Origin of the sequence: Psychrobacter sp. UBA3962 (assembly GCF_002385225.1) — a bacterium.
Classification (GTDB): Bacteria; Pseudomonadota; Gammaproteobacteria; order Pseudomonadales; family Moraxellaceae; genus Psychrobacter.
Genome location: NZ_DGDC01000002.1, coordinates 1 through 54,376 on the forward strand (window position 1 = coordinate 1; position 54,376 = coordinate 54,376).

General features: G+C 42.9%; 48 protein-coding genes. 30 read left to right on the forward strand and 18 right to left on the reverse strand.

Annotation, left to right across the window (positions count from 1 at the left end; genetic code table 11):
- Positions 1–120: 120 nt before the first annotated feature.
- Positions 121–744: a YceI family protein gene (locus tag B3S92_RS00085; RefSeq protein ID WP_296201686.1), complete on the reverse strand. Its 624-nt coding sequence runs from the start codon at positions 742–744 to the stop codon at positions 121–123.
- Between the two features lie 451 nt (positions 745–1,195).
- On the reverse strand, positions 1,196–1,645 hold the full coding sequence (locus B3S92_RS00090) for a DUF962 domain-containing protein (RefSeq protein ID WP_296201687.1): 450 nt from the start codon (positions 1,643–1,645) through the stop codon (positions 1,196–1,198).
- Positions 1,646–1,969: 324 nt separating this feature from the next.
- On the opposite strand from B3S92_RS00090, the gene htpX reads away from it, so the two are divergent.
- Positions 1,970–2,881, forward strand: a complete 912-nt coding sequence (gene htpX / locus B3S92_RS00095) for a protease HtpX (protein ID WP_296201688.1) — start codon at positions 1,970–1,972, stop codon at positions 2,879–2,881.
- Positions 2,882–3,003: 122 nt separating this feature from the next.
- On the opposite strand, the gene pnuC is transcribed toward htpX, so the two are convergent.
- Both pnuC and nadR read right to left on the reverse strand, forming a co-directional pair.
- Positions 3,004–3,741: a nicotinamide riboside transporter PnuC gene (gene pnuC, locus B3S92_RS00100; protein WP_077450366.1), complete on the reverse strand. Its 738-nt coding sequence runs from the start codon at positions 3,739–3,741 to the stop codon at positions 3,004–3,006.
- A gap of 122 nt (positions 3,742–3,863) precedes the next feature.
- Positions 3,864–4,904, reverse strand: coding sequence for a multifunctional transcriptional regulator/nicotinamide-nucleotide adenylyltransferase/ribosylnicotinamide kinase NadR (gene nadR / locus B3S92_RS00105; RefSeq protein WP_296201690.1), 1,041 nt, complete (start codon positions 4,902–4,904; stop codon positions 3,864–3,866).
- 514 nt (positions 4,905–5,418) lie between these two features.
- Between nadR and B3S92_RS00110 the strand changes: the two genes are divergently transcribed.
- The 6 genes from B3S92_RS00110 (at position 5,419) to epmA (ending at position 13,067) form a co-directional block, all read left to right on the forward strand.
- Positions 5,419–5,631 carry a PspC domain-containing protein gene (locus B3S92_RS00110; protein ID WP_296201692.1) on the forward strand — a complete coding sequence of 71 codons (213 nt, stop codon included), beginning with the start codon at positions 5,419–5,421 and terminating at the stop codon, positions 5,629–5,631.
- Positions 5,632–6,014: 383 nt separating this feature from the next.
- On the forward strand, positions 6,015–6,968 hold the full coding sequence (gene glyQ / locus B3S92_RS00115; protein ID WP_296201693.1) for a glycine--tRNA ligase subunit alpha: 954 nt from the start codon (positions 6,015–6,017) through the stop codon (positions 6,966–6,968).
- A gap of 84 nt (positions 6,969–7,052) precedes the next feature.
- Positions 7,053–9,146, forward strand: coding sequence for a glycine--tRNA ligase subunit beta (gene glyS, locus B3S92_RS00120; protein ID WP_296201694.1), 2,094 nt, complete (start codon positions 7,053–7,055; stop codon positions 9,144–9,146).
- Positions 9,147–9,475: 329 nt separating this feature from the next.
- Positions 9,476–10,807 (forward strand): AI-2E family transporter, encoded by a 1,332-nt coding sequence (locus tag B3S92_RS00125; protein ID WP_296201695.1) that lies wholly within the window; start codon positions 9,476–9,478, stop codon positions 10,805–10,807.
- Positions 10,808–10,815: 8 nt separating this feature from the next.
- Positions 10,816–11,955: a 4-phosphoerythronate dehydrogenase gene (locus tag B3S92_RS00130; protein WP_296201696.1), complete on the forward strand. Its 1,140-nt coding sequence runs from the start codon at positions 10,816–10,818 to the stop codon at positions 11,953–11,955.
- A gap of 101 nt (positions 11,956–12,056) precedes the next feature.
- Positions 12,057–13,067, forward strand: coding sequence for an EF-P lysine aminoacylase EpmA (epmA, locus tag B3S92_RS00135; protein ID WP_296201698.1), 1,011 nt, complete (start codon positions 12,057–12,059; stop codon positions 13,065–13,067).
- Between the two features lie 4 nt (positions 13,068–13,071).
- Here epmA and B3S92_RS00140 read toward each other — a convergent pair whose 3' ends face one another.
- The 6 genes from B3S92_RS00140 to B3S92_RS00165 form a co-directional block, all read right to left on the reverse strand.
- On the reverse strand, positions 13,072–13,713 hold the full coding sequence (locus tag B3S92_RS00140) for an NAD(P)-dependent oxidoreductase (RefSeq protein ID WP_296201700.1): 642 nt from the start codon (positions 13,711–13,713) through the stop codon (positions 13,072–13,074).
- A gap of 333 nt (positions 13,714–14,046) precedes the next feature.
- Positions 14,047–14,496 (reverse strand): YaiI/YqxD family protein, encoded by a 450-nt coding sequence (locus B3S92_RS00145; RefSeq protein ID WP_296201757.1) that lies wholly within the window; start codon positions 14,494–14,496, stop codon positions 14,047–14,049.
- Positions 14,497–14,522: 26 nt separating this feature from the next.
- A complete protein-coding gene (locus B3S92_RS00150; protein ID WP_296201702.1) occupies positions 14,523–15,716 on the reverse strand; it encodes a 5-(carboxyamino)imidazole ribonucleotide synthase in 1,194 nt (397 codons plus the stop codon).
- 157 nt (positions 15,717–15,873) lie between these two features.
- Positions 15,874–16,431 carry a 5-(carboxyamino)imidazole ribonucleotide mutase gene (purE, locus tag B3S92_RS00155; RefSeq protein ID WP_296201703.1) on the reverse strand — a complete coding sequence of 186 codons (558 nt, stop codon included), beginning with the start codon at positions 16,429–16,431 and terminating at the stop codon, positions 15,874–15,876.
- Positions 16,432–16,496: 65 nt separating this feature from the next.
- Positions 16,497–17,474: a metallophosphoesterase gene (locus tag B3S92_RS00160; RefSeq protein ID WP_296201706.1), complete on the reverse strand. Its 978-nt coding sequence runs from the start codon at positions 17,472–17,474 to the stop codon at positions 16,497–16,499.
- 285 nt (positions 17,475–17,759) lie between these two features.
- Positions 17,760–17,915, reverse strand: coding sequence for a DUF1328 domain-containing protein (locus tag B3S92_RS00165; protein ID WP_296201708.1), 156 nt, complete (start codon positions 17,913–17,915; stop codon positions 17,760–17,762).
- Between the two features lie 289 nt (positions 17,916–18,204).
- Between B3S92_RS00165 and B3S92_RS00170 the strand changes: the two genes are divergently transcribed.
- From B3S92_RS00170 to B3S92_RS00190, 5 genes are all read left to right on the forward strand, one after another.
- Positions 18,205–18,762: a DUF421 domain-containing protein gene (locus tag B3S92_RS00170; RefSeq protein ID WP_296201710.1), complete on the forward strand. Its 558-nt coding sequence runs from the start codon at positions 18,205–18,207 to the stop codon at positions 18,760–18,762.
- 59 nt (positions 18,763–18,821) lie between these two features.
- Positions 18,822–20,159, forward strand: a complete 1,338-nt coding sequence (locus B3S92_RS00175; protein ID WP_296201712.1) for an FUSC family protein — start codon at positions 18,822–18,824, stop codon at positions 20,157–20,159.
- Between the two features lie 127 nt (positions 20,160–20,286).
- Positions 20,287–21,003: a hypothetical protein gene (locus B3S92_RS00180; RefSeq protein WP_296201714.1), complete on the forward strand. Its 717-nt coding sequence runs from the start codon at positions 20,287–20,289 to the stop codon at positions 21,001–21,003.
- A gap of 441 nt (positions 21,004–21,444) precedes the next feature.
- Entirely contained in the window at positions 21,445–23,049 is a 1,605-nt protein-coding gene (locus tag B3S92_RS00185; protein ID WP_296201716.1) for an AbgT family transporter, read from the forward strand.
- Between the two features lie 304 nt (positions 23,050–23,353).
- Entirely contained in the window at positions 23,354–23,965 is a 612-nt protein-coding gene (locus B3S92_RS00190; RefSeq protein WP_296201718.1) for a hemerythrin domain-containing protein, read from the forward strand.
- 50 nt (positions 23,966–24,015) lie between these two features.
- Here B3S92_RS00190 and B3S92_RS00195 read toward each other — a convergent pair whose 3' ends face one another.
- Together B3S92_RS00195 and parC are read right to left on the reverse strand one after the other, a co-directional pair.
- Positions 24,016–25,200: a L,D-transpeptidase family protein gene (locus B3S92_RS00195; RefSeq protein ID WP_296201720.1), complete on the reverse strand. Its 1,185-nt coding sequence runs from the start codon at positions 25,198–25,200 to the stop codon at positions 24,016–24,018.
- 73 nt (positions 25,201–25,273) lie between these two features.
- The gene (parC, locus tag B3S92_RS00200) at positions 25,274–27,574 is read right to left on the reverse strand and encodes a DNA topoisomerase IV subunit A (protein WP_296201722.1); all 2,301 of its coding nucleotides are present in this window, start codon (positions 27,572–27,574) and stop codon (positions 25,274–25,276) included.
- Between the two features lie 422 nt (positions 27,575–27,996).
- On the opposite strand from parC, the gene B3S92_RS00205 reads away from it, so the two are divergent.
- The 6 genes from B3S92_RS00205 (at position 27,997) to B3S92_RS00230 (ending at position 35,517) form a co-directional block, all read left to right on the forward strand.
- Positions 27,997–29,727: an AMP-binding protein gene (locus B3S92_RS00205; protein ID WP_296201724.1), complete on the forward strand. Its 1,731-nt coding sequence runs from the start codon at positions 27,997–27,999 to the stop codon at positions 29,725–29,727.
- A gap of 415 nt (positions 29,728–30,142) precedes the next feature.
- Entirely contained in the window at positions 30,143–31,906 is a 1,764-nt protein-coding gene (locus tag B3S92_RS00210) for an AMP-binding protein (RefSeq protein WP_296201726.1), read from the forward strand.
- Between the two features lie 193 nt (positions 31,907–32,099).
- Positions 32,100–32,816 carry a ribonuclease PH gene (gene rph / locus B3S92_RS00215; protein WP_077450346.1) on the forward strand — a complete coding sequence of 239 codons (717 nt, stop codon included), beginning with the start codon at positions 32,100–32,102 and terminating at the stop codon, positions 32,814–32,816.
- 47 nt (positions 32,817–32,863) lie between these two features.
- Positions 32,864–33,352 carry a hypothetical protein gene (locus B3S92_RS00220; protein WP_077450345.1) on the forward strand — a complete coding sequence of 163 codons (489 nt, stop codon included), beginning with the start codon at positions 32,864–32,866 and terminating at the stop codon, positions 33,350–33,352.
- Positions 33,353–33,575: 223 nt separating this feature from the next.
- Positions 33,576–34,682 carry an RNA-guided endonuclease InsQ/TnpB family protein gene (locus tag B3S92_RS00225; protein ID WP_296201729.1) on the forward strand — a complete coding sequence of 369 codons (1,107 nt, stop codon included), beginning with the start codon at positions 33,576–33,578 and terminating at the stop codon, positions 34,680–34,682.
- Between the two features lie 97 nt (positions 34,683–34,779).
- Positions 34,780–35,517, forward strand: coding sequence for a hypothetical protein (locus tag B3S92_RS00230; RefSeq protein ID WP_077451064.1), 738 nt, complete (start codon positions 34,780–34,782; stop codon positions 35,515–35,517).
- Between the two features lie 25 nt (positions 35,518–35,542).
- Here the strand turns inward: B3S92_RS00230 and hemJ are convergent, their stop codons facing one another.
- From hemJ to serB, 5 genes are all read right to left on the reverse strand, one after another.
- Positions 35,543–35,977 (reverse strand): protoporphyrinogen oxidase HemJ, encoded by a 435-nt coding sequence (hemJ, locus tag B3S92_RS00235; RefSeq protein WP_077451065.1) that lies wholly within the window; start codon positions 35,975–35,977, stop codon positions 35,543–35,545.
- 84 nt (positions 35,978–36,061) lie between these two features.
- Positions 36,062–37,150, reverse strand: coding sequence for a biotin synthase BioB (gene bioB / locus B3S92_RS00240; RefSeq protein WP_296201734.1), 1,089 nt, complete (start codon positions 37,148–37,150; stop codon positions 36,062–36,064).
- A 260-nt stretch (positions 37,151–37,410) separates the two neighbouring features.
- Complete coding sequence (locus B3S92_RS00245; protein ID WP_077451067.1) at positions 37,411–37,917, reverse strand: hypothetical protein; 507 nt, start codon at positions 37,915–37,917, stop codon at positions 37,411–37,413.
- Between the two features lie 384 nt (positions 37,918–38,301).
- Positions 38,302–38,748, reverse strand: coding sequence for an AciT family ciprofloxacin tolerance protein (aciT, locus tag B3S92_RS00250; RefSeq protein WP_077451068.1), 447 nt, complete (start codon positions 38,746–38,748; stop codon positions 38,302–38,304).
- 416 nt (positions 38,749–39,164) lie between these two features.
- Positions 39,165–40,469, reverse strand: a complete 1,305-nt coding sequence (gene serB, locus B3S92_RS00255) for a phosphoserine phosphatase SerB (RefSeq protein WP_296201736.1) — start codon at positions 40,467–40,469, stop codon at positions 39,165–39,167.
- Positions 40,470–40,566: 97 nt separating this feature from the next.
- Here serB and B3S92_RS00260 point away from each other — a divergent pair, with 97 nt between their 5' ends.
- The 11 genes from B3S92_RS00260 (at position 40,567) to B3S92_RS00310 (ending at position 53,122) form a co-directional block, all read left to right on the forward strand.
- On the forward strand, positions 40,567–42,021 hold the full coding sequence (locus B3S92_RS00260) for a hypothetical protein (RefSeq protein WP_296201739.1): 1,455 nt from the start codon (positions 40,567–40,569) through the stop codon (positions 42,019–42,021).
- Between the two features lie 175 nt (positions 42,022–42,196).
- Entirely contained in the window at positions 42,197–42,448 is a 252-nt protein-coding gene (locus tag B3S92_RS00265) for a PA3496 family putative envelope integrity protein (protein ID WP_296201741.1), read from the forward strand.
- Positions 42,449–42,668: 220 nt separating this feature from the next.
- Positions 42,669–43,220 carry a YecA family protein gene (locus B3S92_RS00270; RefSeq protein WP_296201743.1) on the forward strand — a complete coding sequence of 184 codons (552 nt, stop codon included), beginning with the start codon at positions 42,669–42,671 and terminating at the stop codon, positions 43,218–43,220.
- Positions 43,221–43,223: 3 nt separating this feature from the next.
- Positions 43,224–43,670: a YbjQ family protein gene (locus B3S92_RS00275; protein ID WP_296201745.1), complete on the forward strand. Its 447-nt coding sequence runs from the start codon at positions 43,224–43,226 to the stop codon at positions 43,668–43,670.
- Positions 43,671–43,725: 55 nt separating this feature from the next.
- On the forward strand, positions 43,726–44,217 hold the full coding sequence (locus B3S92_RS00280) for a YbjQ family protein (RefSeq protein ID WP_296201747.1): 492 nt from the start codon (positions 43,726–43,728) through the stop codon (positions 44,215–44,217).
- A 134-nt stretch (positions 44,218–44,351) separates the two neighbouring features.
- Positions 44,352–47,282, forward strand: coding sequence for a valine--tRNA ligase (locus B3S92_RS00285; RefSeq protein WP_296201748.1), 2,931 nt, complete (start codon positions 44,352–44,354; stop codon positions 47,280–47,282).
- A gap of 201 nt (positions 47,283–47,483) precedes the next feature.
- A complete protein-coding gene (locus B3S92_RS00290) occupies positions 47,484–47,954 on the forward strand; it encodes a hypothetical protein (protein ID WP_296201749.1) in 471 nt (156 codons plus the stop codon).
- A 199-nt stretch (positions 47,955–48,153) separates the two neighbouring features.
- Complete coding sequence (locus B3S92_RS00295) at positions 48,154–49,641, forward strand: peptide MFS transporter (RefSeq protein ID WP_296201751.1); 1,488 nt, start codon at positions 48,154–48,156, stop codon at positions 49,639–49,641.
- 481 nt (positions 49,642–50,122) lie between these two features.
- A complete protein-coding gene (gene brnQ, locus B3S92_RS00300; protein ID WP_296201752.1) occupies positions 50,123–51,466 on the forward strand; it encodes a branched-chain amino acid transport system II carrier protein in 1,344 nt (447 codons plus the stop codon).
- 138 nt (positions 51,467–51,604) lie between these two features.
- Positions 51,605–52,636, forward strand: a complete 1,032-nt coding sequence (locus B3S92_RS00305) for an ornithine cyclodeaminase family protein (RefSeq protein WP_296201753.1) — start codon at positions 51,605–51,607, stop codon at positions 52,634–52,636.
- 66 nt (positions 52,637–52,702) lie between these two features.
- Entirely contained in the window at positions 52,703–53,122 is a 420-nt protein-coding gene (locus tag B3S92_RS00310) for a YbaN family protein (RefSeq protein WP_296201754.1), read from the forward strand.
- A gap of 46 nt (positions 53,123–53,168) precedes the next feature.
- On the opposite strand, the gene B3S92_RS00315 is transcribed toward B3S92_RS00310, so the two are convergent.
- Entirely contained in the window at positions 53,169–53,624 is a 456-nt protein-coding gene (locus B3S92_RS00315) for a universal stress protein (RefSeq protein WP_077451395.1), read from the reverse strand.
- 374 nt (positions 53,625–53,998) lie between these two features.
- On the opposite strand from B3S92_RS00315, the gene B3S92_RS00320 reads away from it, so the two are divergent.
- Positions 53,999–54,208, forward strand: a complete 210-nt coding sequence (locus B3S92_RS00320) for a cold-shock protein (protein WP_011959622.1) — start codon at positions 53,999–54,001, stop codon at positions 54,206–54,208.
- Positions 54,209–54,376 lie beyond the last annotated feature (168 nt).

Genomic DNA, 54,376 nt, shown 5'->3' on the forward strand with positions numbered 1-54,376 from the left:
TTATTTCAGGACGGGACATTGATAACAAAAAAGGCGCCACTATCAAGTGGCGCCTTTTTTTGGCCTAAGCGTTATAAACTAAAGCAAGATTGGCCAAAATTGGATTAAAGCCTGTGTATATTAAGACTTTTTATTGTTCTCTTTTTTCTCGGTCTTCTTGTCGTCTTTTAGACCGGCTTCAATCTGAATCTTTAGCTTGATATCTTTCATTATACCGCCATCGGTATAAGTATTCATGCCCCATTTGGTTCTATCGATAGTGGTTTCGAAGTCACCACCACATACTTGGGTTTCTAACATTGGGCTGTCATAGCAATTAAAGTTGGTGGCAGTTAAAGTTACTGGGTGAGTTTGATCCAGTAAGGTTAAGTCACCTTTAACCGCCTTCACTTTATCGCCATCAAACTGCCATTCAGTTGATTTGAAGTAAGCGGTTGGAAACTTCTCTGCATTAAAGAAGTCAGCAGATTTTAGGTGCTTGTTAAAAGTTTTATTACCCGTTTCTAAGCTACCAATAGGAATAGTCACACCTACGAAACCTTTTTTCGCTTCGGGTTGGTATTGAACAATACCGGTAAGACCATAGAAGCCACCAGCGTTAGTTGAGGTGCCAAAATGATTTACAGAAAAACGAGCGTTGGCGTGATTGGGGTCGATTTCATAAGTGGCCGCATTACTCGCAACGCTTACAGTGCCAAGACCAACAAGTACCGCAAGGCTTAATGATTTTTTTAATAATTTCACAGTTGTTTCTCCTTTAAAAGACTTTTATTTATCAACAAAATTTGCATAAGATGAAAAAGTTTATAGTTTTAAATTAGTTCTTTGAATTAAAGCTGACGGCTCACTAATAAAAGTTAGCTTATCAAGGCTTTAATTAAGCTTTTACTTACAAAGCCAAACACGGTTAATAAGTAAGGCTTACATATAGTAGCCCATAGTTTAACAAATATTTATCAATTTTTGCAGGTGTAGGAGGGCAAAACCAAATCTTTTGGTTGTCATTTAGTTATTGATAATCTTTTAATTAGCAGTAATAACCAGAATAGAGGAAATCACTGTAATTGGCTGAATAACTGTCAATTGAAGCTACTAACAAACTCGGAGTATATTTTTTCCGATATCATTAGTGGCATAAATATTAGTAGCCTGCTTCAAAAAAGTAGAGCGACTGATTCAGAGAATATAAAGTGATTTAGGCACTGGGTTTGATTTTTTTCCCCATTAGGGTGTGGGCTACCCAGGCCGGTCCAATTAACAAGAACTGTAAGTCTTCAAAGAAGGAAGGTTTCTTACCTTCAAGCTTGTGTCCAATAAACTGCCCAATCCATGCCACCACGAAGATAGCCGCCCAAGCCTTGAATCCTAAAGGCAGTAAGGCAATGGCAGCCATACTGATCAGCATGAACATACCCATAGCGATAAATAACGGGGTAGATAGACGCAAGTAGAATATGGCCACCAGCATGGCAGCTACGATAGTGAACCAAGCCGCTACAGACATACCCATGCCTAAAATACTCACAAAAATTGTGGGTACGCATAGCCAATGGATTTTTTTGTTAATAGGGTTTTGGTGGCTAACCGCATAGTCAGCCAGCCATTGATCTAAGCTACGCTTTTCAGAGCGTTTACGTGATGCCATTCTAATGTCCTTATTAGTTAATAGGGAGTAAGTTCCCAATAGCGTATATTGCAGAGCCTTGGCCGAACTAGTGACCGCGCTAAGATCTATAATGTGATTAACTTATTATTGCAATAACCCACCCTAAAGTAAACCGCTGTGTAGAAGGTAGGCTTAAAGTCTATATATTTAGCCCATAGCCAACGATATAAATAAAGAAAATATTGAATTTTTAGCACAAAGACCCCATTTAAGTTAGTCATGACAGTTGCAAAGTGGGTCTTATATTTTAGGTAATAATGAGCCTCCTATTGCTTCTAAAATATATTTAAAGGAAGTTAACGTATGATGCGTATTGGCCTGTTTTTATTAACCAACTTAGCAGTGCTGGTGGTCTTCGGCATTGTTTTTAGTATTTTGTCGGCCTTTTTTGGTCTCGGCTCTGTCCACGGTGCCGGAGGCATAAATTTTGGTAGCCTAGCGGTAATGTGTGCCATTTACGGCATGGTGGGCTCGATGGTGTCACTATTGCTATCTAAGTGGATGGCCAAAAGATCAACAGGTACAGTGGTCATTGAACAGCCTCGTAATGCTACTGAGAAGTGGCTTGTGGATACCGTAGCAAAGCAAGCCAAAGCAGTAAAAATTGATATGCCTGAAGTGGGTATCTTTGATAATGCTCAGCCCAATGCTTTTGCTACTGGGTGGAACAAAAACAAAGCCTTAGTCGCTGTGTCATCTGGCCTATTACATACCATGACTCCTGATGAAGTTGAGGCGGTATTGGCCCATGAAATTGGTCACGTGGCCAATGGCGATATGGTAACGTTGGCTTTGATTCAAGGCGTGGTTAACGCTTTCGTGATGTTCTTCGCCCGTGTCGTTGGAAGCTTCGTTGATAGAGTGGTTTTCAAAAACGAGGACGGTCCAGGGATTGGTTACTTTGTGACCAGTATTTTGATGGATATCTTACTGGGCTTCTTAGCGTCAGCGATTGTGATGTGGTTCTCAAGAAAGCGTGAGTTTCGTGCTGATGAAATGGGAGCGAAGCTGGCTGGCCGTGAGAAAATGATCAGTGCTTTAGATGCTCTGCGCCCTGCAGAACAGCGTCCGGATCAAATGCCAGAGAATATGAAAGCTTTTGCTATCTCAACGGGCCAATCACAAAGCTTCAGTATTGCTAACTTTTTCCGTTCGCATCCTACGCTAGATGATCGTATTGCTGCTTTAAAAGACTATAATCCTAGCAAAGCTTAATAGGTTCTCTTAATAGGTTCTATAGTTAATTAAGCTATAAAGCCTAACAAGATAAAATTTAACACAAAAAAATACCGCAAATAATCGCGGTATTTTTTTATTTAAATAAAACTGTTTAGTAGCTAAGCGGCTTCTGCTGCACTGCGCTGCCACTCATATAAACCAATAAAAGAGTTAATCTGATAGACCATGGTCTGAATAGCGAAGATGTAATTGCCTGTCATTAGGTTAACGATTAACCACACGAAGTTTACTGCAATCCAAATCCACCAGTTAAAAGAGTAACGCAGGATCATTGTGGCCTGGGCAGTAATTGAAAGTACAAAGGCAAAGACATTAATCCAATAAAAATCTATCATGCCTAAAAACTGACTACCATCATCTTGAACCACAGCATAGCCTTTTTGGGCCAACCAATCGTTAACTATAGGGAACATGGCCAGACCAATGGCAATGAAGGCTAGAGTAACCAACCAAACCCATTTTGTGGCGGATTTTGGCACCATGTTGCCATCAGGATCTGTGTTTTTTGACCAATAAAAAAGGCCATAGGCATGAGTGAAGAAGTTAAATAAGGGAGCCAACATCAGGCCGACAGCTCCTGAAGTTCCTTGCACCACAACTTCTCCGGCAGTTGCCAGCATACCTAAACCATTGCCCATGACATTTCTGCGAAAAGACAAAGACACCACGCAGCCTAAACCTACTAGAGAAACCCCTAAATAAAACCAATCTAATTGGGTATGCTCTGTGGTCAGCCAAAAGCCAGAGCTTAGCGCAATCACACCGAAGATGAACCAGGCTATAATCCATTGTAAGGCCCACTTTCCAGTGAGGTTATCGAGTAGTTTGATACGCATGTTAGTCCTTAATGTGAAAGGTTAGCAACTAGGTTTGGGCAAGGTCTGTGTGGTTTTGATCCAGACAGACTTAGATAAATCTTATACCAATTTTAAGGGTAAGCTATTTATTTATGACCAGTTTATTTATTAAAAACATGCTGGTCAATATAGGCGATAGCCTCTTGATAGCGCTGGAAATAATCGGGACTAGTAATTCGATGCGTTTCGATATTGTGACGCTCAAATAGGGCGGTTAGTCTGTCCTCAAAACGTTCACGAGCACTTTGACTGCCCAAAGAGCGCATACCGTCATCTACCCAAGGCGTGTTGTTGGCCAAAAATAGGGTATGGTCAAAGCGGAACTCTTCTATACAAGCGGTGACGAAAGGATGAGTACGCCCCTCGTATTCTTCACAAAAGGCTTGGGTGGTCACAAAGTCGGTATCGACAAGGGTGATTGGAGATTGCGCTTGGTACATGGTCTCACGCATGGCTTGGGCATGATCTAAAGCGATGGGACCATAATCACTATATTGCAGCCCTTCTTCTGTGCCACCAAGGTCAGTACCGACATACAGTCTGCCCATCTCTAACACCAAATCAGCTCCATAATAGTTGGCCAATTTATGGGCCAAAGTAGTTTTTCCAGAGCTTTCGCCACCAACAATAGCCACTGTACGGGTGTAGTTGCCACGCGCTTCAGGATGGATGATATCCCAGTTAGCGATTGGGTTGTAGTGAATGGCGGTACTGTCGAACTCGGGATGAAGCGGGGTGGTGGTGACCTCAATATTTAAGGCTGAAGTCACGGCAGGCTTCGATAAAGGGTGCCCTTCTGTGACTAGCAGAACATTGTCACTATCAATAGCGAACTTGTCTTGAATGTAGTCGATCTTAGCGTTATAGGCATCAATATTGATGGTAATGTCTTCGATACTGTCATGTACGGGAAAAGAAAAGTCATCACAAGTATGAATTTTAATAAAAGGCAAGTCACTACAGGCCATTTGTAGCCAACGCGCTTTATCTTGCAGTGTTACCGGAAATCTAGGATTGGGATTGGGGTGCTGGGTAATGACGATGTGCAATACCTCAACGATTGATGAAGCATGCAAAATGCTACGAATATGTCCTAAATGAAGAGGCTCAAAGTGGCCAATCATCAGTCCTGATTTTTGCATAATAAAATCCTTAGTGGCTTAAGTTACTTAGCTTTAATAATTTAACTTTAATGATTTGAAAGTCATTTAATTTGAAAGCCATTTAAATAGTTATTTTGGTGGTTTGGTTTTGATAAATAGGTCGGTATGTATTTGTTAGTTTTTATCCTTTGTAAGTCATTATACTCCGTAGCACTCGGAAGGATTGTACTGAGCAGGAGGGAGAAACTTAAATTAAAATAATTGTTGTTAAAATAATAAGTTACACATACTCACACTGCGATTTTATCCCTAGTTTTCAGCAAAGGTTTTAGTATAAAGTTACAAAGACAGGGTAAAGTCTAAACAGCAATATTATTAATCAGCGCTATAATAATATAAGTTAGATTCATTAGGGTAGATATAAGCCCGACTGTAACAAACTTATAGAATAGCACAGCCAACCTTTGTTTCCTTTATTGACTTGTTGCCTGTTATTTTTTACAGCTAATTTGGCAGTTTGTTACCGTGTCATTTTAGAAAGGAGAAAGTTGTAATGGCAAGATTAAATAAATTACATCGTTCACGTAATCATCGCATAATTGCTGGCGTTATGGGCGGAGTCGCTGAGTATTTTGGCTGGTCGCCTAATTTGACCCGTATTTTGTTTGTTATTATCTCTAGTGCTAGTGCCGCCGTCCCAGGTATTTTGATTTACTTAATCCTATGGCTCATCATGCCAAAAGCTACTGCAGATTCTTATGTTTAATTTATGCTTAATTGCAGGGGCTTACTAAGCACAGAGACTTATCAGGATATTAGCCAACGCGTAATATCCTGAAACATTACTATAACCTCAGACATTATAAAAAAATATATAATAAGATAATCAAATTAGATAATTCGTATAACTACAATAAGATGAGTGGCCACCTGTTGACCACGATAGCATGCTTTTCCTCCTGCCTAGATGGGCTACCATCTAGGTATTTTTTTGTCTATCATTTGCATCATTTCGACTTACAATATAGATAAAATAGCGTTTTTTTAGTAAGGTGAGCGTATTAAAGTACACCCTTAAAAAAATTGACTCTAAGCGGTCACATTCGACTGGCTTATTCATCCCTATTTTCATTAAAACGTGGCGACATTATGACTTTTCAACAATTGATTTTGACTTTGCAAACTTATTGGGCAGAAAAAGGCTGTGTGGTTTTACAACCTTACGATATGGAAGTGGGCGCAGGGACCTTTCACACTGCGACATTTTTGCGTTCTTTAGGCCCAGAGGTGTGGAACGCCGCTTATGTCCAGCCTTCACGTCGCCCAACTGATGGTCGTTATGGAGACAACCCTAACCGCTTACAACATTATTATCAGTTCCAAGTGGTTATGAAGCCAAACCCACCAAATATTCAAGAGCTTTATTTAGGCTCTTTAGAGGCGATTGGGATTGATACCCTGACCCATGATGTGCGTTTTGTCGAAGACAACTGGGAATCTCCTACTTTAGGGGCTTGGGGCTTAGGCTGGGAAGTTTGGTTAAATGGCATGGAAGTGACGCAGTTCACTTACTTCCAGCAAGTGGGTGGCCTTGAGTGCTTCCCTGTAACCGGTGAAATTACTTATGGTCTTGAACGTCTAGCGATGTACATCCAGGGCGTGGATAGCGTCTATGACCTGGTTTGGACCGATGGCGAATTCGGTAAAGTGACCTATGGCGATGTGTTCCATCAAAATGAGGTAGAGCAGTCGACTTATAACTTTGAACACGCTGATGTGCCAAAGATGTTCGATCTATTTAATTTCTATGAAGAGCAAGCAGATAAGTTGGTAGCAGCAGATCTACCTTTGCCGGCTTATGAGATGGTTTTAAAAGCGTCGCATACCTTTAACTTGCTTGATGCCCGTGGTGCAATTTCGGTAACCGAGCGCCAACGCTTTATTTTAAGAGTGCGTACTTTGGCTCGTAAAGTAGCGCAAGGTTATGTTCAAGCACGCGCTAAGCTGGGTTTCCCATTGGCAGATGAGGCGCACAAAGAGGCAGCCTTGAATAAGTATTTGCCAAAAGATGAGAGCCCTGCGGATGAGAAAGCCGACAAATAATCTTTTAAATTGATTTGTTACAAGCTTTCATACGGTATCGATAGCCTATAAATATTTATAACATCTTCCAAAATAGAGAATTTCATGAGTACAATTTTATTTGAACTGGGTAGTGAAGAGCTGCCACCAAAAAGCCTAAAGCCTTTACGTGATTCATTACAAGCGAGCGTTGAAACTCAATTACAAGACGCTAATATCAGCTATGACCACTTAAAGGTTATGGCAGCCCCTCGTCGCTTGTCCCTACTGATTGAGGGAATCAGTGATAAGCAGCCCGATCGTGTAGAGCAAAAGCGCGGTCCTGCAGTGAAGGCGGCTTATGATGCCGAAGGTAAACCTACGCGCGCCGCTGAAGGTTTCGCCAAAGGCTTGGGTATTGATGTCAGCGAGCTGATGACCATTGAAACTGATAAAGGGGATTACATCGGCTATGAGTTAACCGTTCAGGGTCAAAAGACCACTGAATTGTTGCCGACTATTTTCCAAAATGCTTTAGATAATTTACCTATTGCTAAGCGTATGCGTTCAGGCGCCAGCCGTGAAGAGTTCGTGCGTCCTGTAAAATGGTTGGTGCTAATGCAAGATGACCAAGTTATTGAGGCTTCTATCCAAGGTCTACAAGCAGGCAACCAGACTTTAGGTCACCGTTATCACTCACCACAGCCTATCGTGATAGCGCATGCCAAGGATTATGAAAGCATTCTTGAAGCGAATAAGGTTATCGTTGACTTTGACCGTCGCCAACAGTTAATCGTTGAAGGGGTTAAAAAGCTGTCTGCTGAAGTAAATGCTGAAGCCATTGTGCCTCAAGATTTACTGGATGAAGTGACGGCCTTGGTTGATCTGCCAGTGGCTTTACGCGCAAGCTTTGAAGAGCGCTTTTTACAAGTGCCACAAGAGGCTTTGATTAGCACCATGCAGGCGGATCAAAAGTATTTCTGTTTGACCGATAAAGATGGCAAACTACAGCCTTACTTTATCTTCATTAGTAATATTGAGTCAAAAGACCCCAGCCAGGTGGTCAGTGGTAACGAAAAGGTAGTGCGTCCTCGTTTGGCCGATGCGGAGTTCTTCTTCTTACAAGACCAAAAGCAGCCACTTATCGAAATGTCAGAAAACCTAAAAAATCTGGTATTCCAAGATAAGCTGGGCACCATTTGGGAGAAATCAGAGCGTATTGCTAAGTTGGCAGCAATTATTGCAACCACCTTCAAAGAGCAAAACATTGAAGGCTATTCAGACATTGATGTTGAGCAAACCAAACGAGCCGCCCTGCTGTCAAAAGCAGACTTAACCAGTACCTTAGTGGGCGAGTTCCCAGAGCTTCAAGGTATCGCTGGGACTTATTATGCCCGTTTAAATGGCGAGCCTGAGACCATAGCTGCGGCGATTGAAGAGCAGTACTTGCCTAAGTTTAGTGGCGATGTGTTACCGCAAACGCCCATTGGTATTAGCTTGGCCTTAGCAGATCGTCTAGATACTCTAGTAGGAATCTTTGGCATTGATCAAGCCCCGACAGGATCAAAAGACCCTTTCAGTCTACGTCGCTCAGCCATTGGGGTATTGCGTATCTTAATTGAGAAAAAGCTGCCTATTAACTTAAAAGAGTTAATCGAACAAGCGGTTGAGAACTATCAGGGTAAACTGGCTGACGATCAAAAAACTTTGACTCAAGTTATGGCCTTTATCAACTCACGCTATCGTGCCATGTATACTGAACAAGGTATCAGTGTCGATAGTATTCAAGCTGTCTTGGCCATCAATCCAAACCAGCCTTTAGATTTCGATCAGAGATTACAGGCGGTGAATGAGTTCCATAACTTGCCACAAGCCGCAACTTTGGCAGAGATTAACAAACGGGTTGCCAATATCTTAGCCAAGTCAGAGAGCGAAGTAGGGCAGTCAGTTGATGAGTCGGTATTGGCTGAAGAAGCTGAGAAAACCTTGTATCAAGCGTTAACGGTCGCCAAGACAGAAGTGGCTCCTTTGCAGGCTGAAGCTCAATACAATCAAATCTTGCAGTCTCTGGCTACCCTAGAGGCGCCTTTGACAGGTTTCTTCGACAATGTGATGGTAAATAGTGAAGATGAAGCCTTAAAAGCAAACCGCTTAGCCTTGTTAAAGCAAGTACGCGAGCTATTCTTAACTGTGGCCGATGTCGGTGAGTTACAGATCTAGTTTAGAGGATTTGTTTCGGAACTCATTTCTGAGCTATCGCCTATTGGGCAACTAAAATTAAGGGCATAACGTTTTTGCGTTATGCTCTTTTTTAGCAACTATAAAAGCAGTAACCCATCTCTCTAAACTTCCCAAATCTCGAATCAATCAAACATTAAGGAGGGCTGATAATAATCTGGCAAAGTCTGTATTATCGAGGGAGCGAGCGGCATAAATATTGTAAGTAAAAGTTACAAGTTAACATTACTTATTATTAAAGTCTTGTCGCATAATAGAGTAGCTTGGACTTCTCTAAATTTCATATTACGTTACTTGGATATGCGCTTGTTATGATTGAAAATTGGACACGGGAGCGGGTCACACAGCGAGTGCTGACAGCTACTTTATTGGTGATATTATTCATTCTTTGCTTTAGAGTGGTGCAGTTTTTTATTGTACCCGCTCTATGGGCTGCTATTTTGGCCTACGTGACCTTTCCTGTTTATAATTTCTTTCATCAAAAAGTTAAACTTAGTCCTAATATCAGTGCCGGTATCATGACTATCAGCATATCGCTGATGCTTGGGGTGCCTATTGTGCTTGGTCTTTTTGTGCTGCAACAAGAGGCGGTCAACTTATACAGTAATTTACTGTACAGAATCAAAGTAGGCTACGTTGATTTGCCTGAAGAGATTAAGAATATCCCAGTAATAGGACAGCAAGTTAAAGATATCTTGTGGGAAATTAACAAAGACCCAGAGGCTTCTTTGAGTGCTTTTAGGGCTTGGTTGCAGTCACACTTGTATTATGGGAAAGTCGCCTTAGACGTTGCCTTTAGTACCATGGCCAAAATGGGTATGGCTTTGATGACTATCTTTTTCTTTTACCGCGATGGTATTAGTTTGATGAAGCAAATTCGTCAGGCATTACGTAATATTATTGGTAACCGTATTGATGATTATATTGATTCGGTAGGCTCAACCACTCAGGCAGTGGTTTATGGGATTGGTCTGACCGCATTGGCCCAAGCCATATTGGCAGGTATTGGTTATTATGTCGCAGGGGCGCCTAGTCCTATCTTATTGACCTTGATGACCTTCGTTGTAGCGCTAATTCCTTTTGGTACTCCTTTTGCTTGGATGGGGGTGTCTATTTGGCTGTTGACTCAAGGTCACACCGCTGAAGCTATTGGTTTGGCACTTTGGGGCATGTTGGTAATCAGTTGGGTTGATAACTTAATTCGGCCGATTGTCATCTCTGGTGCTACCAAAATTCCCTTTATCATTATCTTTATTGGGGTATTGGGCGGTTTAACAGCCTTTGGCTTTGTGGGCTTATTTATTGGACCTGTGGTATTGGCCATTGCTTTAGCTGTATGGCGAGAATGGATTAATCAACACCGCAATGTTATTTTTGCACCGTACTATACTAAGCTAAACCAACATCAGTGGAAACCTGCCGACCGTCCCATGTCCTTTGAAATCTCTCCAGAGGTAGTGTCGTTTAGCAAGTATCCATTTGCTGATTCAGCGCTACATGGGGCAGATAAAGTGGATTCAATCAGTAATGATAATTGTAGCGAGCACATAAGCAATAAAAAACCACATATGCCAGAGAGTAGCGAGACGCAGTCAGACGAGGCGACCGAGCAAAAATCGCACCCTCACTCAGATAAGGATTAGTATCTATCATGCTCACTATACTTGCGGATAGTAATATTGCCCATCTACACGATTATTTTAATGAACATATTTTGCAGCAGCCGATTAACGTCATTGCCGTAGCAGGACGTGATATTGATGCCGCTATGATCGCTGAGTACCAACCGAATGCCTTATTGATCCGATCAGTTACTCCGATTAATGCTGAGCTTTTGAAAGATAACGACAGCGTAAAATATGTGGGCTCTGCCACTATTGGCACTGATCATGTTGATCAAGATTATCTACATGAGCGAGGTATTTACTTTTCAAATGCCGCGGGTTGCAGTAAGCACTCGGTAGCGCAGTATGTATTAACCGCTATTTTTAATCTCCGTCCGCAGTATTGGCTCTCTGATAACTCCGGCATAAATGACAGCCAAGCCGTGCCTGTTAAACTGGGTATCATTGGTCTAGGCAATATAGGCAGTACTTTAGCAGGGTATGCAGCAGACCTTGGTTGGCAGGTGCTCGGCTATGACCCTTTATTGCCAACCTCTGATATTAATAATGCCAGCTTTGAGCAACTATTGACCCAAAGTGATGTCATTAGCCTACATGTGCCCCTAACTCGAGCTGCAGATAGCGACTATCCAACTTATCACTTGATAGATAAACAAGCATTGGCAAAAATGGCTAATACCACGATATTGATAAATTCAGCGCGTGGGCCAGTGATTAGCGAAGCAGAATTACTGCTCGAACTTGAGCAAAACCCTCAGCGTCAAGTAGTACTAGATGTTTTTGAGCATGAACCGATTGTCCCCGCTGAGCTACTTAATAAGTTAACCATTGCCACACCGCATATTGCTGGCTACACGCTGGAAGGTAAATTGCGTGGCACTCAAATAATTTTCGATAAGTTTTTAACTGTCTTTGGACCTCAAGGGTCGGGAGAAGTCGCCATACAATCTGCGTATTTGATGGATGAACTATTACCAGAGAATCCGTATCGCTGGCAGCAGTTAAAACAGGCGCCAGAGCAGCTGGCTAAATTTTATGATATTAAAGCCGATGATGCTTTGTTAAGAGAAAGTATTAACAGTGAAGCTCAAGCCGTATTAGCTAAAAAATTTGATGGTCTGCGTAAAAATTATGCGCTGCGCCGTGAGTGGCTATTTGAGCGTTAACAATTTTATGCTCGTCTTTTAAAGTCTTCCCTGACTCAATAGATTTTCAAACGGGGCCCTTAATTGGGCCTTATTTAATATAAGTACATTAAGAGTAAGCCATGTCTAATTCCATATCGTCTGTCTCTACTACTGAAAACCAGGACTATCAAAGCTATGCGCCTTCAATGAGCTTACAAATGGCGGTTAAGCGGGCTCAACTTATGGCGCAAATTCGTCAGTTCTTCGCAGAACGTCAGGTGCTTGAAGTACAGACTCCGTTAATGTCGCAGGCAGGAAATACCGATGTCTTTGTGCCGTCGATATCGACTAACGTTACGGTGCAAGATAAGCCACAAACCCATTATCTACATACCTCTCCTGAATTCGCAATGAAGCGAATGCTGGCAAGTTGGAAGGTAGCGATTTATCAAATTTGTCCGGTATTTCGAGATAATGAAGTGGGTAGTCGTCATAACAGCGAGTTTACCATGCTTGAGTGGTATCGCCCTGGTTTTGATCTTGAGGCACTGGCTGCTGAGTTGTCTGATTTATTGGCTGCAGTTTATGGACAGCCACAAACTTTGGTTGAATATAGTTACAGCCAAGCATTTATGGATTATGTTGGGCTTAATCCGCTGACAGCAAGCCTTGAGTCATTGATTGAGGTAGCAGCTGAGCATGGCTTCGCTGGCTTAGATTTGGGCGAAGACCGTCAGGGCTGGCTAGATGTGTTATTCAGCCACTTGGTTGAACCTAACCTCGGGTTTCAGTCACCGACACTGATTACCGACTACCCGCCTGCTACTGCTGCTTTGGCTAAAGTAGAAAAGGATGAAATAGGCAACAACGTTGCCAAGCGCTTTGAGCTGTATATCAATGGCATTGAAATTGCCAACGCCTATGATGAGCTGGCAGATGGAGCTGCGCTACAAGCCCGATTTGAAGCGGACAATGAAGAGCGAGCTCAACGCGGGCTACCTATAATGCCCATTGATGAGCATCTGATAGCCGCCAGTGATCATCTGCCAGCGTGCAGTGGGATTGCCTTGGGCGTAGACAGACTGTTAATGGTAGTAACAGGGGCCAAAGGCATTGATGAAGTTATTGGCTTTGGTATTGGTTTGGCCTAAGCCATTAGCTGATATTTGCTACTGCCTCGGTAATATCATTGTCACCATTTTGAATGCTAAATACTTTTTTAAAGGTGTTTTCTGCTGTCAATACTGCCGCTAAAGTAGCAGCGACATCTTTAATGGCGTTTTCACCTGCGGAGTCTGCATTAATGGTAATTTTGCCTGTGGGTTCGCGTTCTTTTAACGCACCGGCTTGAACAATGGTGTAATCCAAGGTGCTGTTCTCAACCAAATATTGGTCAGCATAATGCTTAGAGATGTAGTAGTCTTTTAACTCATTAATACCTGGTAGAGTCCATTTGCTAGTGTCTAACGAGAATACCGTGCTCAACATGATATAGCGTGTCAGCCCCTTAATTTGAGCGGCTTGCATGGTCTTAACTGCGCCATGTAAATCCACTTCTAACACTGCCTTGCCTCCTGAGCCTGCTGTGAAATATACGGCATCAAAGTTACCCGCTATTTGTTTGGCAATCTCTTCTTTGTCGGCGGTTAAATCTAAGGTCAGATGAGTGTAATTGTCGTTCTCGAATAAACGCTTATCATCCCGTGAAGTGCCGGTTACTTTATGGCCTTTTTCCAAAAGTTGTTGTACCAATTCAGAGCCTACTCGGCCACTGGCGCCAATAACTAAAATATTCATAAGTACTTTCCTATTATCGTTTCTAGTTGTTTTTAATTTTTTAGCTCTATATAACTAATCGGATGCCGTGTATTTCAGCATTAATTCACAATAATTAGGGTATCAACAATAGCGATGTTATTGGGTGAAAGGTTGTAGGCAACACACTAGAGATTGGTTGCAGAGTGTATAGGCTTTGCAAGTCGATAGCCGACAATCCATATTAATAGTGAGAAGCTAGGTAGGTATTAAGAGACATTAAGCAACATTAAGCAAAGATAGGCCACTCAACAAATAAGTTCAGAGCCAGTAAGGTAAAATTAGCAGTATTGATAAAATTAGTGCGCTAAAAGCTTAGCGCACTAATTTATTTAACCCATCAGCAAATTGCTTTTTATCTTTATCAGAGTAGGGTTTTTGACCGCCCATCTGAGTTAAATCAAGCACCCCTGTTGAGCGCATGGTGTCCATAAAGTCGCGGGCATTTAGTTTTTGCTTGATGTTGTTCTTGTCATAGATAATGCCATGTGGGGTGAGAACCTGTCCGCCATTATCGAGCACATCATTGGCCAGAGGAATGTCACTGGTAATTACTAAATCACCTGGAGCGACATTATCAGCAATGTAGTCATCAGCGACATCAAAACCTGAGCCGACCACTTTCATGCTGATAAGCGGTGACTTACGCACTTTGATGGGCTGATTGGCCACAAAAATAGCCGGGGTATTGGTGCGTATCACGGTTTTGGTGATCAGATCTTTCACCACCAACGGGCAAGCATCAGCATCAATCCAGATGGTCATACCGCTATTTGAGGTATTACTCATTACTAAAGACCCATTTTGTTGGGTAGAATAGCTATCAACTGCTCCAATGCGCCTTCAAGCTTAGCCACATCATTTGGCATCAAGGTAATGTGGGCAATCTTACGATCGGGACGTTCTTCTTTGTGGTAAGTATGATAGTGAGCCCCATCAATGGCCAATACATCAGCTAGCTTTGGATATTCGCCCAATACGTTAACCATCACTGAAGGGTAAACGTTATCGGTATCACCAAGGGGTAATCCGACCACAGCACGTACGTGGTTTTCAAACTGACTGGTAACCGCGCCCTCAATACTCCAATGTCCTGAGTTGTGCACACGAGGTGCAATCTCATTGGCTAGAATAACGTCTTTGCCGTTCTCATCTTTGCTCACAAATAGCTCAAGCGCCATAGTTCCCACATAATCTAAATGGGTCATTAAAGTTTCAATGGCTTTTTTTGCTTCAGGTAACAAATGACTGGTGCCCACAGCGGGAGCATGAGAGGTGGCCAAAATACCGGTATGATGATTGTTCTCTACCAAGTCATACGTACGGATTGACCCATCTTGAGCACGGGTAGCAATGATAGAAACTTCACGGCTAAAGTTAATAAATCCCTCAGCAATCAACGGAGCTGGAGTAGGGGTTAGATTGCCTTTGCCACTCACTGCATCCCCCAATGTTTTCCAAGCTTCTGTGATATCGGCTTCAGTTTTAACCACAAACTGACCTTTGCCATCGTAGCCCCCTCGACTAGTTTTCAATACCAAAGGCAATCCAAGCTGATCACTCGCTGCTTTAAGCTCTGCTTTCGAGCTGACACTCATAAACGGAACCGTCTTGATATCAAGCTCATTAAACAAGCTTTTTTCACTTAAGCGGTCTTGAGCCACCTCCAGAGCTTGCGGGGGTGGGAACATGCCTTGTTTTTTACCCGACTCAGACAGTTGTTTTAAGCGGGCTACTGTTTCTGCTGGGGTGTTTTCAAACTCTAAAGTAAAGACATCTGCTGCAGCGATAAAGTCTTCAAGCTGTTCGCTGCTGAACACTTGGCCATACAAAGACGCAGGACAATTTGGTGCATCTTCTAAAAAAACACAACGATAACCTAACGGTAAGGCGGCAGCGGCCAGCATCATACCGAGTTGACCGCCACCAAGAATACCAATAGTGCGGATGGTTTGGGCTACAGGATAAGCATTAGCTGTGGTCATATTCGGCTCTTAATACAGTTAAAGGGGATAGAAAAATAATAAAATAAATACAACGTAATGGGTCAATACAAGGCAGATAAAAGAGGATTGTAAAAACAAAAAGGTGCTAATAGCACCAATTTGTTGAATAATTACTAATCACTCAAGTATAGCAAAATTAGCTATTGATTACGCCAGGTGTCGGGCTAGCTAAGACAGTCTCAGTTTGGTTTTGACGGAACTCTATCAGTTGTTTGGCTAGAGACTCATCTTGTAAGGCTAAAATTTGAATGGCCAATAGACCCGCATTATAAGCCCCCGCTGTGCCAATGGCTAAAGTGCCTACAGCAATGCCTTTGGGCATTTGTACAATAGACAGTAGGCTGTCCCAACCACTTAGAGTCGAGGACTTAACGGGCACCCCTAAGACGGGTAGCTCAGTTTGACTGGCACACATACCAGGCAGGTGAGCGGCACCACCAGCACCAGCGATGATGACTTGTAAGCCTTTGTCTTTAGCAGACTTAGCATAATCAAATAGTTTATCGGGAGTACGGTGCGCTGAAACCACTTCGCATTCAAAGGGTACACCGAACTCTGCCAATAATTGTACGCCCAAACTCATGGTGGCCCAATCAGATTGTGAGCCCATGATAATCCCTACTTTTGGTGCGCCAGCTGGAGATTTAATTGGCCCAAGAGGGGCTTCTTGCAATTTGGTTGTGGCATTTGCCATGGCTTGAGTTTCCTTGCAAAAAACATTCATCATACAAAACTTTTGGATTAATAAAAAGACTTTTATCAGTCAGTATATTGCACAAAGTTTTCGGGGGATAGAGGGTAAGGGTTATTGGTATCAAAGCGGTAGGCGGTTAAATAGCCTGTGCCTGCCGCTGAATAGTCAGTACAGACCACTTGATCGCTTAGCGGAGCAGGGGTGCCTGTGAGCCAATAATGACCGATAAATACCGGTTTGTTGGTCTTTAAACGAAAGTCTAAGTCCTTTACCAGTGCCTGCTGAGGAATTTGAGCCAAGTCGGAACGTGGGGCTCGAGCAATGTCGACAATCCGCTTTCCTTGTAGCTGATCCTCCCACCATTTTACCCGTACACGGCTGCGTACAGCACCATCTTTATCAGTGAAGCTTACTCCATCGGGCAAAGGTATCTCCACCCCCTTAAGCACCCGCTCTAAAGCATCATATTCTACAGAATGCTTCTGCCCTGTGCGCTGCAAAGCTTCTGCCGTGAGACGATTGTCAGCAGTTAGCATGGGTTTTAATAGTGCCATATTATCGACATCCCAACAGGCATGAACAAAACAGGCATGCTCGGTCTCAATCCATAATGGCAGCTCAGAAAATCTACTAAGCCAGTACTTATGAGCCTCAGAACCAAAAGGCACCTCATCTAAGAAGGCTTGGTGCTGGCGGGTATGGGTCTCATTATGACGGCGCAAATACAGGTTTTGGGTAGAATCTTGCTGCTGCATGGCGGTTTCATCAACCGTGGCATAGGCCAGAGCATTGTATTCATGGTTGCCCATGACTGCGTCAGCGACGCCAGCATCTAACATGGCATAGACAATTTCAAGAGACTCAATTTCCTGTGGGCCACGATCCATTAAGTCTCCGATAAAAATAGCACGGTGCCCTTCCGGGGGCTGGTAATAATGTAGATCCAAAGTTTCATGCTGGGTCAAAGTGTAGCCCAGTTTGGTGAGTAGGCCTTTTAATTTATCGGCATGACCATGAATGTCGCCAATAACATCATAAATCATAGGCTGATTCCTTAAATAGAGGAAATGGCTTATTTATTTTATATTTTGTATGTTAGCTTTATGGTTTGATAGTAACTATAACCTAAGTCAATGACAACCTTCGGAGTTGGCATTGCTACCTCAATAAAGCTATAAAAACAAAAAAACACCCGGAGGTGTTTTTTTGTTTAAGCTACTGACTGTCTCAGCTAGTGACGATAAATTTTGTAATTCATCACACTACTTGATAGTAGTTTAACAGTCCTAGATTTAACGTCAATTAACTGCTCTAAATCTGGTCAAGTCTTAAGTTCTACGTGAAATGAAGCTAACAATGAATAGGATCACTGCGATTACTAAGAAAATGTAAGCGAAGTCTTGACTCAAGCCTGCTACACCGCCGAAGCCTAGCAAACTTGCTATTAAAGCGATTACCGCAAATATAATGGCCCATCTAAACATAACACACTCCTTGTAAAGCTGAAATATTATTTCAGATTTTAAAATTGGTTTCTGATTTTTTTTTGATTTGTTGTAATGCTTACAATTAATAAGCATGATTTATAATAACTGATGGGAAAAACAATATGGTGACTTATTGTTATACATTCAGTGTGCTATTGTTATGTTGTAGCAAAGATTTATATATTACGCCCTCTTTTTATCAGAGCTTGTGTTATTAGGGCTTGTGTTATTAGGATTTGTATTAAACCGTATTCTTAACCCCACAAACTACAACAAAAGGAGCACTATGGATTGGTCAAAATGGTTTTCAATGGACTGGAGTCAAGTAGGGGGTATCGCCTTATCAGCCATAGGTATTTACTTTGGCTTGATACTATTTACCCGTTTGATGGGGCTGCGTAGCTTTTCTAAGCTATCGAGCCACGACTTTGCGATGACAGTAGGTATTGGTAGCATTTTGGCTTCAACGGTCCTGTCTAAGTCTCCTTCTTTATTACAAGGGCTGGTGGCGATGGCAATGTTGTTTCTATTGCAGGCCATGGTGTCGATGATACGTCGTAAAGTTAAGCCTCTAAAAGACCTAATTGATAATGAGCCTGTGGTACTGATGGCGCATGGTGACTATTATTGGGATAATATTAAGCAGGCCAGTTTATCAAAGAGTGACCTCCATCAGGTACTTCGAAAAAATGGCATCAAGTCTAAATCTGAGATATTCGCTGTAATCATGGAAACCACAGGAGATATTAGCGTTATCAAGCAAAATGACACCGCTGCTGATAGGGCTTTATTCGATGATGTTCGAGACTGTGAGTATTTGCTTAATCCTACCCAAAATAAATAGTCTGAAGGCCTGCTTTTCACATATATAAAGGTAGGGCCCATAACCCAGAATTTTAGACCATGAATAAATTATCCTTAAAAGACCGCTTAATGGCACCGCTGATAGAGCCCTATGCTCGTTATTTGCATGCTGATTTATTGCACTCAATTAGATTGGGGGCAGCGGTCGTTGCTTCTTTGATATTCAGTCAAGTTACACAAATTCCGCATTCAGAATGGTCTACCATTACCGTGTTTGTTATTTTGGGCTTGCTGCAATACCAAGGAGCCATTTATACCAAAGCCAAAGAGCGGGTGTTAGGGACTCTACTGGGTATTGCAGTGGGCTTAGGTCTGTTATGGATTAATCACCAGCTCCAAGGCTACTTTGGGGTAGCGTGGTTATATTATGTGTTGGTGGGCGTCATTAGCGGGGTGATAGGCTATTACTCCATTAAGCAGCTGGGCTATATTGGGCTGTTAACAGGGATCACCATGTGTATGGTCATCTCTAGCTATAATAGTATTGGCCCTGATGGCGTAGCACGGGCTTTTAATGTGTTAATTGGCACCCTATTTGCGGTAGCAGCCACTTTAATAGTGCCCCTAAAGTCGACCTTAATGTGGCGGTTTTTATTGGCGAAGAATCTAGATGCTTGTGCTGATATGTATGATGGGGTAGAGGACTATATCTCAGACCCAAGCTTAGATCAGCGTTTTGCTGAAGCGGAGGTTACAGAAAGTGAGGCGGCAGATAATGAGCTAAATAAACACCACCCAAGCTCGGTTGGGGTTACTAGTCTAGATAGTCAAAATGTACAGCTGGACTTAGGGGCCACTACCGTAACGGCCATTGAGGGCGTGACCAATACTGCGTCTGCCACCTATGTTAATAAAGACATGGTGGAGCAGTTTAAAGAGATCAATAAGCGCCTGTTGCGGGTAAGAGGTCATATCGAAGCTACGGCCAAAGAGTCTGGGATAGACACTCCGGATCTGGATATGATTCAGCGGACTCATCGTAATATCATTGGTACCATTGACTTACTATTGAGTGCCGCCCCAAAGCTTGCGCACAGCCCTATTGATGAAGAAAACCGTATTTTGGTGGATCATTATCACCAAGAATTAACCCAAGGCATGCGCCACATTGCGGCTGTGTTACGTAGCCCTAGTGATCAGGAATTTCGTCCGATTACCCGCATTAAGGTTTCAGATTATCCTAGTGTGCAGACTCTACCTTTTGAATGGCAAGGCTATTTTTGGTTAACCCAGACCTTGCAGGGCCAACTGCAAAGTTTGAGCGATTTGCTACAACAAACTCAAGCACAATGGTATAGAGGGTCGGGCCTTCGTTATCAGCGTCAAGAGCAGCGTCGTATTCATGCGCATGGTAGAGAGAGCGATCTGGATTTATAAAAATGGGATTGATTAAAGCGTAAATAAGCCACCAGATAACCTATATTAATCACAACACATCCCACATCCTAAATAAGATAGATATAACAGTACCTGTTGGGGTTAGGGCAGTGGAGAGCCATTTATAATGAGTGATTATTTTGAAGACAAACAGCGACGGATTAATGAGTTTGTAGCACGGGCCAATCTGATACTGGGCAGTGACCCGCTTTGCTATACCGGCCATTTTATTACCGGACAAGTGAAACATCCCGATATGCTTTTTGTTAGCATTAACCCTGGCCACAGTAATCGAGAGGATTGGGGCGATATTGAGGCTCGTCGGGCTCAAGCCGTAGTCAAAGATTTCGAAGCGGTTCCTTGCAAATACATTAAGGATGTTGAGAGAGGCAGTCGTTATGCCAATCGTATTGTGGAGGTGATTTGTGGCGGCAATATAGAACGCTTACAGCACTGCGCCGAGACCAGCTTTGTGTCCTATTTTGCCGCTCCTAAAGAGCAGGTGCTACAAGCGCAGTTGGCAGGATTACCGCTTGAGATGCAGCAGGAGCATCAGGCACTAACCCGGCTCGACATTGAGGAAATTAAGCCTAAGCATATTATATGTATGGGCTGGCGAGCGTTTGATCGATTTTTAGAGCAGTATGGAGAAGGGCAGGAAGTTACGGTAAAGCAATTGCCGTTGATGGGAAAAATGGAGCCCTATTATGCTTATACCGAGGTGGCTGGCGTTCCGGTGCATGGTTTACGTCATTTATGCACTAAGCTGACCCAACAGATGCGCGCTGAGCTAGAGCAAAGGTTCTCAGAAATCTGGTCCCAAATGAACTCTACCCCAGATTAAAGCTATATTTAAATTAAAGTTATATTCAAGGCTATAGCCTTCAATAATAGGTGGCGTATGGCCCGCCCAAAGCCTCTCATGATGTTAATGAGGGGCTTTTTTTATTGATTTGAGTAAATCAGGCTGCGCTATTTAAAGCTATACCTATCTTTTTTTAGTAAAAAAATCAAGTCTGAAGTACAGCGATTTTAATAAAAAAAACTTGTTTTTTAAGAGATTGTTTTGCTGAAACCTTTATTTATAAAGGGCTTTTACTACAAACTATTTTTTTTGTGAACTGAAAGTATTTGTTTCCAATTGGTAAATGTGTTTCAATCGCCGCTTTCAAATTTTAAGTTTCAAGCTTTAATTTTTTCATTTTTACACCTGGAGTGACTGTAAGTCACATGGGCAAACCTTTATGTAAATTTTACCGATTTTTTCGAATAGGAGTAACAACCCATGCAAGGAAGTGGTTCACCAAACTCTAATTTTGAGTCGAGTGCTAACAGCTCGCGCATGCAGCGATTTTTGAAAGGGGTAGAGTGGCTAGGTAACTTATTACCTCACCCAGTCATTCTATTTGTTTGGATGTCGGTGTTTTTATTAATCTTATCGGCCATATTGTCTTATTTTGGGGTCTCCGTTATTGACCCTAGACCCGCGGACACGGCTGATCGTTCTGCAGACGGTATGATATATGTGGTCAACCTACTAAATGGAGAAGGTCTGGCCCGTATAGTTGAAAACTTAGTAACCAACTTCACTGGATTCGTGCCTTTAGGCACTGTTTTGGTGGCGTTATTGGGTGTGGGTATTGCTGAATACTCAGGCATGATTTCAGCGGCCATGCGTGGTCTTGTAATGAATGCTCCGAAGAAGATGGTGACGTTAACCGTTGTTTTCGCGGGTATTATGTCTAACACCGCCTCTGAGCTTGGTTATGTGGTATTGATTCCTTTAGCAGCGATGATTTTCCACTCTTTAGGGCGTCACCCATTGGCAGGGTTAGCTGCCGCCTTCGCTGGGGTCTCAGGGGGGTATAGTGCTAACTTACTACTGGGCACAGTGGATCCATTATTATCGGGGATTACTCAAGAGGCTGCTCGCATTATTGACCCAGCTTATGTGGTGGGTGCCGAAGCAAACTGGTACTTTATGATAGCCAGTACTTTCCTAATTAGTGGTCTAGGTTATTTTGTCACCGAAAAGATTGTTGAGCCAAGCTTAGGGAAATATAACCCCAATGATGCAGAGGATGCCTCTGTGTTAGACAATCAAATTGAAAAGGTCTCGGCTGTTGAGAAAAAAGGGCTTATCTGGGCCGGTATTAGCATGCTAATCTTCTGTGGGTTATTGGCCTGGACCATCGTTCCTGCAGATGGTATTTTACGTCACCCAGAAACCGGACTGGTTTCAGGATCACCTTTCTTAAATGGGATTGTGGTCTTTATCTTTGTGTTTTTCGCTCTACCAGGTTATATCTACGGTAAAATCACCGGTAGCATCAAGAATAACCAAGATGTGGTCGATGCCATGAGCGATTCTATGAAGTCGCTAAGCATTTATATTGTACTGGTCTTTTTTGCCGCGCAATTTACTGCCTTCTTTAAGTGGTCAAACTTAGGATCAGTAATGGCCGTAGCTGGGGCCACTTTCTTGAATGATATCGGCCTAACCGGTCCTTTACTACTGGTTGGTTTTATCTTAATTTGTGCGGTTGTTAACTTAATGTTGGGTTCAGCTTCGGCTCAGTGGGCCATTACTGCCCCTATTTTTGTACCGATGTTGATGTTGACCGGTTATGCACCCGAGATGATTCAAGCCGCTTATCGTATTGGCGACTCAACCACTAACATCATCACTCCAATGATGAGTTACTTTGGTCTTATTCTAGCGGTGGCTATGCGCTATAAAAAAGACACGGGAGTCGGGACGCTTATGGCAATGATGTTGCCTTATTCGATGATATTCCTATTCGGTTGGACGGTTTTATTCTGTGTCTGGGTCTTTGTTCTAGGCTTACCTGTGGGCCCTGGCGCGGAAACTTTCTACCCAGCCCGCTAAGCTTCAATCGAAAAAAGTCGAACTTTGCTTAAAGACCTTCATCTAGTATGAAGGTCTTTTTTTTTGCTAAGTATCTAGGGATAAAGCTAAGGAGAGTAGAGGACTTGTTATGAAAGTAATAAAAGCTATTGCTGTAAAGTGGATATGCACTGTTGACTGATAATGACAACTTTGAGGGTTGATTATAGAAAGTAAGACTCTATATAAATACTAAATATTTAATAAATTTGGTTTAGTATTGATTGTTAATGATCAGCTATAACCTTTTACCTTATATTAGCTTTTTACCATAAAGAGGATCGTTATGGGCATCAATAACTCACAGTTGGCACCCCAAACCCAATCTAAGCTTGATAGTACTGAGGATAGTACCAAGCCAACCGTAACGCCTCGACATCCTGAGTCTCGGTTACAATCAGACTGGCTATTCTTACTAGAGAAACTGCCTGCCAATCAGTGGTACTCCTCTGACTATGCTTATAAAACCTCAAGCTGGTTAAACGTACATACCAATATTCGTAAGCGCCAACGTATCTTGCGCCAGTTAAGTGAAGAATACTTGATGGGCGCCTTAAACTGGGACAATTATCGGACCCAAATTCTGCAGCGTATTAGCATGCATGTGCTGAAGCTACATCAGCATCATAGCGTTGAAGATCATGGGTTCTTCCCAGAGTTTGTGAGCTTATATCCGCAGTTAAAGGCAGGTTTTGAGATACTAGAACGAGATCATGTGAGACTTAATGCTTTGTTGGATGAAATGCAAAGCTTAAATGATGAGCTGGCAAAGGCACAGAGTGAAGATAAGGCTTTGGCAGACCGCTTACATGCTAATTTAATTACCGGAACTGATTTTTTATCGCAGCATTTGACCGATGAAGAGGATTTGGTGGTGCCTATATTGGCATTACGTTGATGAGGGTAACGCCAATATAGAAACTGAGGCTATAAGCTATAAGCTATAAGCTATAAGAACTCTACTTTGGCCCCTTCTTCAATCGTTCCATATAGCCCAAGCGCATCCCAGTTGGTTAGACGCACACAGCCTGACGAGTTTTGACGGCTGATTCTTTCAGGATTAGGTGAGCCATGAATGCCATAGCTGGGTTTGTTAATACCAATCCAGACTCGGCCTACTGGGTTATTCGGGCCGGGTGGTAACACACTGTTTTCATTACTAAAGTCCTTGTTATAAGTCGGATCTTTGATACGACTAAGGACTTTATATTCCCCCTCTGGGGAAGGCTTATACACGCTTCCCATCGTGGTAGGATAGCTGGCTACCAACTCATCTTTATCATTGTAGGCATAGAGTAAGTTTTTGGCTTTAACCGCTACCACTCTATGCACTTCTTGCTCATTGGGCTGATAAGGGTTGTACACTAAGATGGTGTTGCCTTCCTCAAATGGGGTCTCAGGATTCAGCCTTAACAGCAGACCTTGACTCATATGAAATTTCTCAGCCACAGCTTCAAGGACGCTGGTGAACTGCTGTCCTTTGGGATGCGAAATTAAAGTCACGTCTTCCTTGGTCAAGTCATAATTAACCAATACAGGCTGAGAGGTAACCGTTTCGTCTTCAGTGAGTTTGGCCCAAGTCTCAGGGGTCATCTGGCCATCAGCTTCAAGTCCGTTTCTTTCCTGAAATACCTGCAAAGCTTTAATGACATTCTCACCGAAGCGGCCATCGACAGCGCCCACAGAGTGATGGTTGTAATTAAGTAAGCCTTGGATCTTGATAATTAAGTTCTCATCTAAGATGGCATCAGGGGTCCATTGAGCGCTATTTACCTGTTGTGCTTTTTCAGGCAGAGCGTCTAAGCTGTAAGGCACTTCTTGGAAAGCCTTGGCCAAACGTAGCTGTGATTCAGTTTCACCAATAAACTGTTGACTGACATTGGGTTTGAACTGTTTAACAGGCTCGGCCGGCTGTTCTATCTCAGATTCAAGGGAGGCTTCAGGTGTCAGCACCCCCAAAATATCTTCTTTCATCTGCTCAATGGAGCCAGTTTCCCCCCCAGGAGTTTCACTGTTTGAAGGCGAGCAGCCAGTTAGGACTACTGAGCTCATTAAAGCAGACATAATTAACATACGGCTTGGCAAAGGTTTACGCAAAGGCAGTAGTCTTAAATGAGAGGACATCGAAAACATTACTGTACTCACTTCAAAGGTTATCAGAGGAACAACGCTATTTACCAGTTAGGGTAAGCAGCAGAGTAAACGGTTACTCTGCCACCTCAATATCATTCACATTTTGGAAACCACGGGGAAGTTGACCGCCCCGGTTGCCACGTTTACCCGTATAGTTGGCCAAGTCCATAGGCTTTAAGGTCACATGACGTTTACCTGCAGTGACGGTTAAGCTGTCTTCATGATGCAGAGCTGTAACGGCGATAACCTCTTCCCCTGATTTTAGATTAATCAGTTTATTACCCTTACCGCGTTGCTGTTCCGGCAACTCATCTATCGCAAATATCAATAAATAACCTGCGGAAGTCACCACGGCAATTTGGTCTTGCGCCGCTACCTCACGTTGCTCATCTTCTGCGGTATCAGACTTAACATCGATATAGGCCACTTTTAAAAGCTTGGCATCTTCATCGAAATTAATGACGTTTTTACCCGCTTTTTGATTGGTCTCTAGATTGCCTAAGGTGTTAATAAAGCCATAGCCTTGCGAGCTGGCTAATATAATACGTTGTTGTTCATCACCAGCCAAAAGCTGCTCAAAACTAGCACCAGCTGCGGGTTTTAACACGCTGGTTAATGGATCTCCCTGGCCCCGAGCAGAGGCTAGGGTATGGGCATCAATGCTATAGCTGCGACCGGTACTGTCCATGATATGGATTTTTTCATTAGACTTACTTCGTACATGGGCTTGATAGCTGTCACCCGAGCGAAAGCTCATGCCAGTGGCATCAACATCGTGACCTTTGGCAGCCCGAATCCATCCTGCTTTAGATAATATAGCTGTGATGGGTTCACTAGGTACTAAGTCTGACTCTTTAAGCGCTGTGGCCTCTTTACGCTCTACTACTGGCGACATGCGAGGGTTACCATGCTCCTTCATATCCGCCTCTAATTCTTCAATTATTAGATTAGTGAGGCTTTCAGGGTTGTCTAGTAGCTCTTGGATAGTGGCGCGCTCGGCCTCAAGCTCGTCTTTCTCAGTACGAAGTTCAATCTCTTGAAGACGGGCCAATTGACGCAGGCGAATGTCTAAAATAGCATTGGCCTGAATTTCGCTTAAATCATAGCGGCTCATCAGCTCCATTTTAGGATCGTCTTCTTCACGAATAATGCGAATGACTTCATCAATATGAAGATAAGCAATCAGTAAGCCAGCTAAGATGTGCAATCGTTTATCGATTTTGTCTAAGCGGAACAATAGGCGACGGGTGACCACTTGACGGCGGCTGATCAGCCACTCTTCTAAGATCTCTTTTAAGTTCTTGACTTGAGGTTTGCCATTTAGGCCAATCATGTTCATATTAACACGATAGCTGGTTTCAAGATCAGTGCTGGCAAATAAGTGGCTCATCACTCGGTCCACATCGACTCGCGTAGAACGAAGCTCTAGCACGATACGACAAGCATTTTCATGATCCGACTCATCATGGATATCCACCACCCAAGGCAGCTTCTTCTCTATCATCAGTTTGGCAATCTGCTCTTGAATTTTATTGCCAGAAACTTGATACGGTAGGGCATCAATGATAACTAAGTTTTTTTCTTGTTTATCGACATGATAAACCGCTCGCATTTTATAGCTACCGCGTCCCGACTCATACATTGCCTGTAAATCTTTTTTGGGCGTAATAATTTCGGCCGCTGTCGGTAAGTCAGGAGCTGGCAATGACTGCGTCAGCTGCTTGACCGATAATTCTGGATTTTTTAGCAGACGAATGGCCGCTCGAACCACCTCATTTAAGTTATGTGGAGGGATATCAGTGGCCATACCCACAGCAATACCTGTGGTGCCATTTAATAAGATATTGGGTAAGCGAGCGGGCAGGGTAACCGGCTCTTGCATCGAACCATCAAAGTTATCTTGCCAGTCGACGGTGCCTTGTCCAAGCTCTGCCAGTAAGGTATTGGCATAGGCAGACATTTTGGCTTCGGTATAACGCATGGCCGCAAAAGACTTAGGGTCATCGGGGCTACCCCAGTTACCTTGACCGGTGATTAAAGGGTAGCGATAACTAAAAGGCTGCGCCATCAAAACCATGGCTTCATAACACGCAGTATCACCATGCGGGTGGTATTTACCTAAGACGTCACCGACGGTACGTGCCGACTTTTTGGGCTTGGTGGTGGATTTCAGTCCCAACTCACTCATGGCATAAATAATACGGCGCTGTACCGGCTTTAAACCATCGGCAATATGCGGTAAAGCTCTATCCATAATCACGTACATGGCATAGTTCAGATAAGCCTGTTCTGTGAACTCTGCTACAGAGCGAGTGTCCATCGCTTCATTAGGAATAACAGCTGAAGAGGGTGGGATATTTGAAATATCAGACATAATCAGTAATTTTGCCTTGTTTTATATGAAAAAGTTTTTAGGGGTCTGTAAAATAGAAGGTGTTGTTGTTTTAAGGTGTTTTAAAGTATAGAGCAGTCTTTATAGTATCGTTAGATAGGGGTATTATAGCAGTAGCGGCGCGCTATCCACTATATAGTTAGCGTATCGTATAGGATATCCGCTAAATTAAAAAGACAATATGAATTCTATGCGTCAACTGATGACGTTGGATTTAATAGGTTAAATAACTTAGTCAGTCATGCCTATTTTTGATTTTTATTAACATATTAGTTGTCATATAGAAGTTAAATGGTGTATTTTAGATACAAAAATACCACTAGTGGCTATTTTATTGTTATTACACAATAAATTATGCTAATGAATTAAAAAGTTTAAGTAGGATTTTAGGAGTTTTACAGATTATGGACAATCAAACCACTCAATTTCGCCGCAATGAAAGACCCTGGTTAAAAACTTACGAAAAGTTTGGCATGGAATACGATATTCAAATGCCACCAGCCAACACCTCTTTAATTGAAATCTTTGAAGAAAGCTTTGTTAAGTATAAAGGCAAAATCTCTTTTGTCTGTATGAATCAAGAGCTATCATTTGATAATTTAGACACCTACAGCAAAAACATTGCCGCTTACTTACAGTCACTGGGTCTAAAAAAAGGCGATAAAGTGGCGGTAATGATGCCCAACATTCTACAATCTCCAATTTGTATCCTAGGCGTTATCCGTGCCGGTTTCGTTTTGGTGAACGTCAATCCTCTCTATACCACTCATGAGCTTGAGCATCAGCTAAAAGATTCAGATACCAAAGCCCTTATTCTCCTAGAAAACTTTGCAAAAACTTATGCTGATATTGCTAGCAAGACCGTGGATCATGTGGTCGTTGCGTCTATGGGCGACTTAATGAGTCCGGTAAAAGGCTTTATCGTTAATACTGTGGTTCGCCATGTGAAGAAAATGGTACCTGCTTACAATATTCCAGGCAGCGTTAACTTCAAAAAAGCGATGAAAGTTGGGGCCAAAAAGAAATACAAACGTCCTACCGATATTGGTTTAGAAGATGTAGCGGTACTGCAATATACTGGGGGTACCACAGGGGTTGCTAAAGGGGCAATGTTAACTCATGGCAATTTAATTGCTAACCTGATTCAAGCCGACACTTATATTGGCGATGCTTTTGACAAGTATGAGAAATTGAATGAGCAGCCGGTTATTATGACTGCTTTACCCCTATATCATATTTTCTCATTTACGGTTTGCTGTATGTACGGGCTGCGCACAGGAGGCATTAACTCATTGGTGCCCAACCCACGTGATGGCAAAAGCTTGCTTAAAGCCTATAAAGATTATCCACCTGCTTTCTTCCCAGCAGTTAACACCTTGTTTAACGGGCTAATTAATAGTGAAGAATTCCGAGCACTAGACCATAGTAAGCTTGAGATGTCTATGGGCGGGGGTATGGCTGTACTAACAGACACCGCTAGGAAGTGGAAAGAAGGGACTGGCAACGTTATTGTTCAAGGTTATGGTTTATCAGAGACCTCACCGGTTGCTTCAGCTAACCCTATGGGCCTAGATGAGTTCCCTGGTAATATTGGGGTGCCATTCCCAGCGACAGATATGGCCATTCTAGATGAAGAAGGCAATGAAGTTGCCATTGGTGAACGCGGTGAGATTAGCGTGCGCGGCCCTCAGGTGATGAAAGGCTATTGGAAACGTCCAGAGGCAACGGCTGAAGTTATGACCCCAGATGGTTACTTCCGTACCGGTGATATCGGAGTGATGGACGAAGAGGGTTACTTCAAGATTGTTGACCGCAAAAAAGACATGATTATCGTCTCGGGTTTCAACGTCTATCCAAACGAAGTAGAAGACGTAATGTCACATCATCCCAAGATTTTAGAGTGTGGAGTAATTGGGGTTGAAAGTGACAAGAGTGGGGAAGTGCCGAAAATCTTTATCGTGGCTAATGACCCAAGCTTGACTGAGCAAGAAGTTCTAGATTATGCCAAAGAAAACCTAACCGGCTATAAACGTCCTCGTTTTGTTGAATTTGTTGATGAGTTACCCAAATCAAACGTAGGTAAGATTTTACGTAAGGATTTACGTGAAATGGAAGCCGCTAAGAATAAAGCTTAGACTGTATAGAGTTTATTAGATTGTATAGGGTTTAGAGGGTATATAGTTTGGTTTTAGAGCAAAGCAGGGTTATAGAAGTTAGTTACAACAGACAGGCTTTGCTTTAAATCCAGTTAAAATAAGCTACTTTAAGTTTACCTAGTTACCGAGTACAATAAAAACTCAAAAGGATTAATTCAAAAGGATACGAGCATTTATCGACGTATCCTTTTTTTGTTTAAAAAAAGCGAAAGCTTGTTTTTTTATGGCTATGAAATAGCCACCTGCTTTACTGAAAGTTATAGAAAAAACTATATACAACTCTATCACCAATGCATTATTTACTAAAAAATAACTTTAAAACCTCTTACTTGATAAAGAGCCATGCTTAATAATGCAGTTATTATTCCATTAAAATAATTCTACAGGTAATTACATGACGACAGCTTCTAACCCTACTCAGACCCCTCCAAGTGACCTTCATGGTACTTTTCCAACTTATCCTGATATCCCTAGTGATCGCCCTTGGCTAGAATCTTATGAGCGTTATGGCTTAGCTTCTTCGATTGAAAAGCCTGCTGATGACACCTCTTTATTAGAAGTGTTCGAGCGTAACTTCGCTCGTTATGGCAATCGTGACGCCTACGTCTGTATGGGAGCCAGCTTAACCTACCGTGAACTAGACAACCGCAGCCGTCAAATTGCAGCTTACCTTCAATCTTTAGGGCTTAAAGTGGGTGATAAAGTAGCGGTGATGATGCCAAACGTGTTGCAATACCCGGTAGTGGCGCTAGGGGTACTGCGTGCAGGCATGATTCTGGTTAACGTCAACCCTCTATACACCAGTCGTGAACTTGAGCATCAACTTAAAGACAGTGGTGCCAAAGCCATTTTCATTATTGAAAACTTTGCTAAAACTTTTGAAAAAGTAGAAGACAAAGGTGCTGTAAAACATGTGGTTGTCTGTAGCATGGGCGATATGTTGGGCTTGGTTAAAGGCTTAGTGGTCAATACCGTAGTACGTCATGTCAAAAAAATGGTACCCAGTTACTCTTTGCCAAACAGCATTAGCTTCAAAAAAGCCTTAGAGTCAGTATCTGCCCATCAATATAAGCGTCCCACATTGGACCAAAGTTATGTGGCTTTACTACAGTATACTGGAGGGACTACGGGTGTTGCGAAAGGCGCGATGTTGACTCATGGTAACCTTATTGCCAATATGCTACAGATTGACACGGTTATGCGAGCCGCTTTTGGCGATACTAGCAGCGGTGAAGTACTGTTGGCTGCGCTGCCTCTGTATCATGTGTTCTCATTTATGGTATGTGGTATGTACTCTATGCATAAGGGCTGTACCGCCTTATTGATTCCTAACCCACGTGACTTAGATGGCTTGGTAAAAGAGATTGATAAGTACAAGCCTGCCTATATTCCTTCAGTAAATACCTTATTTAATGGCTTGGTTCACAATGAGAAGTTTAAGAATGTAGACTTCTCTAATCTAAAAGCCTCTATTGGGGGCGGTATGTCTGTATTACCAAGCGTTGCCAAAGCTTGGCATGAGCTGACAGGATTACCTATTGTAGAAGGCTATGGCTTATCTGAGACCTCGCCTGTGGTGAGCTTTAACCCAATGAATATCTCTGAATTTACGGCCAAGATTGGGGTACCTGCACCAGGCACTGATATCATCTTAATTGATGATGAAGGTAATGAGATGCCAGTGGGTGAGCGCGGTGAGATTTGCGTTAAAGGGCCTCAAGTAATGGTGGGTTATCAAAATCGCCCTGAAGACACCAAAGAAGCTTTCACTGAAAACGGTTACTTTAAGACAGGCGATATTGGTATCTTAGATGAAAAAGGCTTTATCAAGATTGTAGACCGCAAAAAAGACATGATTTTGGTTTCTGGTTTCAACGTTTATCCTAACGAGATTGAAGAAGCCATGGCTCAGCATCCGGCCGTTTTAGAAGTGGGGGCTATTGGTGTCCCTAGCGACAATCGCGGCGAAGATCCAAAGATCTTTGTGGTGAAAAAGCCTGGTGTGAATGTGACCGAACAAGAGTTGCTTGATTTTGGTAAAAAGCAATTGACCGGCTATAAGCGTCCCCGTATTGTGCAGTTCGTCGATGATCTTCCAAAATCAAACGTGGGCAAAATCCTACGTAAAGAGCTGCGTAAAATGGAAGGTTTGGAGTAAAGAGTAGCGATGACTAACGCTTGCTATTGGTTAGTCATCAAGTTACGATGCCCCAACTTTTGGGGCAATAAAGCAAAAAACTTTATTACCCCTGCAATAATTTTATTAAAAGTAGCTCTATTAGTTTGTTTAGTAAAAGCCCTACTTTAAATAAAGAACCCTACCAATCAAAGACAAAGGATATAACTTAGCGATGCGTATAGATAACCGCCAGCTGGATCAACTGCGTACAGTAACTTTTGAACGTAACTACACCAAACACGCCGAAGGGTCAGTTTTGGTCTGTTTTGGGGACACTAAGGTGTTGTGTACGGCAAGTGTTGAAGCGGGCGTGCCTCGTTGGTTAAAGGGTAAAGGTCAAGGCTGGGTGACTGCAGAATATGGCATGCTACCTCGAGCTACCAATACCCGCAATCAGCGTGAAGCTGCGCGTGGTAAGCAATCAGGTCGTACCCAAGAAATTCAACGTTTGATTGGTCGTAGCTTACGCGCTATGGTAGATTTAAATAAGCTGGGTGAAAACACCATTTACTTGGACTGTGATGTATTACAAGCCGATGGGGGGACTCGCACTGCTAGTATTACTGGCGCAGCCATCGCACTTATCGATGCGCTAGAAGTGTTACAGCAGAAGAAAAAGCTGAAAGAAGATCCTTTAGTGGGGTTAGTAGCGGCTGTGTCTGTCGGAGTGAAAAACGGCGAAGTTCTGCTAGACTTAAACTATGAAGAAGATTCAAGCTGTGATACCGACTTGAATGTGGTGATGACCCAAAAAGGCGAGTTTATCGAGATTCAGGGTACAGCAGAAGAAAAACCTTTTACCCGTGCTGAAGCGGATAAAATGTTAGCGATGGCCGAAAAAGGCATTGCAGATTTAGTGAAGTTACAACAAACCGCGTTAGGCTGGTAAACAAGTATTAGCCGATAATTCGCTCAGCCAATAGGACACAACAAATTATGCTGCAGGTTACGGATAAGGGTGCCAACATAACTTTGTCAGGCAAAACAGGCGGTCAAGGAAACGGCGTGTTTTGGTTTGCAGTGGCTCTATTGGCGGGTGCTTTGGCCGTGGCCATGGCCATGAGTTTATTGCCTGAACGCCTCGCTATAGGGGCGTTAGGGCTACTGATTATCGGTAGTTATGTATTTAACAGACTGCGTGAGCGTCAAAAAGGGGTCCAAAACCATATTACTTCAGGGCTACTGAAAGTACAGCCAGGTCAATTCGTACACAATCAATTTGGTAAAACTCAGCATATTACTTTGGCTGCCGATGACACAATCGAGGTTGTGGATACGCTATTAACCATTACCACAGTCGATGGAGATACCAAGTGTCAGGTCTCTGGCTTTGATAGTCAAAAAGAGGCTCAGGTGATGCAGGCTATCCTTCAAGGCCAAAAATTTGGCAAGCGTAATGCCAATATTAAGATGCAGTCTTCTTAGTTTCTGTTATCCCCATACCCAGCTTATTTCATAGCTTCATTTCTCTTCTTGTTTTTCTTTCTCTCTCTATTTTTTTTCTTATAGCATTACTTCTTAACTTGTCCTTTTATCCCCAGTCGCCGTAAAACCACCCACTTCAGGGGGTGGATATAAGGCGACACACACTGTCGTAAGAAGTCGTTAAAGGGTTGTAAGTCAAAATTAGACTTGCCATACTAAAGGTATGAAAACACTCAAGCTACGCATTAAAGACAAACACATAAAAGAGCTGAATCAGCTAAGCGGTTCAGTGAACTTCGTGTGGAACTATGTGAATGCACTTTGCTTTGAGCATCTAAAACGTACCGGTAAGTTTTTTAGTGCTTATGATCTAAATGAGTACACCAAAGGTAGCGGTGAGTATTTAGGATTACACAGTCAGACCTTACAGGCTATCAATGAGACACACGCTAAATCACGTAAACAATTTAGAAAAGCCAAACTTAACTGGCGTACTAATAGAGCTGATGCCAAACGTAAAAGCCTAGGTTGGATACCCTTTAAAAAATCAGCCATTAAATACCTAAGCACAAGACAAAGCGGTAAAAAAGCACTGAAATCAACCCTACAGCTATCCCTATCTAAAGGTCAAAAGCTCATCATCGATGTATTCGATAGCTACAACCTAAGCCTATATCAAATCAACACGCTTGAGATAGTACAAGACAGTCGTAATCGTTGGTATGCGTGTATCACCGTTAAAGACCATCCTAAGCAAGTAAGTGGTAAGGGCGGCGTTGGAATTGATTTGGGCTTAAAAGAGTCTGCTACTACCTCAATGGGTGATAAACTTACTATTAAGCAGACCCAAAAATGGGCTAATAAATTAGCAGTAGCCCAGCGTGCTAACAATAAAAAACGTGTTAAAGCAATTCATGCCAAAATTAAAAATACAAGATTAGACTTAATTCATAAATTCACCACAAAGCTAGTGCAGAGTAATGCCTTGATTGTGGTTGGTGATGTTAAATCACGCTCATTTACAACTAAAAAAACCAAGCTCGCTAAATCGATATACGATGCAGGTTGGTTTGAACTTAAACGACAACTGGAATACAAATGCAAGCATGCAGGTTGTCAGCTTGAGATCGTAAATGAGAGTTACACTACCCAGACCTGTTCGTGCTGCCATAAAATAAGTGACAGTAGTCCGAAAGATAGAGCAGGTTTGCGAATAAGAGGATGGAGGTGTGCTGAGTGTGGCACATGGCATGATAGAGATATCAATGCTGCTAAGAACATCCTTGCGGTCGGGCTTGACCGTCTAGCTGTAGGAATCCCCTCGGTTTAGCGAGGGGAGGAGGTCAAATTGGGGATATTAACCATTAGGTAGATATGAGAAATTAAGTAATTACCTGAAATATTGGCTTGCTATTAAGGAGGGATACATGGATGTGTCCACTTTCGAAATGATGCTCTCTAGAAAAAAAGCCCAGTTTTCTAATGCTAAAAACCGCCTAGGTGGTCACTGTCGTCACAGCTTAAAGTTGATAGCTAATAAGAGCTTGCCTTTGATTACTGCCGTGTCGTTAGGACTCCTACCAAACTCACTGCTACACGCTGATGATTTGGCCGATCTTATTCGCCAAAAGAGCCAGAATTTCAGTCAATATAGTCCTATGAAGGGTTATGGCGCTGCCCCTATTTTTGGCTCACCGGCAACAGCAAGTTTTTATCAAAACTATGCTTCTGCCCCCAACATTAAAGCTGAGCATATAGACACATTGTACCGAGCTGAGCAAGGATCGGTAGGAGCGAGTCAACAAGTGCTACGCACCGTACGCCAAATGGCACTAGATAATAAAGAGATTATCAAAGGCTCTTGCTGGGATTATCTAAATGCAGCTTTTAACAGAGCAGGGGTAAGCAAAGAGACAGTATTTAAAGGCGAGTATCCGTACGGTCCTTTTATCGATACCAATGAAATAAGACCGGGAGATTGGCTGTATTATATCAACCATGGCTACAATGATATTGAGCACAGTGGTCTGTTTGTGGGATGGCTTAATCGGGAGAATAATGAGGCGTTGATCTTAAGTTATGCGGGTGAAAGTCGCAATGAGCCAGCCCGTTATAAGGTATACGATGTCTCGCATACCTATAACGTGATGCGCCCAAGCTTATAAGTTTAATAGGGGTGCTTGACTGAACTTAAAAAGGTTTGACGATCACCAATGCCACCACTGCTATTAAAATAAGTACTGGTACCTCATTGAACCAGCGCCAAAAGACGTGGCTTTTGTAGTTGGGGTCTTCAATCAGCTTATTGCGATAAATACCACAAAGGCCATGATAAGCGGACAATAAAACCACTAGCAGTAACTTAACATGCAGCCAGCCTTGAGTTTTATAAGCTTCCCACCCCAAGACCAACATCCATAACCCAAAAATCCAAGTGGCAATCATCGAGGGGGTCATAATCCCCCGAAAAAGCTTACGCTCCATAATGACAAAGCGGTCTTGACTCACTTTATCCTCGCTCATGGCGTGGTAAACAAACAATCTGGGTAAATAGAATATAGCCGCGAACCAGCACACCATAGAGATGACGTGGGCTGCTTTTATCCAGTTAAAATAATCTACCATGGTTATTATCCCAGTTAAGTTACTGATTTAGTTATGGATATGAATTTAATTATAGGGTTTTTCAACCCTCAAACGTGGTCTTTTTTAAACCTGGCTCTTTTGGCCACTTAGAGCATCGATAACCGTTAACGCAGGTTTTGGCGCCATCGGTTTTAGTCCCAACTGATTCATCAGTCTGTCATCATTGGATTGACTGGCGTTACCTGTGGTCAACAGCTTATCCCCATAAAAGAAGGAGTTAGCACCGGCCATAAAGGCCAAGGCCTGCTCAGCATCAGACAAGCTTTCACGTCCCGCCGACAGACGAACATAGCTGCTAGGACAGCAAATGCGAGTTACAGCGATGGTGCGAATCCACTCGAGCACTGGTAATTGCCCCTCACTGAGCACTTTATCGCCCAGAGGTGTGCCCTTAATGGGCACCAATAGGTTGACAGGGATAGACTCTGGTGGCAGTGGCATGCTGGCCAATTGGTGCACCCAATCAATACGGTCCTCTCGGCTCTCCCCCATACCGACAATACTACCACTACAGACGTTAATACCAGAGCGGCGCACATGATCAATAGTCTGCAGGCGGTCATCATAGCTACGGGTAGTCACTACTTCATCATAATAGCGACGCGAGGTATCTAAGTTGTGATTATAGTAATCGAGTCCGGCGTCTGCCAGCTGCTGTGATTGCTCAGCGTTTAACATGCCCAAGGTCATACAGGTCTCTAACCCCAAAGCTTTGACCTCTTTGATTAAGGTGGCAATATAAGGCATGTCCTTATCACTAGGGTGTTTCCATGCTGCACCCATGCAAAAACGAGATGAGCCTGAAGCCTTTGCTTTTTTAGCGGCTGCTATTACTTTCTCAACTTGCAATAGCTTTTCTGCCTCTAGCCCAGTTTTGTCGCGATAATGACCAGACTGAGAGCAGTAGCCACAGTCCTCAGGGCAGTTTCCGGTTTTAATAGACAACAAAGTACTAACTTGGACCTCATTGGCATTAAAATGCTGACGATGCACGTTTTGTGCTTTTAACAATAATTCCATAAAGGGCATTTCAAACAGCGACTCAATGTAGTCTCGGCTAATTTTAGTCGAGTTTTGAAGATCTGTTATGGCTGTTATTTCGTTATTACCCTCGACATGGGTATTGATACCAGGGTGAACCAAGGTGCTCATGTGACAATCCTTTGTAAAATAGCAACGTGTAGTAATGTAATGAAGTTGGGCTAATTTAATTAGCTGCGTTACTTCTCAAGTCGCTTTATTATTAGCATGAATTTTATAATTGGCTTAATTGTATCATTTAATGGTAGCTATTCAGAGTAACAAAAATGCCTAAGTAGCATAAACCACTTAGGCATTGAGTAAAAGTTTAAAGGCTTTTAATTTATTTCATTCCAAGTAAACAATAAACCTAAAATAAAGGGCAATTTATTTCACTTAGAAAGTTTTTGTTTTGCTAAGCTAATGGCTTGTGTGGCTAAGCTTTGGGCTTTTTCAGTTAGCGGGCGAGCTTTTTCTAATAGAGGCTTAAGCTCTTCTGGCACCGCTGGAACGATATGTTTGGCCAGTTGGTTAAACCACATCAACAGACTGTAATCGCCTTCCATTTTAAGCTCTTTGTCTTGAATGGCCGTCATGAAAGCGGCTACGTCACCGCCGGTTAATAGCTTAACGCCAGTCATTGAGTCTTTAAAGTCGATACGTAGGCTTGGCTCATTTGCTTTACCAGCATATTGCTGAAAAGTACCTTCATCAAATACATAATAGCGAGCAATACCGTCAGCTTCGCTACCAAGCTCGATCGATACTTTACGACCTTCTAAGATTTGCTGAATATTGGGGTCATCACTTTTGGCTAACATAGATAAGCGGTAGCCAACCACGGCCAATAAAGCGTCTAAAGGATTGGCTTTGATATTTAATACAGGCACAGTAAACATAATTAAGTCCAGATAAAAAGAGAGGTATTAAGTAGCTTATAAAGCCACAATATAAATATATCGCTATTGTAATCCATATTATTGTCAATTTATATGGCCAGTTGTAAGCGTTTTGCAAGTCTAGGTAAGCTAGTTTGTTGCCAACTTTCTAGCTTAAAAGCACTATCCTAAAAATTACTAGCTTAAAGGTAAGGCCTTAAAAGCTACTGCCATAAAAACAATAACGCCTCATTAAGTTAATGAGGCGTTATGAAGGTATTAATTAAGGATTACGAAAATTTATAAGGTTTTGGTTGTTTGTTATTAGATAAATTAGTGAGTTGGACTTTTTATTATTGGGTTGTTATTGGCTTCAGTTAATTAATTTGAATTAATGGGTCTAACTTAATTGCGAAAGCGTGGTTTGTAATTGTTATAAATAGGGGTATGTTCAATATACTTATCTTTCGGGGTGCGTGCTTTAACGGCTGCCGCAACGGGCGCAGTACGGCGACTTAATGATTCAACCCCAGTTTTTTGAGTTTCCATAGTAGCGACAAACTGCTTATAGCGGTAGCCTAAATAAGAGCCTGCCACAGCAATAGTAAGTAGAACAGCTGTTAGATAGCCATAACCACTGCTCATTGAGGTGACATTAACCACGACTGATTGGATGCCCTCGATTAATACCCAATAACCCATACCGCCAAGTAAGTAACCCAACAGATAGCGACGACCAGATAGGTAAGTGGCTAATATGCCTACAGCGAGAAGCATATAACCTAAAGTAGACCAATTAAAAGTGCCAGATAGCCCAGGCGTGCTGGTGGCTATAGTGGTAAAAGTTGCCATGTAATTTGCCTCGTGAACGGTCAACAGGTACAACACAAAGCTGTGTGTAAGAAGTCGAATGTTGCGATTGGTTGATAGTTATTATGCCGATGTTTTTTTAAAATACAAAGAATAACTAGAGAACTTACGACAATCATTGTCGTTTAGTTTTGGCAAAAATTTGACACCCTCGTCTAGACTAGAGGGGGCTTAATACTCACAAAAAAAGATAAAAAAAGATAAATAATTTATTTTGTAAATATTTTTCAGGGTAACCCAACAAGCTAACTTTTTTGCAAATTATCGGGGTTAGAACACCCATTCAAAAAATAGCAAATAAAAAAGTCAGACTCTATAGCCACTAGTAGCAGGAATAGAATCTGACTTTACGCTAACCATAATATTGCTGGAGACTATATGATTACTGTTATTAACGATTATAGTAGGTCTTGAGCGGCATAGCCTAAAACGTATAGTACGCCTTCAAGCCCTGTGGCATTAATAGCGGCATCAGCACGCGCACGCACGATAGGCTTAGCATGATAAGCCACGCCTAAATCGGCAAGGGCCATCATAGACAAGTCATTGGCGCCATCACCGACACAAATAACTTGAGCGGTACTGATGTTCATGCGATTTGCCACTTGCTGAACCAAAGCAGCCTTACGCTCACCATTAACAATAGGCAGGTTTACATTGCCGGTGACTACACCTTCTTCAATATCTAAGTCGTTGGCATGCACCTCATCGATGCCAAGCTCTTTAGCAATGCGCTCAGCGAAATAAGTAAAGCCGCCAGAGACCAAGACGGTGTGATAGTCCAAAGACTTCAGAGTAGCGATAAGGGTGCGTGCTCCAGCAGACAAGGTGAGCTGTTGTTGAATCTCATCTAAAGCATCGGTAGACAATCCCTCTAGTAGGGCCACTCGCTCACTAAAAGAGGTATCAAAGTCTATCTCACCGCGCATCGCTGACTCAGTAATTTCTCTGACTTGATCGCCAATGTTGGCGTGTTTTGCCAACTCCACAATTACTTCTTGTTCAATTAAGGTAGAGTCCATGTCAAATACCGCGACACGGTGGGGGCGTAACATTTTTGCCAAAGACACAATATGACAGTCAATGGCTGCATCACCGCCTAGGTTGTGGGTGATCGGTAGGGTTTCGATAAATTGACGCAAATGTGAGGTAATGCCGTCATCAAGCAGACGCGCGGCGGCTGATTTTTTACCCGGCTGCATGATGGCAGTGTCTGCCGGCATTAAGATATAGCGGTAGGTAAACACCGGGGTCAAGCGGTCACTACCGGTATTGTCCTGTAGGCTATCGGTACTACGAACTACTTTAATAATTTGCCATAATGGATTTTGGGCCGCCCAATCAGCGATATGAGCCTCGAAAGCCGCCTTTTTATCCTCTCCAGTTTCTACAGGTAATAAAGCCTGCTTTTGTACCACAACTGACAGCGCAAATACTGGCAGATCTTCTAACTGTTCAATAAGGCTCAAAGAGATTTTGCCATTTTCTTGGCTCTCTTCTGCAAAATCCACGTCGTCAAAGCGTAAGTGGCTTGGCAATAAGTCGTTGGCTTTTTGTAAGGCAGTAATCCAAGCTTTTAAGTGCGCAGTCATGCCTGAACCGAAGTGGGCAAAGTTTGCAGTGGCATTGCTCAAGGATACAGAGGTGTCTTGAGAGGCCAAAATCGCATTATTTTGGTAGTTAGTTGTAGTATTTTTTGTCATGGTGAGCTAAGCCCCTTGTAAGCGTAAGCAAGATTAGGAATAATAGAGCGTGCCCAAGACGGGACACCCCTACCTACTAACAAAAGTTTAGCATAACATGACCTATTTAGCGCCACGGCAAGGCTTGTTTGCCATAATTATTCTCATCAGCTTTTTTATTCAGACCACATTGCTGTTAATTAGCACCAATCAGCAGCTTGATGAGCTTAAAATGCAAACCGGCGAAAGAATGCTTGTTCAACTGATTGACGAAGTAAAACTGCCTTTATTGAGTAAAGATAAAGTGAGCTTAAGTGTTTTAACGGGAAGATATACCAGTGAAAACACAGTCGCCAGTTTAACGGTAAAAGACATTGATGATCAGGTCTTAATCCAAACCGGCGAAGCTCAGCTTTTAGAAGGTAAAACCATGAGTCGCCAAGTCATTATGGGCGATACCGTTATTGGTACCGTTAATATGACTTTACGCGATACGGGTAATGGTGAGATTATTGCCTCACAGTGGATATTTATCTTGGGGTCGTTTATTACCCATCTGCTGATTTGGCTGTTATACGGCTACGTGGCACGTCCTACCCGTGAGCAATTGGCAGCGCTTAGTCGGGATGTACAGGACTACTTGATCACTCAAAACCAAGGTCAGGGAAGGGGCCGAGTAGCACTGCAACGTCAAGATTCTGAGTCATCAGAAGAGACTCGTCCTGGAGATGGACTAAGCATCCACCAAGCGCTGGGAAATTATATTAAGACTCAGCAAGAGGGGGCTGAAGAGAGTGATCCTAAGGCTAAACACTCAGAACAAACGGCTGCGGACAATACAGGTGACTCTCAGCGAGACATTTTAACCAAAATAGATGATAATGCCGCTGGCAAGACAGAGAGTGAAGCAGCAGATGTTGCTAATACAGAGACACGGGCCGCAACGACTGAAGCTAAGCCGCAATCTTTGATGGCCAATAGACCCATTGAAGTGGCGACTGTGAAAATTCGCTTTTATGACCCTAACTCTTTATTAAGTGCGTTAGCGTTTGAAAAGTCAGAGCCTTACTTTGCCCTATGTACTCAGCTGTTACAGCGCACGATTGATGAGCTGATAAAACAACCGATTTTATTTGGTATTAAACTAAATAATAAGCCGGTGTTCGATGAGAATGGGGCAACGGTTGAATTTTTAGCAACCACTAGCCATAGTAGGGCAGGACTGGCCGCAATTATGTTGGCCAAAGCTTATGTCATGCTAAATGAAGTCACTTATATCAAGCATCGTGAATTACAACGTTTTGCTTTACAGGTAGTCGCTGGGGTAAGTGACCAGGCTACCAGTGAAAAAATGGAGCAGTTGTTGATTAATAATGCAAGAGCAGGGGATATCCTTGCCTTGTTGCCGGTAGAGGGAATCAAACAGTTGCGTGGTTACATCCAGTTGAACAGTTTGAAAAACCCAACTACGGTGTATGAGCGTGATTGTGCTTCCTTAGAAGGGGTGAACGATTCGATGATGCAGCGTTTGATCGATGTTCGTGATGCAGTGCTACTTTCGGCTCTAAATTAAATTTGCCATTACCTATTAACTTAATGGGCTAACTTAATTAAACTAGCGTTTTTATGAATATAGGTATAGGTTGTTGATAATGGCTAAAAATTATCAACTAGTAATCAGTTAAAAGTAACCCACTACATTTAATAGGTCAGATCAGACCAGACCATTAACATAAGAGGATGATGAAATGAGTGATAATGATCTTGATGATTTCGATGATGAAAACTTTGAAGATGATGATGACGCAAAAAAAGTGGACGAAGCAGAAGCAGAAGCGGCACGCTTAACCAGTTTAGAAAAACGTCGTCTAATCGATAACATGTTAGAAGAAAAACGCTTGGCTCGTGAGCTAAGAGATGGTTTTGATGATGATTTTGACGATTTCGATGACGAAGACTTTGATGATGAAGACTTCGATGACGAAGCTGAAGATGAATAATATAGGCGGTTAGCCCCATGCTGACCGCTGCCCTTTTTTTACCTACTAAGTTTTTTCTAAATAATTTAGTGGGAGAATAAACACATCTACTGTTCATTCACACCACCACATTCTATTTGCCACGCCCTGCTGTTACTAGCGCCAACTGTTATTAGCGCCAAAAATTAGCGCCAAAAAAATATCCCGCAATTTTTCCAAATTAAAAATAAATGAGAATACTATGACTTTAGAAGAGTTACAAAACTTCCTGGATTCTGACGCCAATGCCCATGGGCTAGACAGTGTGGCCACTCACGGATTTTTCACCGCAACCATAGTCGGCAAGCCTTTACCGAATTGGTTATCCCTATTGTTTGAGGGGCAAGACTCTAAGGTCAGTGCTGAGGTAAAAGCGGCTATTAAAGAATGGCGTGCGGAGTTATTAGAAGATTTACAAAGCGAAGAAGGCATTGCCTTGCCGCTAAAGATTGATGAAGACTCAGGGGAAATGGATTTTTCTCCAGAATCTGAGTTAACCGCTTGGTCGATTGGTTTCGTTGACGCCATGTACGGCGATGAAAACGTAGACTGGTTTAGCGATGAAGAAAGCTCTGAAGATGTGGCCATGCTAACCTTACCGATGATGGTATTTAGCGGCATTGATACCGTCGACGGTGAGGAAGATGAAGATTTAGCGGCCATTCGCCGTGACGATGATGCTTTGGCACAGATGGCCAATAGCATTGAAGGCAACCTAAGCGAGCTGTTTTTATTATTTAATACTGAAGAGTAAAAAATGAGCATACAACTGTCTAATCTTGAACACCTGCCAGGCTATATCATAACCGAACGATTGGATGTGGTATATGGCAGTACCGTACGCTCAAAGCATGTCGGGAAAGATATCTTCGCCAGCCTAAAAAATATTGTCGGTGGTGAATTGACTGCTTATACCGAATTGCTGGAAGAGTCGCGTCAAGAGGCGATAGATCGTATGTTAGTAAAGGCGGAAGCGTTGGGCGCTGATGCTGTTGTGGGTATCCGATTTTCTACTTCGAGTATTGCACAAGGGGCTTCTGAGCTATTTGTCTATGGCACCGCGGTTAGAGCTATTCCTGATAGGGGTACTGCCTTCAATAATCGCACAGCGCCTACGGCCAATCCTTATAGCGAGCCTTTTACTGCTGCCCCTCAAGCGACGCAGGTTCCCCCCTTGCCACCGGAAGGCACGAAAAACCAATGACTTTGAGCCAGAGACAAGGTTTAATCGACATCACTTACTATAAGGGCTTAAGGTAATGGATGTGGTGTTAGATTTTCTGTTTAATAATATTATTTTTATTGGCTTGTTTTTTGTGGGCTGGATATTTGGCCGCCTTAATGAGGGGGATCACATTAAATATCTTGATGTGGCCGAAAAAGAATTGGGCCATATTGTTGTTTCAAGTGAGCGCTTTTATCAGCCCAAAATCAGCGATGACACCCAAGGCGTACTGGTAATGGGCAGCGTGGTTATAGCCCAAGACTTCTTTAAAATGATTATTGCCCGTTTGTTAAGTGTGTTTGGCAAAAACCTCACCACCTATGAGACCTTATTAGAGCGGGCCCGTCGTGAAGCTGTGCTGCGTATGAAATTAGAAGCTCAGTTTTTGGGCTATAATCAAGTTTACGGCTTGCGACTAGAAGTGACCAGTATAAATCTTACCGGCAGTATGGTCGAAGCCATCGCTTATGGCACTGCCGTATATAGCGTGGACAACCCTCGAGTTCCGCCACCTCTACCTATGTAGCCTTCTTGCGCTTACAGATTTGGTTTTACCATCTAACAAAATTGCGCCATCTGCGTTAAAATCAGGGTATCCCATTCATTTATATTTTGTGTTTTATTTTCAACCTCCATCATTAACCATAAGACGTTTCTATTATGAGCAATCAAAATTTGACGGCATCTATCCAATCAGCATTAAAACAATTAGAAAATGCGTATAACCCAGGCGAAGTCGAAAAGGGCATGTACCAAGACTGGGAAGAAAAAGGCTACTTTAAGCCGACATACGACAGTGATGAGTCATTTTCTATTGCCTTGCCACCGCCGAACGTGACTGGTAGCCTGCACATGGGTCATGGTTTTAACAACGCCATTATGGATTCGTTAACCCGTTACCATCGTATGCTGGGTGAGAACACTTTGTGGCAGCCAGGCACTGACCACGCCGGTATCGCTACTCAGATGGTGGTTGAGCGTCGTCTAAATGCCGAGGGCATCAAGCGTACCGACCTTAGCCGTGAAGATTTTATCGATAAAGTTTGGGAGTGGAAAGAAGAGTCAGGCGGTAATATTACTCGTCAGATTCGTCGTCTAGGCTCATCGGTTGACTGGTCACGTGAGCGTTTCACCATGGATGAAGGTTTATCCAAAGCGGTAAAAGAAGTGTTTGTGCGTTTGCATGAAGACGGGCTTATTTATCGCGGTAAGCGTCTGGTGAACTGGGACCCTAAGTTCCAAACCGCCTTGTCTGATCTAGAAGTTGAAAACCATGACGAGAAAGGCTCGCTGTGGCATTTCCGTTATTACTTCACCGATAAATCCGTTAAGACTCAAGACGGTAAAGACTATGTGGTGGTAGCAACCACCCGTCCTGAAACCTTGTTGGGCGATACCGCGGTTGCGGTAAACCCGAAAGATGAGCGTTATGCCCACCTAGTGGGTAAAACTATTACCTTACCCCTCACTGGTCGTGAAGTGCCGATTGTGGCTGACGATTATGTTGATGTTGAATTTGGTACCGGTGTGGTTAAAATCACTCCTGCTCACGATTTCAATGACTATGAGCTGGGCCGCCGTCACAACACTCCACTTATTAATATTTTCGATAAATATGCGCATATCTTGCCAGAGATGGAGATTTATCCCAATCTGCAAACCCGCAATCCTGAGCTTGAAACTACCCCAGAAGCCTATGCAGGTTTAGATCGTTTTGATGCCCGTAAAAAGTTAGTTGAACAAGCTAAAGATGAGGGCTGGCTAGATCAGATTGAAGACTATGCGTTAAAAGCACCTCGTGGTGACCGTAGTGGCGTTATCGTTGAGCCTTGGTTGACAGACCAGTGGTATGTTGCGGTTGAACAGCTTGCTAAGCCCTCTATCGAAGCGGTAGAAGATGGCCGTATTGAGTTCGTGCCGGCCCAGTACAAAAACATGTATATGGCATGGATGACCGACCTACAAGACTGGTGTATTAGTCGTCAGCTATGGTGGGGTCATCGCATTCCCGCTTGGTATGACAATGACGACAATATCTATGTTGCCCGTGATGAAGCCGAAGTTCGTAGCAAATACAATCTAGATGACAGCGTTGAGCTGCGTCAGGATGAAGACGTGCTAGACACTTGGTTCAGTTCAGGGTTATGGACCTTTAGTACCCTAGGCTGGGGCGATAGCTCTGATGATAAGCGCGTGCTTGAGACTTTCCACCCAACCAGCGTTTTAGTCACTGGCTTTGATATTATCTTCTTCTGGGTCGCTCGCATGATTATGCTGACCATGCACTTTATGAAGAATGAGGATGGTACGCCACAAGTTCCGTTTAAAACCGTATATGTGCATGGGTTGGTGCGTGACAGCCACGGTCAAAAAATGTCGAAGTCTAAAGGTAACGTACTAGATCCTATCGACTTAATCGATGGTATCGACTTAGAAACCTTGGTCGAAAAACGTACCAGCAATATGATGAACCCGAAAGATGCGGCTAAGATTGAGAAGCAAACCCGTAAAGAGTTCCCAGAAGGGATTCCTGCGTATGGTACGGATGCACTACGTTTCACCTTTACTTCTTTAGCCAGCACCGGTCGTGACATTAACTTTGATCTAAAACGTGTAGAAGGCTATCGTAACTTCTGTAATAAAATCTGGAACGCTAGCCGTTTCGTATTGATGAACTGTGTCGACAAAGAAGGTAACGCTCTACCTATCGATACAGCAGCCAATGCGGACGTATGGGAATTGCCAGAAAAATGGATTATGAGTCGCCTAAACTCGACGGTTGCCAATATTCATCAGCATTATGAGCAGTATCGCTTGGATATGGTCAGCCACGATATCTATGAGTTTATCTGGAATGAATATTGCGACTGGTATGTGGAGCTTGCCAAAGCGAGCTTGAACGACAGCGCAGTATCAGAGCAGCGTAAAGCGCAAATCCGCTATGTTCTGCTACATGTGTTAGAGACGGCGCTACGTTTTGCGCACCCAATGATGCCGTATCTGACCGAAGAGATTTGGCAGACTATTGCACCGCTATTAGATCGCAAAAATAGCGACAGCATCATGGTGGCGAAGTTCCCAGAAGTGGACGAGTCTCAAGTAAATGCTCAAGTTGAAGATGACATGACATGGCTACAAGAGCTCATCGCTGGCGTGCGTAACATTCGTGGTGAGATGAAGCTGGGTAATGCGGTACGTCTGCCTGTGCTACTTGAGAACATCACTGAGGAGCAACTAGAACGTCTAAACCGTATCGAAAACCAGTTTAAAGCGCTAGCCAAAGTAGAAAGCTTAACCATCTTAAAACAACGTGACGACGTGCCATTATCGTCATCAAGTATGGTCGGTAAACTGCGTGTATTGGTTCCAATGAAAGGTCTGATTGACCCAACGGCTGAACTTAATCGTCTGGCCAAATCACAAGAGAAGTTACAGAAGCAGGCTGAGGGTATCGCCCGTAAGCTTGGCAATGAAGGCTTCGTCAGCAAAGCCCCTGCAGAAGTCGTTGAGGCGGAGAAGGCTAAGTTAGAAGAGCTAGAAGGTCAGCTTAAAGTGATGAGCGAGCAGATGGAGCAGTTAAAAGCACTTTAATTCTTTATAATTTAGCGTGATAGAGAAAACCACCCAATATTGGGTGGTTTTTTTATGGGTCTTAATCAAGTTCTCAATTTTTTTTCTACTTACGCTAAAGTTTACAGAAATACTGTCTCTTATAACCGATAATATTTGCAAACGATGTAAATAGCGTTAATATGAAATGACTCACTTAACCCATAAAATCAAGGAACGATTATGAGCTATCGTATGAAGATTACCGCTGCTGCCATGATCAGTAGTGCCTTATTATTGTCAGGCTGTGCCAGTACCGGTATGGCGCCCAATTCTCCTAGTAGCAGTTACCAATTGCCTCAAGGTATATATGACGGCTATTGGGCCATGACCTCAGGGATGAATGGGGAAGCGGCTGTGGTTAGCTTTAAAAATGGAATGAGCTATAACTATCGTTTTCAGTGTTATATCGATGGCAGCTATAAGCAAGTAAGTGTGGAGCAGTACCAGCTTATACCTATGCAAAACTCCATAGGACTACAGCACGGAAACGAGCCAGTATTTTCATACATCAAAGTAGATAAATTAGTACCAAAACAAGCGCTTATGTTAAATCAAACCTTTAGTAAGCCTGAGTTGCAACGTGCCTTTCCTAATGGACAAAACTTCTCTTATGTTTATAAGACCAACTTAGAACCTAATTGCTCACTATAGATTATAGTTAACTTATACTTCCACTTAAAACTTCATACAGTAGCCTTAATCATTAAACAAACTGATGAAGACTCCGTGAGACAAAAGCCACCAATTTGGTGGCTTTTCTAGTTTTATAGGATTAGAATTGCCCCTTTTTTCAGTTTTTGATTGCCTGTCGCCTATTTGATTAATGGGCGACACCACAAAAGAGGTGCCTGTGTTTAATAAAAGAAACCTAGTCATGATGTTCTGCCAAATGGCTTTCGGTTTGTCTTTTTATGGGGTCATGATTGTCTTGACGCCCTTTTTCCTTGAAGAGTTGCAATATAGCGAAGCCGACACATTAATGGTCATAGGGGCCTTTGGAGCAGTAGGGACGTTGTTTTCTATCGCTGGCGGGGTGATTGGCGACCGTCTATTGGGAGCGTATCGCTCTTTGGTCGTGGGCTATGTTGCGTTTACTCTAGGCTATGTGCTGCTGTTAATCAGTGCTGTCAGCATTAATGTGGCCATGAGTCTGATGGGTATTGCTTTGGCCAGCTATGGTCGCGGTCTGATGTCACCGAACTATCCTACTTTATTCCAGACCACTTTTTCTTCACAAGAAGATTTTGAAAAAGTGTATCCGATTAATTACTCGGTGAATAACTTCGGAGCATTTGTGGGTCAATATGTTTTCCCATTTTTGACCTTGATAATCGCTTATAAAGGGAACTTTATGCTAGCGGCAATCATGGCGGGGCTTAGTGTGTTATCGCTAATTGTGCTGCGTAAGCCTTTGATTTCTAATGCGGATGACATTGATAAAGCCCCAGTACCGTTAAACAACTGGATAAAGTTTGCTCTATTAAGTATGGCGATGTTGGCCGTTGTGTTTTATATGTTTAGTGACATGGATAAAGGACAATACATTGTCTACGCAATCAGCGCAGCGGCCATCGGTTATTTTATAAAGCTCATGTTAGCCTCGACAGCGCGTTCTACTGCGTTGCGTATGGGTACTATTCTAATCATGATTCTTTTGACCGTTGCTTTCTTTGTTTATTATGGTCAAATGATGACATCGATGACCCTAGTGGCCATTAATACCATGCGAGGCGATTTGTTTGGGATAATTCCAATTCAACCTGAAGGGGCAATGGTGATGAACCCGTTATGGTGTGCCGTTGCCGGTCCGGTAATCGCCTTTATTACCAATCGCTTGGAAAAACGAAATATATTTATCAGCACCGCCACCAAAGTAGGCTTTTCTTTTATTCTGACCACCATTGCCTTTGCCATCATGACTGCCGCCTTATTGAATATTGGGGAAGATGTGGTGTTACGACCCGAAGTTTTCTTATTGGTGCATTTCTTCCAAGCTTTCGCTGAGGTTATCGTGGGCAGCCTGGTAGTGGCTTATATTCTTTCGGTAGCGCCCAAAGTCATCTCTAGCTTTTCGGTGAGCTTGTTTATGGTGGCCATGGCGTTTAGTGGCATTGTTGGCGCCGTACTCTCGACACATATTGCTTTAGACAAAGGCGCTAAATTGACTCAGGCCATCGCGGTAGAAAGCTATGGTAGCTTCTTTATGGCATTGACGGTCTTTGCTTTACTACTGACCGTGGTGGCATTTGTGTCCTCTAGGGTAATTAGAAAAATGCTGAATGCTGCGGATGAATGGGACAAGCAGCACCCACAAGCAGACACTGATCCCACCGCTTAATCTGAGTGGTACTAGCAATAATCTGTAACCTATGGCTCATTTAACTGCGAGACGATAGTTGTCAAAATAATAAGCTGTAATGCAGAATAGGGGCTGACATAGGGTAATAACTAGCGCCCCCTAAACACTATAATAGCCAAACTTTTATGAAAAAAGGATTGCCGATGTCAAGGTCAAGAAAATTAAAATTAAATAAGTTAAAAATTGGCTTAATGTTAATCATGACCAGCTCTTTGTTTCTAAGTGCTTGCACCGTGACAGGGCTGGTTGGCACCACGACTAGTCTTTAATCGTCACTAGCTGGTTTTATTTTCGGCCAAGTTTTTAAGGCACTACCAACTTCGCTTGGTCTATAAAATAGGTTAAGCGCTAACATTATGGAACCGTACTTACTGAAAAGTTGGTACGGTTTTTTGCCATCTCCCCTTTACTCATATACAATTGCTCGATTTTCAACCTCACATAACAGGGTTAATACCTTATGGGCAAAGACCATTCTGCAACACAAACAAAATCGACCAATCCTTTGTTTTATGGGTTTATGCTGCTGTCCTTCTTCTTTGGCGCAGGTAACCTCATTTTCCCGCCGATGCTGGGTATGAACTCAGGCTCCAACTTTACGCCTGCGGTTTTAGGCTTTATCACCACTGCTATTGCCTTGCCCATGCTCACCTTAATCGCCATTGCCAAATCAGGGGGCGGAATTTTAAGTCTGGGTCGCCGAGTGCACCCCATTTTCGCTTATATTTTTGCCATATTAATCTATCTGTCAATTGGGGCCATGTATGGTATCCCTAGAGCGGCAAACGTCGGCTATGAAATGGGGTTTCGCCATTTTATTAATCTACCTGAGGGCATTAGCTTAACGTTGTACGTGGTGGTTTTTTTTAGTATTTGTTATTTTTTAGCATCAAGGTCAGGCCGATTGGTCGATGTGATAGGTAAGTTTCTAACGCCTATTTTATTGATTACCATTGCTCTACTTTGTGGTTTGGCGTTTATAAACCTGACGCCTAGTAATCACATGGCTGCCGAGCAGTTTAGGGACAATCCTTTATCTGCCGGTATTATTGAAGGTTATTTTACTTTAGATGCTTTGGCAGGCTTAGCTTTTGGTACGGTCTTAGCCAATGCCATTATTAGTGAAAGCGGCGGAAGCCATAATAAGGCCGCCAATGATGCGCACGTAGTGAAGGTGATGATTCAGTCTTCCTTGATTGCAGGTCTATTTTTGGGGGCAATCTACTTTGGGCTGGCATGGATTGGTATTGGCATGTATCGTCCTGAAGGCTATGAGAATGGAGCAGTCTTACTGTCCATGGCGGCCACTCAGTTGATGGGAAGTGCAGGTAATTTGGCTTTTGGAATGATTGTTATCTTGGCCTGTTTGACCACTTGTATTGGCCTTATTAATGCTTGCTCAAGCTTTGCCAATCAGATATTTCCTAAAATTAGCTATGCCCGTTATGTGTTAATCTTTACCGTAATGGGCGCTATTTTTTCTAACTTAGGCTTAGAGAAAATCTTAGCGACAGCCGTACCCATTATGGTCTTTTTATACCCTATCAGTATTGCTCTGGTGCTCTTATCGCTTATGCACCCCCTGATTGCTAATCGTCCAATGACCTATATATTGGGAGTGGGGACTGCTACCCTGCTTGCGTTCAATGACATGTTGGCCAATATTGTGTCAGGTACGTTGCCTTGGCAGAGCTTGATAGACAAACTGCCGCTAGCAGAGCTAGGATTGGGCTGGATAGTGCCTACTTTAATGATGGCATTGATTGGCTTTTTGATTAAACGTACCGATGAGGTACAGGTATAAAAAATCATTTTTACACTGGTGTTAGCTAAGTGACAAAATATCACATAGCTCAACTTGTTCTCTGAGCTTATGAGCGAGGATAATAAACCCCTATAAACGAAGAAATGCCACTAAAAAACACACAACTAAGAGGTTAGGATGCAGATACTTAATTTGGACACGGTAAAGCAGCAATTGACTATGCCGATGGCGATTGAGGCCATCGAAGCGCTATTAAAGCTGCAGAATAAAAATCCAAATTGGGTTAAGTCGCCCGAGCGATTGGTCATCCCCACATTCGCTGACACAGAACAGCATCAGTCAGGCTCTCATCTTTCTATGCCTTGTGTGGTGTTTGATGGCGAGAATGAGTTTGCTGTGGTTAAACTGGTAACCATTTGCCCTGATAATCCTAAACGTAAGTTACCGACAACGGTCGCCACCATTACTGTTTCTGATACGGCGACGGGTGAGACCCTAGCCTTTATGGATGGTATCTATGTGACGCAAGTACGTACTGCTGCTTTATCAGGAGTCGCCACAAAATATATGGCCAACTCAGATAGCAGCACGGTCGCCGTGGTAGGAACAGGGGGCATGGCCTATGAGCAGCTCAATGCGGTGTTAACCGTGTGCCCGAATATCACTGAGGTCATGCTTTGGAACCGAACTACAGACAAAGCGCGGGACTTTAAAGCAGCGTTTGAGCGAGATTACTCACAGTGGGAGGTAAAACTAACGGTCTGTGACACGATAGAAGAAGCGGTAAAAAACGCCGATATCATTAACTTAGCCACTCGCGCGACCGAAGGTTTGTTTGAAGTCGATCAGGTTAAGCCAAATGTCCATATTAATGCTGTGGGGGCTTATCAGCCTAATATGAAGGAAGTCAGTGACTCAATTATTGAAGCAAGTGCTTACGTGGTTATTGATGATTTAGAAGGCGGTAAGCACGAAGCGGGCGACTTGATTCAGGCACATGACAATTCAAATTGTGACTGGCAGTGGGATCAGCTCAGCGGGCAACTTTTGGATTTAGTATCGGGCAGTTTGAAAGTAGATACTGATAATAAAGACAAAGGGATTACTTTGTTTAAATCAGTGGGTGCCGCCAGTTTCGATGCCGCAGTGGCGCTAAAGATTGCTCAAGCTGTTAAACGAGATCAGATTGGTCAAACCGCGGCACTATAAGCTAGCCGAATAAAAAGGCGTGATAATAAACTAAGAAGATAAGCTACCTCTTTTTATGACAGAAATATGACAGACAATAGTCACTATCGACATACTGGCAGTATTAATCAATCCAAATACGCTTCAATGCGTTGGTTGTACCTTGTCTTAGGGGGCTTGTTTTTTGGACTGGGTTTGGTAGGAGTGCTGTTGCCAGTGATGCCTACTGCCCCATTTGTGCTATTAGCAGCCGCCTGCTGGGCTCGAGGCTCAGAACGTTTTTATCTATGGCTGATTAATCATAAATATATGGGTCAATACATTCGTGACTGGGAGGAGCGCAGAGCAGTCCCTAGACGCGCTAAATGGCTTGCCTGTATTATGATGACGCTATCAGGCACTCTGTTATTTTTCACAGTGCCTGATGCACAGCTATGGGTAGCTTGGACGGTAGCTTTAGTCTGCTTTTGTGTGGGCATCTACCTATGGCGATTACCCGACGCTTAATGGCGAGGGTCTTTGCATTTACCCAGATTGCTTTAGTAACTAGCTATTAAACTGGCTTTTCTAGCTTAACCACCAGAACATCACAAGAAACGTTAGGCAAAATAGCATCCACAGTAGCCCCATTAATCCAAGCAGAGATACCATGACGTTCATGACGACCAATAATCACCAGGTCCACGTCATTTTTATCGCAGTAGTTGATAATGCCTTCACTGTTTGAAATCGCGGTAGTGACTTCAGGGCTATTGCAATCTAGGTCGTTACGGTCAAGGAACTCGATCAAATCCTTTCTAGCACTTTTGCAGCGCTCATCATCTATTTCATCATATAGACTGGCTGCAGGCACCATTTCGTAACCAAACCCCACCACCGTATCTTTAATGATATGCAGCACAGACAGCTGAGCGCCTTGTTGGCGGGAATGGATGTACTTTGCTTTTTGGGCAACGACATCGGCATCAGAGCGTAGGTCAGTAACTAGTAAAATATGTTTATAGCTCATGGCAGCACCTATTTAATAAATAAGATTAAAAGAGCATAGAGAAGGGGAGTAGTCCTTACTCTCTACATAATACTATCATAAGCTTATTTAATTATAGATGCAGTATGATTTTAGTCAGTCTTATGACTATAGCGAGCATATTTTGAGCAAAATCGATGATATTTTAACCAAACTAAAAATATTTTAAGTTTTTTTAAAATAAAGCTTGCTTAAGGTTAGAAAGGCTCTTATACTACATTCCTGCTTAAGAGAAACCCGCAGCAAATCATTACCTCGTAGTATTAGCATTAATCCTCCGTTTTAAGATTTCCCGTAGTTGCTCAAGCGTTACCCGACCAAATTGGTCATTATGTTTTAAAATTAGGAAGATGAATATGTCAGATACTATCAAAGGTACAGTAAAGTGGTTTAACGAAGCTAAAGGTTTTGGCTTTATTGCTCCAGAAACAGGTCCAGACGTTTTTGCTCATTACAGCGAAATCGCAAGCTCAGGTTTTAAAACCTTAGCTGAAGGCCAAGAAGTTGAGTTCACAGTAACTCAAGGTGCTAAAGGCCCACAAGCCCACGGTATCACAGCTATCTAATTAGCTACGATGATTTAAAGTGATGACAATTTAAAAACATTGCTTTAAATGAATCAAAAAAACGAGCCCTTGGCTCGTTTTTTTTCGTCTGTGCTTTTTAAACGGTATTTATATCGACATTCAACAGCATTAAGCCAAAATTTATCAATATAGTCATAGCCCTTAAAA

Bases quoted from the DNA above. Each gene is read 5' to 3' on its own strand.
- B3S92_RS00265 (WP_296201741.1), top strand. From the start codon at position 42,197: ATGAGTGATAATGATCTTGATGATTTCGATGATGAAAACTTTGAAGAT.
- pnuC (WP_077450366.1), bottom strand. From the start codon at position 3,741: ATGCGTATCAAACTACTCGATAACCTCACTGGAAAGTGGGCCTTACAA.
- epmA (WP_296201698.1), top strand. From the start codon at position 12,057: ATGTCTAATTCCATATCGTCTGTCTCTACTACTGAAAACCAGGACTAT.
- B3S92_RS00090 (WP_296201687.1), bottom strand. From the start codon at position 1,645: ATGGCATCACGTAAACGCTCTGAAAAGCGTAGCTTAGATCAATGGCTG.
- B3S92_RS00170 (WP_296201710.1), top strand. From the start codon at position 18,205: ATGGATTGGTCAAAATGGTTTTCAATGGACTGGAGTCAAGTAGGGGGT.
- B3S92_RS00160 (WP_296201706.1), bottom strand. From the start codon at position 17,474: ATGATTTATGATGTTATTGGCGACATTCATGGTCATGCCGATAAATTA.
- B3S92_RS00150 (WP_296201702.1), bottom strand. From the start codon at position 15,716: ATGACCACAGCTAATGCTTATCCTGTAGCCCAAACCATCCGCACTATT.
- serB (WP_296201736.1), bottom strand. From the start codon at position 40,469: ATGACAAAAAATACTACAACTAACTACCAAAATAATGCGATTTTGGCC.
- B3S92_RS00320 (WP_011959622.1), top strand. From the start codon at position 53,999: ATGTCAGATACTATCAAAGGTACAGTAAAGTGGTTTAACGAAGCTAAA.
- B3S92_RS00185 (WP_296201716.1), top strand. From the start codon at position 21,445: ATGCAAGGAAGTGGTTCACCAAACTCTAATTTTGAGTCGAGTGCTAAC.
- htpX (WP_296201688.1), top strand. From the start codon at position 1,970: ATGATGCGTATTGGCCTGTTTTTATTAACCAACTTAGCAGTGCTGGTG.
- brnQ (WP_296201752.1), top strand. From the start codon at position 50,123: ATGGGCAAAGACCATTCTGCAACACAAACAAAATCGACCAATCCTTTG.
- B3S92_RS00205 (WP_296201724.1), top strand. From the start codon at position 27,997: ATGGACAATCAAACCACTCAATTTCGCCGCAATGAAAGACCCTGGTTA.
- B3S92_RS00230 (WP_077451064.1), top strand. From the start codon at position 34,780: ATGGATGTGTCCACTTTCGAAATGATGCTCTCTAGAAAAAAAGCCCAG.
- glyQ (WP_296201693.1), top strand. From the start codon at position 6,015: ATGACTTTTCAACAATTGATTTTGACTTTGCAAACTTATTGGGCAGAA.
- B3S92_RS00315 (WP_077451395.1), bottom strand. From the start codon at position 53,624: ATGAGCTATAAACATATTTTACTAGTTACTGACCTACGCTCTGATGCC.
- B3S92_RS00245 (WP_077451067.1), bottom strand. From the start codon at position 37,917: ATGTTTACTGTGCCTGTATTAAATATCAAAGCCAATCCTTTAGACGCT.
- B3S92_RS00280 (WP_296201747.1), top strand. From the start codon at position 43,726: ATGGATGTGGTGTTAGATTTTCTGTTTAATAATATTATTTTTATTGGC.
- B3S92_RS00190 (WP_296201718.1), top strand. From the start codon at position 23,354: ATGGGCATCAATAACTCACAGTTGGCACCCCAAACCCAATCTAAGCTT.
- B3S92_RS00285 (WP_296201748.1), top strand. From the start codon at position 44,352: ATGAGCAATCAAAATTTGACGGCATCTATCCAATCAGCATTAAAACAA.
- B3S92_RS00180 (WP_296201714.1), top strand. From the start codon at position 20,287: ATGAGTGATTATTTTGAAGACAAACAGCGACGGATTAATGAGTTTGTA.
- parC (WP_296201722.1), bottom strand. From the start codon at position 27,574: ATGTCTGATATTTCAAATATCCCACCCTCTTCAGCTGTTATTCCTAAT.
- B3S92_RS00175 (WP_296201712.1), top strand. From the start codon at position 18,822: ATGAATAAATTATCCTTAAAAGACCGCTTAATGGCACCGCTGATAGAG.
- B3S92_RS00310 (WP_296201754.1), top strand. From the start codon at position 52,703: ATGACAGACAATAGTCACTATCGACATACTGGCAGTATTAATCAATCC.
- B3S92_RS00275 (WP_296201745.1), top strand. From the start codon at position 43,224: ATGAGCATACAACTGTCTAATCTTGAACACCTGCCAGGCTATATCATA.
- B3S92_RS00145 (WP_296201757.1), bottom strand. From the start codon at position 14,496: ATGACCATCTGGATTGATGCTGATGCTTGCCCGTTGGTGGTGAAAGAT.
- nadR (WP_296201690.1), bottom strand. From the start codon at position 4,904: ATGCAAAAATCAGGACTGATGATTGGCCACTTTGAGCCTCTTCATTTA.
- B3S92_RS00140 (WP_296201700.1), bottom strand. From the start codon at position 13,713: ATGAATATTTTAGTTATTGGCGCCAGTGGCCGAGTAGGCTCTGAATTG.
- bioB (WP_296201734.1), bottom strand. From the start codon at position 37,150: ATGAGCACCTTGGTTCACCCTGGTATCAATACCCATGTCGAGGGTAAT.
- B3S92_RS00125 (WP_296201695.1), top strand. From the start codon at position 9,476: ATGATTGAAAATTGGACACGGGAGCGGGTCACACAGCGAGTGCTGACA.
- B3S92_RS00165 (WP_296201708.1), bottom strand. From the start codon at position 17,915: ATGTTTAGATGGGCCATTATATTTGCGGTAATCGCTTTAATAGCAAGT.
- B3S92_RS00260 (WP_296201739.1), top strand. From the start codon at position 40,567: ATGACCTATTTAGCGCCACGGCAAGGCTTGTTTGCCATAATTATTCTC.
- glyS (WP_296201694.1), top strand. From the start codon at position 7,053: ATGAGTACAATTTTATTTGAACTGGGTAGTGAAGAGCTGCCACCAAAA.
- B3S92_RS00130 (WP_296201696.1), top strand. From the start codon at position 10,816: ATGCTCACTATACTTGCGGATAGTAATATTGCCCATCTACACGATTAT.
- purE (WP_296201703.1), bottom strand. From the start codon at position 16,431: ATGGCAAATGCCACAACCAAATTGCAAGAAGCCCCTCTTGGGCCAATT.
- aciT (WP_077451068.1), bottom strand. From the start codon at position 38,748: ATGGCAACTTTTACCACTATAGCCACCAGCACGCCTGGGCTATCTGGC.
- B3S92_RS00270 (WP_296201743.1), top strand. From the start codon at position 42,669: ATGACTTTAGAAGAGTTACAAAACTTCCTGGATTCTGACGCCAATGCC.
- B3S92_RS00195 (WP_296201720.1), bottom strand. From the start codon at position 25,200: ATGTTTTCGATGTCCTCTCATTTAAGACTACTGCCTTTGCGTAAACCT.
- B3S92_RS00110 (WP_296201692.1), top strand. From the start codon at position 5,419: ATGGCAAGATTAAATAAATTACATCGTTCACGTAATCATCGCATAATT.
- hemJ (WP_077451065.1), bottom strand. From the start codon at position 35,977: ATGGTAGATTATTTTAACTGGATAAAAGCAGCCCACGTCATCTCTATG.
- rph (WP_077450346.1), top strand. From the start codon at position 32,100: ATGCGTATAGATAACCGCCAGCTGGATCAACTGCGTACAGTAACTTTT.
- B3S92_RS00210 (WP_296201726.1), top strand. From the start codon at position 30,143: ATGACGACAGCTTCTAACCCTACTCAGACCCCTCCAAGTGACCTTCAT.
- B3S92_RS00220 (WP_077450345.1), top strand. From the start codon at position 32,864: ATGCTGCAGGTTACGGATAAGGGTGCCAACATAACTTTGTCAGGCAAA.
- B3S92_RS00225 (WP_296201729.1), top strand. From the start codon at position 33,576: ATGAAAACACTCAAGCTACGCATTAAAGACAAACACATAAAAGAGCTG.
- B3S92_RS00305 (WP_296201753.1), top strand. From the start codon at position 51,605: ATGCAGATACTTAATTTGGACACGGTAAAGCAGCAATTGACTATGCCG.
- B3S92_RS00290 (WP_296201749.1), top strand. From the start codon at position 47,484: ATGAGCTATCGTATGAAGATTACCGCTGCTGCCATGATCAGTAGTGCC.